General features: G+C 59.4%; 43 protein-coding genes and 1 tRNA gene (1 of these 44 running past the window's edge). 33 read left to right on the top strand and 11 right to left on the bottom strand.

The genetic code is table 11. From position 1 onward, the window contains the following. Window positions 1–145, bottom strand: partial view of a 16S rRNA (cytidine(1402)-2'-O)-methyltransferase gene (gene rsmI, locus G3N95_RS37230; protein WP_205975074.1) — the start only. The gene continues 731 nt to the left of window position 1, outside the view; 145 of the gene's 876 nt are visible here — the first part of the coding sequence; the start codon lies at window positions 143–145; its stop codon lies off the left edge, out of view. On the opposite strand from rsmI, the gene G3N95_RS37225 reads away from it, so the two are divergent. The 12 genes from G3N95_RS37225 to G3N95_RS37170 all read left to right on the top strand — a co-directional run bounded on the left by G3N95_RS37225 (window position 144) and on the right by G3N95_RS37170 (window position 10,537). Continuing rightward, complete coding sequence (locus tag G3N95_RS37225) at window positions 144–614, top strand: YraN family protein (RefSeq protein WP_205975073.1); 471 nt, start codon at window positions 144–146, stop codon at window positions 612–614. The genes rsmI and G3N95_RS37225 overlap by 2 nt on opposite strands. Window positions 615–838: 224 nt before the next feature. Continuing rightward, window positions 839–1,426 carry a phosphoheptose isomerase gene (locus G3N95_RS37220; RefSeq protein WP_205975072.1) on the top strand — a complete coding sequence of 196 codons (588 nt, stop codon included), beginning with the start codon at window positions 839–841 and terminating at the stop codon, window positions 1,424–1,426. A gap of 20 nt (window positions 1,427–1,446) precedes the next feature. Continuing rightward, window positions 1,447–2,250, top strand: coding sequence for a BON domain-containing protein (locus G3N95_RS37215; RefSeq protein WP_205975071.1), 804 nt, complete (start codon window positions 1,447–1,449; stop codon window positions 2,248–2,250). Further along, on the top strand, window positions 2,247–2,582 hold the full coding sequence (locus G3N95_RS37210; protein WP_205975070.1) for a c-type cytochrome: 336 nt from the start codon (window positions 2,247–2,249) through the stop codon (window positions 2,580–2,582). The genes G3N95_RS37215 and G3N95_RS37210 overlap by 4 nt, the downstream gene beginning before the upstream one ends. Window positions 2,583–2,637: 55 nt before the next feature. Continuing rightward, window positions 2,638–2,713, top strand: a tRNA-Ala gene (locus tag G3N95_RS37205). A gap of 371 nt (window positions 2,714–3,084) precedes the next feature. Continuing rightward, window positions 3,085–4,302 (top strand): integrase arm-type DNA-binding domain-containing protein, encoded by a 1,218-nt coding sequence (locus G3N95_RS37200; protein WP_205975069.1) that lies wholly within the window; start codon window positions 3,085–3,087, stop codon window positions 4,300–4,302. Window positions 4,303–4,542: 240 nt separating this feature from the next. After that, window positions 4,543–4,755, top strand: coding sequence for an AlpA family transcriptional regulator (locus G3N95_RS37195; RefSeq protein WP_205975068.1), 213 nt, complete (start codon window positions 4,543–4,545; stop codon window positions 4,753–4,755). Window positions 4,756–5,113: 358 nt separating this feature from the next. Next, window positions 5,114–6,010 carry a DUF6387 family protein gene (locus G3N95_RS37190; RefSeq protein ID WP_205975067.1) on the top strand — a complete coding sequence of 299 codons (897 nt, stop codon included), beginning with the start codon at window positions 5,114–5,116 and terminating at the stop codon, window positions 6,008–6,010. 778 nt (window positions 6,011–6,788) lie between these two features. Continuing rightward, window positions 6,789–6,959, top strand: a complete 171-nt coding sequence (locus G3N95_RS37185; RefSeq protein WP_205975066.1) for a hypothetical protein — start codon at window positions 6,789–6,791, stop codon at window positions 6,957–6,959. Next, on the top strand, window positions 6,952–7,467 hold the full coding sequence (locus G3N95_RS37180; RefSeq protein ID WP_205975065.1) for a hypothetical protein: 516 nt from the start codon (window positions 6,952–6,954) through the stop codon (window positions 7,465–7,467). Before G3N95_RS37185 ends, G3N95_RS37180 begins: the two co-directional genes overlap by 8 nt. Next, window positions 7,464–7,799 (top strand): hypothetical protein, encoded by a 336-nt coding sequence (locus G3N95_RS37175; RefSeq protein WP_205975064.1) that lies wholly within the window; start codon window positions 7,464–7,466, stop codon window positions 7,797–7,799. The genes G3N95_RS37180 and G3N95_RS37175 overlap by 4 nt, the downstream gene beginning before the upstream one ends. Beyond that, on the top strand, window positions 7,796–10,537 hold the full coding sequence (locus G3N95_RS37170) for a DUF927 domain-containing protein (protein ID WP_205975063.1): 2,742 nt from the start codon (window positions 7,796–7,798) through the stop codon (window positions 10,535–10,537). Before G3N95_RS37175 ends, G3N95_RS37170 begins: the two co-directional genes overlap by 4 nt. 170 nt (window positions 10,538–10,707) lie before the next feature. Here the strand turns inward: G3N95_RS37170 and G3N95_RS37165 are convergent, their stop codons facing one another. After that, complete coding sequence (locus G3N95_RS37165; protein WP_205975062.1) at window positions 10,708–11,427, bottom strand: fimbria/pilus periplasmic chaperone; 720 nt, start codon at window positions 11,425–11,427, stop codon at window positions 10,708–10,710. Between the two features lie 568 nt (window positions 11,428–11,995). Between G3N95_RS37165 and G3N95_RS37160 the strand changes: the two genes are divergently transcribed. The 6 genes from G3N95_RS37160 to G3N95_RS40780 all read left to right on the top strand — a co-directional run bounded on the left by G3N95_RS37160 (window position 11,996) and on the right by G3N95_RS40780 (window position 18,992). Then, a complete protein-coding gene (locus G3N95_RS37160) occupies window positions 11,996–12,655 on the top strand; it encodes a response regulator transcription factor (protein WP_205975061.1) in 660 nt (219 codons plus the stop codon). Window positions 12,656–12,758: 103 nt separating this feature from the next. Then, window positions 12,759–13,298 (top strand): hypothetical protein, encoded by a 540-nt coding sequence (locus G3N95_RS37155; RefSeq protein WP_205975060.1) that lies wholly within the window; start codon window positions 12,759–12,761, stop codon window positions 13,296–13,298. A gap of 1,355 nt (window positions 13,299–14,653) precedes the next feature. After that, window positions 14,654–15,679 carry a DUF535 family protein gene (locus G3N95_RS37150; protein ID WP_205975059.1) on the top strand — a complete coding sequence of 342 codons (1,026 nt, stop codon included), beginning with the start codon at window positions 14,654–14,656 and terminating at the stop codon, window positions 15,677–15,679. Window positions 15,680–15,933: 254 nt separating this feature from the next. Next, window positions 15,934–17,043 (top strand): porin, encoded by a 1,110-nt coding sequence (locus G3N95_RS37145; RefSeq protein WP_205975078.1) that lies wholly within the window; start codon window positions 15,934–15,936, stop codon window positions 17,041–17,043. Window positions 17,044–17,188: 145 nt separating this feature from the next. Then, on the top strand, window positions 17,189–17,821 hold the full coding sequence (locus G3N95_RS37140) for a hypothetical protein (protein ID WP_205975058.1): 633 nt from the start codon (window positions 17,189–17,191) through the stop codon (window positions 17,819–17,821). Window positions 17,822–18,098: 277 nt separating this feature from the next. Then, the gene (locus G3N95_RS40780; RefSeq protein ID WP_241019166.1) at window positions 18,099–18,992 is read left to right on the top strand and encodes a YadA-like family protein; all 894 of its coding nucleotides are present in this window, start codon (window positions 18,099–18,101) and stop codon (window positions 18,990–18,992) included. Between the two features lie 310 nt (window positions 18,993–19,302). On the opposite strand, the gene bamA is transcribed toward G3N95_RS40780, so the two are convergent. The 3 genes from bamA to G3N95_RS37120 form a co-directional block, all read right to left on the bottom strand. Next, the gene (gene bamA, locus G3N95_RS37130; protein WP_205975057.1) at window positions 19,303–21,603 is read right to left on the bottom strand and encodes an outer membrane protein assembly factor BamA; all 2,301 of its coding nucleotides are present in this window, start codon (window positions 21,601–21,603) and stop codon (window positions 19,303–19,305) included. A gap of 658 nt (window positions 21,604–22,261) precedes the next feature. After that, a complete protein-coding gene (locus G3N95_RS37125; protein WP_205975056.1) occupies window positions 22,262–23,041 on the bottom strand; it encodes an SDR family oxidoreductase in 780 nt (259 codons plus the stop codon). After that, window positions 23,041–23,367, bottom strand: a complete 327-nt coding sequence (locus G3N95_RS37120) for a nuclear transport factor 2 family protein (RefSeq protein ID WP_205975055.1) — start codon at window positions 23,365–23,367, stop codon at window positions 23,041–23,043. The genes G3N95_RS37125 and G3N95_RS37120 overlap by 1 nt, the downstream gene beginning before the upstream one ends. Window positions 23,368–23,461: 94 nt before the next feature. Between G3N95_RS37120 and G3N95_RS37115 the strand changes: the two genes are divergently transcribed. Then, window positions 23,462–23,803 carry a helix-turn-helix domain-containing protein gene (locus G3N95_RS37115; protein WP_205975054.1) on the top strand — a complete coding sequence of 114 codons (342 nt, stop codon included), beginning with the start codon at window positions 23,462–23,464 and terminating at the stop codon, window positions 23,801–23,803. Between the two features lie 728 nt (window positions 23,804–24,531). Continuing rightward, on the top strand, window positions 24,532–26,502 hold the full coding sequence (locus G3N95_RS37110) for an ATP-binding protein (protein ID WP_205975053.1): 1,971 nt from the start codon (window positions 24,532–24,534) through the stop codon (window positions 26,500–26,502). 113 nt (window positions 26,503–26,615) lie between these two features. Here G3N95_RS37110 and G3N95_RS37105 read toward each other — a convergent pair whose 3' ends face one another. Together G3N95_RS37105 and G3N95_RS37100 are read right to left on the bottom strand one after the other, a co-directional pair. Next, window positions 26,616–29,390: an EAL domain-containing protein gene (locus G3N95_RS37105; protein ID WP_205975052.1), complete on the bottom strand. Its 2,775-nt coding sequence runs from the start codon at window positions 29,388–29,390 to the stop codon at window positions 26,616–26,618. A 702-nt stretch (window positions 29,391–30,092) separates the two neighbouring features. Then, window positions 30,093–30,746, bottom strand: a complete 654-nt coding sequence (locus tag G3N95_RS37100; protein ID WP_205975051.1) for a DUF5710 domain-containing protein — start codon at window positions 30,744–30,746, stop codon at window positions 30,093–30,095. A gap of 742 nt (window positions 30,747–31,488) precedes the next feature. Here G3N95_RS37100 and G3N95_RS37095 point away from each other — a divergent pair. From G3N95_RS37095 to G3N95_RS37080, 4 genes are all read left to right on the top strand, one after another. After that, window positions 31,489–31,950, top strand: a complete 462-nt coding sequence (locus G3N95_RS37095; RefSeq protein WP_205975050.1) for a type II toxin-antitoxin system antitoxin SocA domain-containing protein — start codon at window positions 31,489–31,491, stop codon at window positions 31,948–31,950. A gap of 15 nt (window positions 31,951–31,965) precedes the next feature. Beyond that, window positions 31,966–32,901, top strand: a complete 936-nt coding sequence (locus G3N95_RS37090) for a hypothetical protein (RefSeq protein ID WP_241019165.1) — start codon at window positions 31,966–31,968, stop codon at window positions 32,899–32,901. A 389-nt stretch (window positions 32,902–33,290) separates the two neighbouring features. Further along, window positions 33,291–34,187: a hypothetical protein gene (locus tag G3N95_RS37085; RefSeq protein WP_205975049.1), complete on the top strand. Its 897-nt coding sequence runs from the start codon at window positions 33,291–33,293 to the stop codon at window positions 34,185–34,187. Between the two features lie 24 nt (window positions 34,188–34,211). Then, window positions 34,212–34,958 carry a hypothetical protein gene (locus G3N95_RS37080; protein ID WP_205975048.1) on the top strand — a complete coding sequence of 249 codons (747 nt, stop codon included), beginning with the start codon at window positions 34,212–34,214 and terminating at the stop codon, window positions 34,956–34,958. Between the two features lie 110 nt (window positions 34,959–35,068). On the opposite strand, the gene G3N95_RS37075 is transcribed toward G3N95_RS37080, so the two are convergent. Next, window positions 35,069–37,732, bottom strand: a complete 2,664-nt coding sequence (locus G3N95_RS37075) for a DEAD/DEAH box helicase family protein (protein WP_205975047.1) — start codon at window positions 37,730–37,732, stop codon at window positions 35,069–35,071. 41 nt (window positions 37,733–37,773) lie between these two features. After that, window positions 37,774–39,624 carry a site-specific DNA-methyltransferase gene (locus tag G3N95_RS37070; RefSeq protein WP_205975046.1) on the bottom strand — a complete coding sequence of 617 codons (1,851 nt, stop codon included), beginning with the start codon at window positions 39,622–39,624 and terminating at the stop codon, window positions 37,774–37,776. A 556-nt stretch (window positions 39,625–40,180) separates the two neighbouring features. On the opposite strand from G3N95_RS37070, the gene G3N95_RS37065 reads away from it, so the two are divergent. From G3N95_RS37065 to G3N95_RS37025, 9 genes are all read left to right on the top strand, one after another. Next, window positions 40,181–41,290, top strand: coding sequence for an OpgC domain-containing protein (locus G3N95_RS37065; RefSeq protein ID WP_205975045.1), 1,110 nt, complete (start codon window positions 40,181–40,183; stop codon window positions 41,288–41,290). Then, entirely contained in the window at window positions 41,287–43,002 is a 1,716-nt protein-coding gene (locus G3N95_RS37060; RefSeq protein ID WP_205975044.1) for a tannase/feruloyl esterase family alpha/beta hydrolase, read from the top strand. Before G3N95_RS37065 ends, G3N95_RS37060 begins: the two co-directional genes overlap by 4 nt. A gap of 272 nt (window positions 43,003–43,274) precedes the next feature. Beyond that, on the top strand, window positions 43,275–44,138 hold the full coding sequence (locus G3N95_RS37055; protein ID WP_205975043.1) for an STAS domain-containing protein: 864 nt from the start codon (window positions 43,275–43,277) through the stop codon (window positions 44,136–44,138). 9 nt (window positions 44,139–44,147) lie between these two features. Continuing rightward, the gene (locus tag G3N95_RS37050) at window positions 44,148–44,504 is read left to right on the top strand and encodes an STAS domain-containing protein (RefSeq protein ID WP_012399553.1); all 357 of its coding nucleotides are present in this window, start codon (window positions 44,148–44,150) and stop codon (window positions 44,502–44,504) included. A 19-nt stretch (window positions 44,505–44,523) separates the two neighbouring features. Continuing rightward, window positions 44,524–44,949 carry an anti-sigma regulatory factor gene (locus G3N95_RS37045; RefSeq protein WP_205975042.1) on the top strand — a complete coding sequence of 142 codons (426 nt, stop codon included), beginning with the start codon at window positions 44,524–44,526 and terminating at the stop codon, window positions 44,947–44,949. After that, window positions 44,934–46,082 (top strand): ATP-binding protein, encoded by a 1,149-nt coding sequence (locus G3N95_RS37040; RefSeq protein WP_205975041.1) that lies wholly within the window; start codon window positions 44,934–44,936, stop codon window positions 46,080–46,082. Before G3N95_RS37045 ends, G3N95_RS37040 begins: the two co-directional genes overlap by 16 nt. 144 nt (window positions 46,083–46,226) lie before the next feature. After that, window positions 46,227–47,672 carry an ATP-binding protein gene (locus tag G3N95_RS37035; RefSeq protein WP_205975040.1) on the top strand — a complete coding sequence of 482 codons (1,446 nt, stop codon included), beginning with the start codon at window positions 46,227–46,229 and terminating at the stop codon, window positions 47,670–47,672. Further along, a complete protein-coding gene (locus tag G3N95_RS37030; protein WP_205975039.1) occupies window positions 47,669–49,297 on the top strand; it encodes a response regulator in 1,629 nt (542 codons plus the stop codon). Before G3N95_RS37035 ends, G3N95_RS37030 begins: the two co-directional genes overlap by 4 nt. A gap of 125 nt (window positions 49,298–49,422) precedes the next feature. Next, window positions 49,423–54,330 (top strand): response regulator, encoded by a 4,908-nt coding sequence (locus G3N95_RS37025; protein ID WP_205975038.1) that lies wholly within the window; start codon window positions 49,423–49,425, stop codon window positions 54,328–54,330. 15 nt (window positions 54,331–54,345) lie between these two features. Here G3N95_RS37025 and G3N95_RS37020 read toward each other — a convergent pair whose 3' ends face one another. Beyond that, on the bottom strand, window positions 54,346–55,314 hold the full coding sequence (locus G3N95_RS37020) for a spore coat U domain-containing protein (RefSeq protein WP_241019164.1): 969 nt from the start codon (window positions 55,312–55,314) through the stop codon (window positions 54,346–54,348). A gap of 2 nt (window positions 55,315–55,316) precedes the next feature. Continuing rightward, window positions 55,317–57,671, bottom strand: a 2,355-nt coding sequence (locus G3N95_RS37015) for a fimbria/pilus outer membrane usher protein (protein WP_205975037.1), incomplete at its 5' end; no start/stop codon positions are given.

Here is a 57,671-nt window from a genome sequence, read left to right as displayed (position 1 = left end):
CTTCGGCGGCGATGCGATCCACGAGGCCGAGTACGTGCAGCGCGCGCACCGTGATGTCGGCGATGTTGCCGATTGGTGTAGCCACGACATAGAGCGCGGAAGCGGGGTACTGCTGCCCTTGCGCGAGTTCGGAAAGAGGAGTCATGACACGGAAGACGCAGACAGACGAAACAAGGCCGACATTGTGCCACGCGGCCGCGCCATTACCCGAGCGTGCGCGCGATGCCGCGCGACGCGCCGACAACTTTTCCGGAGGCGCTCGGTCCAAAACCGTCGGGGCAGCGTTCGAAGCGCATGCGCTGACGTTTCTTCAGCGGCAGCGATTGCGCTTCGTTGCGCGTAACGTCGCGTGTCGCGGTGGCGAGATCGATCTCGTGATGCGCGAGCGCGATGGTTCGCTCGTGTTCGTCGAAGTGCGTGCGCGGGCGCAAAGCGGATATGGAGGTGCGGCGGCGAGTGTCGTGCGGCGCAAGCAGCAGCGCATCGTGCGCGCCGCGCAGCACTTTTTGTCGACGCATGATGTCGCGATGCCGGCTTGCCGTTTCGACGTGATCGCGTTCGAGCGCGGACGTCTGGTGTGGCTGCGGGACGCTTTTCGCGCGGACGATTGTTGAGCGCGCAGTTTCGCCGCGTGAGTACGCTAAACTTGCGGACGCGAAAAGGGCGGCGCGCGTTCACGCGTTCGATGCGAGCAAGCGTCGCCGTCAAGCGCAATGAAGAACGGCCTCGTCAAGCGCGCCGGTCGGAGCGGCCGGGACAATCGCACGGGGAAGGGCACACGTCTAATTGAACCAGCGCTGCCAGGCGGGTGGCGCGAGCAGTACACGATAGAGAGTCGATGTCAGTCGAACGCATTCAACAACACTTCCGCGACAGCGCGGCAGTCACACTCGCAGCACTTGAAGCACTGTCGATGCCGATCGCGGCGGCTGTCGACACGATGTTTGCCGCGCTTGCAAACGGTAACAAGATTCTGACGTGCGGCAACGGCGGCTCCGCTGCTGACGCGCAATACTTTGCGGCCGAGCTGATCGGCGGCTTCGAGCGCGAGCGTCCCGCATTGCCGGCTGTCGCGCTGACGACGGATTCGTCGATCATCACCGGCATCGCCAACGATGCCTCGCTCGACCAGATCTTCGCGACGCAGGTTCGTGCACTCGGCCAGCCCGGCGACGTGCTGCTTGCGATTTCGACGTCGGGCAATCCGGCCAATATTCTCGCTGCCATCGAAGACGCGCACGACCGCGAGATGATCGTGGTCGCGCTGTCGGGCAAGGGCGGCGGCAAGATCAACGAAGTGCTGCACGATACCGACATCCACATTTGCGCGCCGTCCGATCGCACGGCGCGCGTGCAGGAAGTGCATCTGTTGACGATCCATAGTCTGTGCGACGGCATCGATGCCATGTTGCTCGGCGAAGAATGATTCCGAAGGAGAGCGAGTTGATGAGCGCATATCGCGTGAAGAGTACGTTTGTGAGAACCACGCTGGTGGTCGGTCTCGTCGCCGGGCTGGCTGCGACGTTGCAGGGCTGCGTGCTGGCTGTGGGTGCAGCGGCGGGCGGCAGCGCGCTGGTTGCGACCGACCGGCGCACGCTCGGCGCGCAGACGGAAGACCGCGAGATTCAGGTGAAGGCGATGTCGCTGATCAGCGAGAACCTGCCGGATTCCGCGCACGTGAATGTGACGGTGTTCAACCGGCGAGTGCTGTTGACGGGTGAGGTGGCGGGCGAAGTTTCGAAGGCACGTGCTGAATCGGTCGTGCGCAGCCTCAATAACGTGAACGCGATTATCAATGAATTGACCGTTGCTCCTGCGAGTTCTTTCTCTTCGCGCAGCAACGATACGTACCTGGAAGGTCGCGTGAAGACCGCGCTGATCGCCGAGAAGGATATCTCGGCGAACAACTATAAGGTCGTGTGCGAGCGCGGGTCGATCTATCTGATGGGTCTGGTGACAGTCGATGAAGGCAATCGCGGCGCGGACGTCGCGAGCCGCGTGCCTGGCGTCACGCAGGTTGTGAAGGTGTTCCAGTACATCCAGCCGCAAGAGGCTGCCGCGGCGACGGCGGCGGCTGCGTCGGCGGCTTCGGGGGCGCCGGCTGCTGCTGCCGCTCAGCCTGATGCTGAGGTGACTTCGGGGGCGGTGCCGGATTCTTCGATTACGTCGAAGCCTTTGGAGCAGCAGTCGCCGGCGCCGGTTAGCAACTCGTCGCAGGTGCATCCGGGGAATTCGAAGGCGGGGCAATGAGGGCTTTTGTTGCTGTTTTGCTGGTGGCGGCTGTCGTGGTCGGCTCCGTGGCTCGTGCTGCCGATGCGCCGCCGCGTGGTCTTGGTATCGCTCGTAGTAATGCTTGCATGGGCTGCCATGCTGTTGACCGGAAGCTCGTTGGCCCCTCGTTTCAGCAGGTTGCCGAGAAGTACAAGGGGAATGCCGGCGCTCCGGCTGTCCTGGCCAAGAAGGTCAAGGATGGTGGATCAGGTGTTTGGGGTGCTATTCCGATGCCCGCTCATCCTGCTATGAGTGATGCGGATATTCGCACTGTTGTCGATTGGGTGCTGGCTGGAGCGCCCTTGAAGTAGCGCAAATCGGCGGTTGGCACAATAAAATTGTGCCGTGCTAGAATTGTTTCACCGTGGGGCGGTAGCTCAGCTGGGAGAGCGTCGCGTTCGCAATGCGAAGGTCGGGAGTTCGATCCTCCTCCGCTCCACCATTCCGCATACCAGACACGTCCTAGAAATTCCTTGAACCCCGCAGCCAGCAAGGCTCGCGGGGTTTTTTGTTTCTTGGCTCGTTCATTCAGATCCGGTGAGATGCCGGTCAAGGCGGGGGCAGTCGGCGGGGCATTATTCGTTTGCCAGCCCCCGATGCCCCCAGTAAGTCGTCGCGGCTTGCCTCATTGGGGGCTGCGAGCCGGCAAGGCTCGCCCTGTGGCTGAACCGATGCTGTTTCGGCATTCCCTTCGACCATTAGCTGCGCGGTGATGAAGCGCGTTCGGACAAATCCTATTGACTGACGATTGCCAAAACAGGCACCGTCAGGGGTTCTGCACGATTTCCATCGTTGATGCCCCGAGGAGTCCAGATGCCCTTGACCGATCTGCAAATCCGCCATGCGCGCCCGCGCGACAAGCCCTACCGGCTCACTGACGGTGCCGGTATGTATCTGGAAGTGACCCCAAGTGGGGGGAAATACTGGCGGTTCAAGTATCGTTTCGCCGGCAAGGAAAAGCGTCTCGCGCTCGGCGTGTATCCGACCGTGAGCGCGAAGCAGGCGCGGTTGCGCCGGGATGACGCCCGTCGGCTTCTCGCGAACGGAATCGACCCAGGGCTCGAACGCAAGATCCAGAAGGCGTCGAGGATCGAGCGAGCAGCAAACAGTTTCGAGGCCGTCGCTCGCGAGTGGTACGCGCGACATGCCCCTTCGTGGGCGTCATCGCACTCAGAGAAAATTATCGCCCGGCTCGAGAACGATGTGTTCCCGTGGCTCGGCGCTCGGCCCATCGCGGAGATCCGTCCTGTCGAGCTGCTCGCGGTGCTGCGAAGAGTCGAGGCCCGCGGTGCGCTGGACACCGCACATCGTGTTCACCAGAACTGCGGGCAGGTATTTCGTTACGCAGTGGCGACGGGGCGCGCCGAACGTGATCCGAGCGCCGATCTGCGCGGTGCCCTGCCACCCGCCCGTCATACGCATTTCGCGTCGATGACCGAGCCGGAAGACGTCGCCGCTTTGCTGCGTGCGCTCGACGGGTTCAAGGGGACATTCGTCGTTCAATGCGCTCTCAAGCTCGCGCCGCTTATGTTCGTCCGGCCGGGAGAGCTTCGTACCGCACGATGGGTCGACATCGATCTCGACAAGGCGCAGTGGCGCTACTCAGTGACGAAAACACGAATCGACCACCTCGTTCCGCTGTCACGACAGGCCGTCGCGATCCTGCGCGAACTTCACTGGTTGACGGGACATCGCCAATACGTCTTCCCCGGACGCGATGTGAGAAAGCCGATGAGCGGTGCAGCGATCAATGCAGCGCTGAGGAGGATGGGGTTCGACACGAAGACGGAGATCACGGGACACGGCTTCCGCGCAATGGCGCGGACGATCCTTCATGAGCGGTTGAGGTTTCCCAGCGAAGTCATTGAACATCAACTCGCTCACAAGGTGCCCGATGCGCTCGGAACAGCATATAACCGGACGAAGTTCATCGACGACAGAACAATAATGATGCAGCGCTGGGCCGATTACCTCGACGAACTCAAGACCGGCGCTCATCTCTCGCCACCGCTTCCAACCGAGATGCCATAACCGGCTCTGGCTGCGCACTGATGCCCCGTTCGGGGGCATCTACCGACCAAAGTCACCCCGGCATAAAACCGTCAGCATTTGTCTGCCGCGACACATGGACGTGTCTGGTCTGTAATGGCCGTCGCCCCGGCGCAATCTGAATCAGGTGCGCAGATTCAAGCGGGCACAGGACCACTTCCTCAAACCAGGTGACCAACATGCCCAGCACTCTACCTGTCGGTGCCCCAGCCGGGAGCGCACATGAATAGGCTCAAGGATCCCGGTCTTGCTCTACTCCGTCGTCCCGAGGTCGAGGAATTGACGGGACTGTCCCGTTCAACCATCTACGCGAGGATTAGCAAAGGAACCTTCCCTGCGCCCGTTGCGATCGGCCCTCGATCGGTGGGCTGGCGTATTGCCGACATAGAAGCTTTTCTTGCATCACCGGCGGAATACCGAACTGCCGACCATTGATATCTGTTCTGCCGTCGGTCGTTCGCTGCGTCGCACCCTCACCTGCCACATACAAAAAAACGCGGTTACAGCGGTAACGGCTGTAACGCCTGCCGCAATCGCTTGCCAGGCAAGGCGTTACAGGTAACCGGGTTTTCGTAACCGCGTTTGCTGTAACCGCGCCCGAGGTCGCGGGTACGCCGGCTAGTCATGTCGACTGGCACCTGGCTGGCCGACTTCGATTCTATTGAGGAGGCTTTCGGAGACGCTTGTTCGACCCGGTCGCATCCCGAGCAAGCGCGCCCTTCTGACGCTTAAAGAGTGGAGCGGGGGTAGCTGTTACGGCCGACGATTCGATTTTTTCACCACGGAGTGTCCAATGAAAAATCGTCGTCCCCGCCTGCCCACATTCTTCGATATCACAAAATATGAGGGAGCCGAACGGTTGACCCTTGAAGACTGGGCGTTGAATCTCAATGAGCGGAATTCGGATCTCAGGGCTGCAAACCTGTTAGTAGACGGGACGGTGTTGCGCGCGGATAGCGAAACGCTCAAGGCGCTTCACATCGTTCTGTTTCGCAGATGCCTGAGGCGGATTCAGGCACCGCTGCTTTTGGCCGCAAGCGATGACACCTTTGATATCTACCCTGGGGTGGAGCAACCGGTCGCCGAGCTTACAGTGAGAGACGTTGCCGGCATTTCGCACCTGACGCGCGAGGCCGCTGAGGCGGAGGGTATCCCTCACGAGGTGGTCGCGCGGCTTTTCTCCTCGGATGAGCGCTTCGAGGGGCCGGAGGATGAACAACTTCATCGACTCGCGGATCAGCCGTGCAGGATCCTTATCGAGAGCATCCATGGATTTTCCAGCGATATGGGGGTCGCTCACATCATCGTCGACTTGACCGTGCCGCTGGACGATCTGTTGAAACACATCGCTTCTTTCGTGAAGGAATTCCAAAGCCGCGTCGGAATGAAAAAGCCCCGACGTGGGTTCGATCGAAACCACTTCATACGCTGGCACGAGATGAAGGTGCTGGCATACATCGATCTTCAGATCATTTCGGTATTGCGACGAACGAAATTCACCGACAACGAGATCGCGACCGCACTGTTCCCCAATGAGATTGAACTTTCGTCTCCGGCTGAGCGGGTACGCCGAACGGTCCGGCCCATGGCCAATTCGCTGATGACCGTCCAGACCAGCAGGGTGCTCGCGGGGCAGGTGCGCGCCAAAAAGCAAAAGAAGAAGACGAGACACGAATTCGGCGACGGGTAGTACGCTCGGCGCCTGGCGCAGAACACCCGCCGCGATGCTGTCCCGGCACGTAATTCCATCAAATTGGTGCCAAGACACACGTGTGCGGGTCGCGTCTAATGAAGCTTGCCCGGTTTCAGGCTGGTTCAGTGAGACGCAGTAGCGGGCGAACTGCGTCGCTTTATTTCGGGAGCAATCGTGACCTTACGATCCGATTCATTTATCTCCAGGGAGTTATCTTCGTTCGACCTGTTGCCAGACTCCGCTCACGTGCAGATTCGAACTGTCGCAGGGCTTTTTGGATGCTCGGTGCCGACCGTCTGGCGGCGCGTTAGGGAAGGACGGCTTCCTCCTCCCCGCAAGTTCGGGTCGACCACGCGTTTCAACGTCGGGCTGATCCGCGCGGCCCTAGTCCAAGCTGCAGCCACCGCGTGACCTCTGATCCTCCCGCCCGAATCCTCGGGCGGGGGCGAAATCCTGCTCTCTTCCCTATTGTGGATCCGTATGCGAGATCGCATATCCGCCTTGCCTCCATATATGGGGGAACGTATACTGAATTCGTCGCTGATACAAAAGCGAACCTGGATTGGCGTCCAGAAATTTCCCAAGGCGGACAACCGCCGCAGCGCGGTTTTTTTACGTCCGTACACCTCGTGCCGGCTTCTATGGTCGGGCCTTGGTGGGGGAGCGCTTGCGCTCGCCGGTTTCCTTGGGTTCCGGTACGCCAACTCTGCCATGTGCCCGGCCACCCCAATTGGCGTTGGGGATCGGGTGCTCATTAACCCAAGGAGGTCGCACCATGCGCCAAGTCCTCGCTCGTCCTGAGCAAACGCAATCCCCAATCGAAATTGTCAATCGTGCGTTACGCGACGCTGCACCCGCGCCGACGGATGCCGACGCGCTCGACATCGCCGGCGACGCACTTCGTCGTCTCGCTGAGCTTGTCTGTCCGGAGGTAATGAATGATTAGTCAACCGCAGATTCCCGCGAAGGCGTGGCAGATCCACGACGTCCTCCAAACGCTTTCGTCGGCTCTACCCGTCGACCGACTGGACGACGCCATTCCCATCCACGGAGTGGTCGGCCTGCTGATCGATCTTTCGAGGCAAGTCGCCGACGCTGCTTCGGATTCGACTGAATGGTGCGCAGTCGAATCCGGGCCAGGGAGGGCGGCCGAGAAATTGGCTCTTCGTCAGATCGCAGACGAGATCGTGCAACAGTTGACGCGAGCCGCCGACGCTGCGAAGGCGGCGCGCAAGCTACTTGACGATATCGTCGCGGCTATGAACTGCGGCCAATTGACGCACGGTTTCGCTGAACTTGCTTCGCAAGCGAGCCAAACGCATCTCGAAGAGATGGCTGATGCGACAAATGGCCTCAACAAGTTGAGCCGACGCCTTCTCGATGTGGTCGGTGAGCACAAAGGTTCGTCTTGTTGTGTCGATGCCGATAAGTACTCCTCAAGGAGCGGCACATGAAAAGAAACCAGGATCGCGGTGTGTACCTTGGTGACGGGCATTACGTCAGTCCCGCCCATCTGGTCGCTATAGCCGGCTTCATCTGGTATCAGGCCGAGGATGTCGAGCCCGAGATTCGGCAGCATTCACGCCACATTCTTGATGCGGTGCTAAGTGCCGCTCGGGCGGGTGGGTTCGCTAAGGGCGACATCCTGGAGACCAAGATGTACCGCGGCGACGATCTCGAAGGCATCTGCGCGCTTGCGGATGAAGCGACGCGCGTGATCGGCGACTCGGCAGCCTTTATTGCAGTGCTTTTGCGTGCCGGTCTCGGTGATGGAGGCGTGCAATGAACACGGTCGCGGGGAATTCTCAGCAAATCGGGGATGTGTTGTCGTTCATTCCGGCCGACATCGATCGAGACACATGGTTTCGTATCGCCGCGGCCATCAAGCACGCACTTGGAGAGGAGGGCTTCAAAGTGTTCGATACCTGGAGTAGACGCAGTGACCGTTACATCGAGGCGGACGCGCGTGATACGTGGCGTTCTTTGCGCGCAGATGGCGGAATCACCATTAAAACTCTCATCGCGATTGCCAGGAAGCATGGCTACTCGGGTCCGGGCATCCGGACGCACGATTCGAGCGCGGGTCTCGTGCAACGCCATGACGAGCGCGAGACACGCGCGCGCAATGAGGCTAATCGGCGACTGATGGAACGAAAGCGCGCCGCGATTCTCGCTGCCCGCATCATCGATACGTCGGCACCGGCCACCAGCGACCACCCGTATCTGATTCGGAAGGGAGTTGCGGCGATTGCGCAGCTCCGGGAACTGCCGCTCGAAACGCTGTCGGCCGTGATCGGATACACGCCCCGCGCAGGCGGGGAAGCGCTCACAGGTCGCATTCTGATTGCACCGGTGGAAATCGATGGGGCCGTTACGAGCGTCGAGATGATCGATGAGACAGGCCGTAAATGTGCGCTCGCACGAGGAGAGAAGTCAGGGGGCGGGTGGATTGCAGCAAAGCCTGCACGCAGCAACGACCGGATTCTCATCGGTGAGGGCGTTGCAACGATGCTCTCGGCGCACGCTTGCACTGGCGATCCGGCCGTCGCTGCCCTTTCGGCCGGCAACTTGCCCGCGCTCGCTCGGGCGATGGGGCGTGCGTACCCCGACGCGCATCTGGTGATCCTCGCCGATCTGGGTAACGGGCAGTCCAAGGCGGTCGAGGCTGCGGTTGCCGTTGGGGGCATGCTCGCACTGCCTGATTTCGGCAGCGAGCGCGCGCAGGGCGAATCGGACTTTAACGACATCCATGTGCGGTTCGGCGCCGATGAGGTATCCCGTCAGATCGCACGTGCCGCGCCCCCCATGTCGGTACCGGTTAATCAGCCTGGCGAGCACCCGGGCGTGGCCAGCAATGGCTGCGTGCCGCGAGGGTTCAGCGTGACTGGGGAAGGCGTCTTCTATCTGGACGACGAAGGCGAGCGGCGCTGGATCTGCTCACCGCTGCGGGTGAGCGCGCTCGTGCGCGACCGCGCTTCGGAAAACTGGGGGCGCCTGCTCGAGTGGGCAGACGCAGACGATCACCCACACGTATGGGGCATGCCCATGGAAATGCTTCGTTCAGACGGCGCTGATATGAGAGGCGAACTCGCCCGACTGGGCCTTGATATCGCTCCCGGAGCGCGAGCGCGTAACAAGTTGACCGAGTACGTCACGACAGCCAAGCCCAAGGCGCGTGCCCGATGTGTCACGCGCACAGGCTGGCATAACGGTGCATTCGTTTTCCCTGACCGGACGGTCGGCGATTCAGCCGAAAGGGTGATCTTCCAATCGGAGGCGGTGCTGCACACCTACTCGCAAGCAGGAACGATCGATGACTGGAAAAACGACGTGGCGCGCTATTGCACCGGCAACTCCCGGCTGGTGCTCGCCGTGTCCGCGGCATTCGCGGGAATGCTACTCGTCCATTCTGGTCAGGAATCCGGCGGTATCAATCTGGTAGGAGAATCGTCGACCGGAAAGACGACGGCGCTTCGCGCGGCATGTAGCGTTTTCGGCGGTCCCGACTATATGCAGCGCTGGCGCGCGACATCGAACGGGCTCGAAGCGCTCGCTGCACTCCATAACGACACGTTGCTGGTACTTGACGAGCTCGCGCAGGTTGATCCACGTGAAGCAGGCGAAATCGCTTACATGCTTGCCAACGGCAGCGGAAAAGCGCGGGCTGGCCGCAGCGGGACCGCGCGACCCCGACAGACCTGGCGGCTACTCTTCCTGTCAGCGGGAGAAATCGGCCTTGCGCAACACATGCAGGCGGGAGGAAAGCGTGCGAAGGCGGGTCAGGAGGTCCGGCTGGTCGAGTTGCCGGCCGATGCGGGCAAGGGAATGGGACTTTTCGAAAACCTGCACGGGACGTCGGGCGGCGCGCAATTTTCCTCGGTCGTCAATGAGGGCTGCGCACGCAGCTACGGTGTCGCGGCCGTCGAGTATCTCAAGATACTGACGGGTGAGTCGGCCAGCATGGCCAACCTGCTAAAGCGGGGAACGGAGCGATTTCTCGACGAACATCTTCCAGCAGATGCGAGCGGCCAGGCACATCGGGTGTGCCAGCGCTTCGCCCTCATTGCGCTTGCGGGCGAGCATGCGACCGAAAGAGGGATCACGGGGTGGAATCCGGGCGAGGCCAAATCTGCATCGGCTACGTGCTTTCGCGAGTGGATGAGCGGGCGGGGCGGTGCCGGCAACATCGAAAACGCCGCTCTGTTGTCTTCCGTCAAGGCGTTTTTCGAATCGCATGAAGAGGCCCGGTTCACCGACCTGCAGGATAACGGTGACCGCCCGACGCTGAACCGCGCAGGCTACAGGCGTTCGACCGAGTCAGGCGTTGAGTACCTGTTATTTCCTGAAGTGTTCAAGCGGGAAATCTGCCCGGGTCAAGACCCCAAGCTTGCCGCGAAAACGCTGATAGAGGCAGGGTGGCTCAAGCCCGCCAGTAACGGCTGGGCTCAGCGAACGGAGCGACTGCCCGGCAAGGGACCGACGAAAGTGTATGTCTTCACTTCCGCCATGTGGTCCAGTTCCTGAGTGCCGTGTTGCGTAACCGCGTTCGGCGCGGTTACGCAATCGCGCAGTTACGGTAGGCCGTAACTGCCAAAGCCTTACTCCATAAGGCTTTGCGGCCGGCGTAACTGCTGTAACTGTGGTAACCGCGAAAAGAAACGTATGTCTACGCAAATCATCGGATGGGATCGGAACTAGCTGCCTCGCTCAAGGGGCAATTCAATTTTAGGCAGCAGCTTGCCGGAAAGGTCTGTCGGCGTTATCGACACCGCGTTGGACTTCAAGTTTGGGAAAACGCCGGATACGAATACCGACTCGTGAGGGAGCAATAGTGCCTTGGGAAGGCCAAACGCACGCTTTTCGGGCGCGAACTCGAGCAGCGGCGAGACCGGTAGAACGTAAGGACCGGTATTGTCGACGTAAAGGCGGCCGTCCACTGTCATGCGGAAACGGATATACAACCACGGATTGACCTGACGCGGCAGTGACATTGGATGCACCAGCAGGGGAACGTTAAGTTGCCGAGGCGCCCTCGACGTACCCGAATCCGACGATAACTGCCATTCCAGCTGCAGTTGGAACAAAGACTCCTCTTCTCCCACCGGATCCGTCAAACGAACGTGAATAACCGCCGTGTCGCCAGGACTGATCGACGCACCTAAAGGCCGCACAACGACCGGTGCCGGCGATGCGCCTCCAGATCCTTGAACAGACGACCGGAGAAATAGCGGCGAATTAGACTTGTTTCGCACGACGACCGTGTCCTCCGGCAACGATTCATCAAGGTAGAGGTGCGTTCGGTCGACCTCCAATGCGAACTGCGCGGCAGCAACTGCCGCCGCTGACATCGCAGTCGTTACGAGAAGAATGATCGCAATTTTGAGGATCTCCTTGATACTTTCCTGGCGACTCATAAGTCAGGCACTCACGTTAGCTGTGACGAAATGCCGCCCCGGTACATTTGAGGTCAACAGCGGGGGGCGGCCGGGATGGGTAACGCTGCTCTTTTTCGGATCAGCGAGGCACGGGTCGTAGAGGGCGGGGCCGCCTCACTTACATCCTCATGAGGCGACAGGCGGCGCAGCTTGATGGTATGTACTGCATCCGTGTGACCTGAGAGAAGTCCAAGCTCTCGTGCCCACCGGGCTTGGGATAGGGGGGGACGCCGCGAACCCTGTTTACAGTGTGTGTCAATCCCAACCGCAGGGTCAACAAGACAGCATCTATGTCGGACATGATTCGTCCAATAAGGTCCGTTGTAGTCCTCAATAAAGAAAAGAAGGGAAGCATTCGAAGACGCTGATTGACTACGGTGTCCGACAAAAACATCCCATCGGAGCGTGAAAGAATCGGACTTGTCCAATTGAGGAAATACGCATATTTGCAATACCTTAACGCCGGTTGCCTCGCTATACCCGTCTGTGGCCGCTCGCTTTGCGCATTGGTCATCTCGCGCTAATGGCAGTCAAATTCGGAGCAAGCATGATGATCAAGGTTATTGCGGCAGACAGTCACCCTATCGTGACGGTCGGAATCGAACAGGTGCTGAGCGGCTGCGAAAATGTGGAACTCATTGGTACCGCACACGACAGCGAAGAGGTGCTAGCCCTTGCTGAAAAGAAGGGATGCGACGTTCTGGTGACGGATCCTTACGCCATTCAGATCAGGTCGGGCCCATGTCGCTCCGTGATTCCCGTTATCCAGAACCGGTACCCCAGACTGGGAATCGTGGCCCATGCTTGTATCGAAAATCCGGCGCAGCTCGCAACGATGACTCGACTCGGAATTGCCGCTGTGTTGCATCGGATCGATACCGTCGGGCATCTGGCAGACGCAATCAAGGCGGCCCACTTTAATGCGCACTATTTCTCCCCGTCTCTGTTGCGAAAAAGCGGTAACGCCGCATGCCTGAGCGACCCTGAACGGGCGCTGACGCCGCGAGAAAGCGAGATCCTGGCGCATTTCGTCTCAGGGAAGACCGTTTGCGAGATAGCACGGGCGTTGCACAGATCCAAGCAGACCATCAGCGCGCACAAGATGAGAGGCATGGTCAAGCTCGGAGTGTGCAACGACGCCGAACTCTTCCGGCTGGCATTTCAGGATGGGTTCCTCTCGTTTTGCCTGTCGTGCCAGGGAGGATAAGACAGTGCCGTACCGCGTTTTTCGGAAACACATCAGATCAACGGCAATCGTAATTCTTGCGGCCGGGTGCCATGGATGCGCAAATCCTTTCGAGGAAAACTATGTGCCGATACAACTGCACGTCGCACAGCCGGCGACGCAAAGTTGCGAAGTAATCGAGGCGCAAAACGCGAGCGAAGCACAGGAGAGGGAGCGTTCATTAATTTCGAAAGGGTATGCGCTCATCGGCACGTCATCTTTCGCGACGACCGGGGAGGGGAATTTTCTAGCGCAGGCAAAAATACAGGGAGAGAAGATCGGTGCGGCAGTGGTCGTAGTAACGAAAATAACGGACAAGGTGGAGCCCGCAACTGTCGTGATCGAGTACCCGCAGACGGCGCAAGAGCAGCAGCAGTGTGCAAGGCTTCCAGCGCTGAGAGCACATACGCTATTGGGAACGCCGATTGGTCCGCCTGGCAAACAGACGCCATCGGATGTGACGTCGGCGCTGCCGGATGGACCGGCTAGCGCGCGGTGCGATCGGATGACGACCTTTCAGAAGGTTCCCGTCACAACTCGACGATATACAGCCAGTTATTGGGCGCCGGTGCGGCATCCTGGCTTAGGCAAGTGCGCGGAGAAAGATAGTCAAGCGGTGCAATAGTGCGGGTCGCGTGTGTGCGGCTACAAACGAATTGCTGTTACCAACGTGCGACAAATACCAAGGCACAAACATCGGGTATCCATGATCATGAAAAACGTATTCGCTGTATGCACCGCCGCGGCGCTATGCGGTGCAGCCTTGCTAGTCGTTCCCGTGCAGCCGGCGACAGCGGGCGTGCAGCCGAGAATTCAAAGCGCTTCGGCAAGCGAGCGAAACCCCGCTATCGTTACCAGGGACCGCGCGACCGGGCATGGTTCGAAAAAGCAAGTCGATCCAAAGCGGCGCCCGCTGCGTGGAGACGGTTGTCAGGAAGAAAAGAAGCCGTCGCGTCGGGTAAAGGCTGTCTTTGCTATCGAGTCCAGGAGAGTTTGTCCGCCAACGCCGTGAGCCATCTGGCTTGCAAATAAAAGCAGCTTGCGCCGCGAGTGCAGCCGCCTATTTACTGATCTCACCGGAGGCCTGCATGGATGCCGATGATAGTTGTTGTATCTGTCGCAACACGATTTCTGCCTGAGGGCACGCGCACCGCTTTTTGCGCCGTGTCCTCCTTGCAGGACCGGCGCGTCGCCATTGACCGCTGCATGGCAATGGCCCCGCCTACACATGTAACGCCGGCTGAATGCATGGCTATCCTGAATCGTGCAAAGGCATGAGATATCAGGGGCGTTATCCCGCCAATACCGCTCGACCCGCACAGGCATCGCCCGTAGCGATCACACACGCAAGGCTAAACCGCACGCAGCTTCGCACTGCATTGCCGCTTGCGTGCCGGGCATCCGGTGGATCCTCACCGCGCGCGTGAGTGTGCTTGGGTAATTCGCCGCGTCAAGTTATCTGGACGGGTCGATTGCAGCTAAAGAAGGAAGAGCACAGTGCACCGCATGGCTGACGCGACGGACCGCGCCCGGTCGGGCAACGACCGGGCGATCAGTGAGCCACCAGGGACGCATCGGTGCCAATCTGCCATGACGCCAGAAATCATTTTCCATTTTATCTGTACGACCATCCGATACTTCGAATCACCGATTGATGACCTGGATTCTGCTCGCCACGCAGATGCACACGTCGCTCCCTTGATCGTTGTGCCTGAACGTTCGTCGCACTTCTGCCGTTGCGCGGCATTTCCGCGCGCATGCGTCCTCCATGTGCCAGGACATGTACGGGCTACTGCTCTCGTCACTAGACCGTGCTGGAACGAATTAGACAAACAATCAGACAGGTCTGATTGAGACACGGTCTCGCTGTGAAATAACCTTAAGCCGCTTCGTCACGCGATCGTCAGGCAAAGAGCCGCGACGACTCGTGCTGTCGTTTCCCTGCCGTCCGTGTCTTCGATCTGCATCGCCGGCACGGGCATGGATGAACTGAAACAGTTGACTAGGGCGGCCAAATTCGTCATGCGCTTCACACATAGAAAAATCATCACTACGCTCGCTCTTTGCATAAGAGGGGCATCCCTCGCGTATCCGGAGAGTTCCGCCGCATGGCGCAGGAGGCGCCTGCGATTCCTTGTTAGAAGCGTGATCTGGTGGGAGGCTACGATTCCGTGGATGCTCGTGTGTTTCGGATCGCGTCATGCCGAGATCGTGCGGCAGTTCCCCTGGCTTATCGAACGTATCCACCGGCCGTTTCTTCATCGATCTCTGACTGCATGGCAGCGACTGGCCGTCAGCGTCGAGCACGCTTACCTATCCCGGGCGATGGCGCCCCGCGTTGTCGAGGAACTGGCACGCGACGGATTGTGTCCGCTGGCCATGATTTCATCGTCGGGCCAGCGCTGGTACGTGCAGATTGAGATGCTATCGAGGTTTGGAAAAGAAGGCGATTGGACCTTGACCATTCGGGATTCGAAAGGCCATAGACTTGTATCGTGCACCTTCTCGATTGCAACGCTTGGAGGCCGTCGACAGCGGCCGCGGCTGCTGATCGGATGCGTGCAGGGGCCGGACCGATGCGTAGACGGCCGCGCCCTCTACCGGACTCTCACGAAACAGTGGCACGGCATGAGGCCGAAGAGCCTTGTGATTTACCTCACCCAGTCCATGGCGAATGCGCTTGGTTTGCAAAGCGTATTGATGGTAGACAACGAATCACATGTGTACGCCACTTGGCGCTATAGAAGCCCAAAGCATCGGATCGCCGCTGACTACAGGGCGTTGTGTGCAGCGCTCAGGATGCGAGTCTGGCAGGGTTGGCTCGTCCTGGGCATTCCTCAGGCTCGCAAGGAGCATCGCGACGAGGCATGCGAGGAACAGTGCGGGACGATCCGTGCGAAACGCAGGCTTCTGAAAAATTCTTTGGACGTTCAAATACGCTCTTCTGTTGAAGGGTGTCTGGCTAGTCGAGCCATGGCGGCGCGCAGTTCGAATACGCTGTTTTAAGCGGCATCGACCGAAGATCTGAAATACGCCGCGCCATCAACGATGGCTGCGGCTCAGCTCGTTACAGCCAGGCGGATTGGAAAGCCTAAGAGCAAACTAGCTTTTATTGGATGTTCCAGGTCATCGCTCCATCAGTTTCGTACCAATCCAATATTCATTAACAACGCCGGTTTGTACAGTCCAGTCTCCTGTTATTTTGAAACTGGAAGCGAAACATGGAACACCGTAGAGACAAGGCCTGCATAGCTATAGGTATGGCAGTTTGTTGTACAGCCTTTTCGTGTGCTGCGCATGCAAAAGGCGGTGTCGTCTTCTATGGACTGCTCGACGCGGGCAGTACATTCACGAACAACGAGTTCGGTAAGTCCAGCTGGAAGCAGTCCATGTCGAGCGACAGCTACTTTGGCTTGCGCGGTTATGAAGATATCGGAAAGGGCTTCAGAGCGGTCTTTACGCTCGAAAGCGCATTCGACGTCAATAACGGCGGGCTTAAGGAAAAATCGCATTTGTTCGGGAACAAGGCGTTCGCGGGTTTGAGCAGCGAAGAATTGGGCACCGTAACGATCGGGCGTCAGACGGACAGCATGGTCGACTACGTTGCCCCTTTGTCGCTGACGGGAAGTGCATACGGTGCCGATAAGTTCGCCCATCCGTACGATAACGATAATCTGAGTAATTCATTCCGGACGAATAACTCGGTCAAGTATGAAAGTCCGGAACTCTATGGCTTGAAACTCGGGGCGATGTACGGCTTCTCCAACAAGCCAGGGCATTTCGCCGACAACCGCGCATACAGCGTCGGCGCTTCGTATCAACTGGGTGGCTTGAGCCTTGCTGCAGCATATCTTCAGCAAAACGAAAGCAGGACCGTTGAAGGTCCCTCAAACCCTGACGGCGCAGTTGGCCACGACAGTCCTTTTCATGCCGGGCGACGGCAGACATGGGGCGCAGGCGCCGCATACACAGTGGGACCTGTGACCGCGGGCGTCGTCCTGAGTCAGACCCATCTGTCGAACGGAATCAGCATCAGTCCCGAAGCTTCGGGAAAGCCGGCCGGCATCGATCTTCACGGAAAAAGCGCCGACTTCAAGAATGCTGAGGTCAACCTGCGGTACGAAATCACCCCGCAACTTGGTGTCGGCGGCGCGTACACCTACACGCGCGCGGATGTGGCGGGATCCCGACAGAATTGGCAACAGTACAGCATGGAAACGGATTATTCGATGTCGAAGCGCACTAGCGTTTACCTGCAGGGCGCCTATCAACGTGTGAACAACGGAGCGAACGCGACCATTAGTGGCATGGACGCTTCGGGCAAGGGCACGCAGGTCGCTGTCAGCGTAGGCATGAAGCACATGTTCTAGGTAAGGTGCGCGGGGCTTTCAGCACCTCGCTTATTGTCCGACATGGCTGGCAATAGCATGGCCGTCGATCTATTCTGATACACAAAAGCAGACGTTGTCGCCGCCTGTAACAGGACACGTCTGCCCTCCGCAAGGTAAGCAAAAAATGACAGTGATCAGCCTGGCCCCACCGCAGTGTGCGCCGCACGCCTCTGAAGTCGATGTGTTGAAAGGAAACTGGATTGAGAACTACGACGGCACGCATGTCAGCATTGCGCGCTTTAGTGGTTGCGAGAACAGACGCTTGGGTCATGGGAAGACGCAACAAGCTTTATGGTGCCGGATAGGAAGCAACATCACAGCCGATGTGTGTCGTCATTTCGACCCCTTCGGAAGAGCGCAGTCAACATCCGTCGACGACGATGTGGACGACGTTTCTCAAAGCGGCTTCATCATGGTCGTAGCTTATGATCGTACGGGAAAGAACTTCTATCTCGTTGCCGACGCGCGTGAATGTGGGCGCATCAAATACCGGATCAACGAGGCCGGGCACTTGCAGATTCATTATCGGGATCCGGCTTCCGCATATGCCGATGCTCAGCCACGGCCGATGGGACGATTTCGGCGGAACTATCGACTCGATGTCGATCGGCTCAACTTCGAGCGGATGCCGAAGGATTGCATGCTCGTGTTCCGATACGGTGAGGTAGAGGTACAACGCATTTTGCAGGCCGGCTCGGCTGGTGCTGATGTTCGATTGGACACGGATATCGGTCGGATAATCGAGCAATATGTCTAGTTCCAGGCGTTCAAGCAGGCCGCCATTGGCGGCTGCGATGCAGTTATCGCTCATATGCCGTGCGCCAGCATCTATCTAACTGCTCGCCGATCGTCATATCGAGGGGCGAAAAATCGCACGATGAATTGCGTCTGGTTTCGCCTTCGTGCTTTATCTCGATCAAGCTGCTTGCGAGAAGAAACTGACTTTGTAAGCGAATTTGTAGACGCGTCTAATTTAAAGGGTAGGTGCCATTTCGTATCGTTTCGTTTCACTAAGTAAATTATTGGGAAGCGAAATGAAAAATCGATTTGCGGTAAATTCTGTTCAAATCGCGTCGGCTGGCTTGTGTGCGTGTCTGTTCGCAATGCCGATGTTGGCGACGGCTGCGCCAGGAAGCGCATCCTCCAGCACAAGTGGTTCGGTGAGTGCCGCAACTCAAGGACACGGCGATGATCGAATCGACATTGGAGAATTCCTGGACCATCAGGTATCTAAGCTCTTAAAAGCTTACGACATCATGAGATACGATCCGGGATCGGATTTTAAATCGGTGACACTAGGTGGCTTGGGCGCGGGTACGAACGTCAGGCTTACGAATGTTGCGGACGGACAGCTTAAAGCAGACAGTACCGACGCAGTGAACGGCCGTCAGCTATTTGCGCTGTCCAAACGCGTAACCGATGAGATCAGTGGAGTTTCGGAGCGTATTGCTAAGATCGAAAATCAACCGGGTCCAGTGTCTCCGGATGGCCGAAAGCGTGATAAAGACGCAAAACCGGCTCCGCTCGATGGCGGTGGCCAGCGCGCTACCAACATAGCGAAGGGGGTAGCCGATACGGATGGCGTCAACGTCAAACAATTGAACGATGTAGTGGCAAATGGCGTAAAGAACGGTGTGCAGCAGGCAAACGCTTATACCGATCTTCAAGTGAACAGTGTGCGAGCAGATATGGAGCATGATCGCAAGGATGCCCAAGGAGGATCGGCGTCCGCAATTGCGATCGCCAACTTGCCACAGGCATATGCCGGTGAAAGTATGGTTTCCCTGGCGGGTGGCGCGTTCGATGGTCAGTCGGCGGTTGCGCTTGGCGTCTCTACGTCCACGCAGAACTGGACGGTGAAGGCGTCGTTCACTACAAATACGCGTGGATCGTACGGTGGTGGTGCCGGTGTAGGTTACCGGTTCTGACCGCACGATCGCAGGGAGCCTTTGGCTTCTGTTCGGGCAGCCGAGTCTGCGAGTTCGATTTTTTGATCAATACGTTACTATTCGAGTACCGTAGTCGCAGTCTCATCACGTCGTCTCACAGGTTGGTGTTTGCGTCGTAAGGAACCTGTTTTTCTGTTCTGGCCCGGCCGTCCGGATCTCCATTACTTGGCTAGCCGCACGCTTGGCGTGCGGCTTTTTGCTTTGTACTGACACGTATTATCCGGTGCCAAGCAGAGGTTTTTTACGTGTCAAACAGTGAAAACATAGGAAGATGCTCGCGCGGAACGCTTCAAAATGAGGTGCCTATCTGAAATTGAAAATATTGAGGTTCATCGCCACGGTTCTGGACAAGAGGCATCGCCAGTGAGAGTTTTAATGGTCCGACGGGAGAAAGCCACTCTACGCCCGCACCGCAGCTATACCGTAGGTCCGTCACGTAAGACGTTTCGCCTTCGTCCCAGAGCTTCCCCGCATCGAGAAATGAAAATACCCGTAGTGTTCGGTCCCAGCCACTGCCAGGCAATGGAACGGTCATTTCGAGGCTGCCTGCGACCAGCCCCGTGCCACCAACGTGATCACCAGTCGTCTGGTCCTTCGGTCCGAGTGAGCCAGGCGCGTATCCTCTTACCGACCCGATACCGCCCGCGTAGTAGCGCTTGCCGATCGGATACGGGTCACCGGTCAGGCTCTGACCGTATCCCAGGTGAACGTTGGCGCTCAGGACGAACCCTTTGGCGAAAGAATAGAAGTATTGTCCCCGCAAGTCCGTCCGGTAATAGAACGGGCCTCCTAATGGGGTACCCAATTCGCTGTCCGCTTGAAGCATGTAGCCGGCACTCGGCACAAGTGCGTCGTCACGCATGTCCCGAAGCCATCCGAAGGTTAAAGGCGCGGAATTGACAGTGGTGCCATAGGCGTCCAGATAGTCCTGGTAGATCTTTGCAGCGCCCTTGCCTAAAGAATAGTGATCGTTCTCGAATGCGAGTCCGAGGTAAACCTTGTCGTCGTCCGATACCGGGAGGCCGAATCTGAGATCGGCACCTATTGATCTAATGTCGACGTCGCCTCCCTCTTGCTTGCCTTTCACTGCTGTCGTCTTATAGTACATATCCGAACTACGACTAACGCCGTCTGGTGTTACGTATGGGCTGTATTCCCGCACCGAAACCTGTCGGTTCGCGATAGACGTGTCGACTTGAAGACCAATGGCATGACCCGTACCGAACAGGTTCTCTTCGGATAAGCCTGCCATGATCGAGAATTTGTCGGAAGACGATGAGGCAGCACTTAGACGAGCCGATCCTGTCTTCTTCTCGGTGACCGTTACATCTATATCGATCTGATCGGGATAACCTTCGACCGCCCTGATCTGAGATTCAACCGATGAGAACAACTCCAGACGCTTGATGCGAGCGATAGATTTCGCGACACGAGTCCGATCGAACCAGGCGCTCTCAAGTTGCAGCATTTCCCGACGGATGACTTCATCACGCGTTCGAGTGTTGCCCATGATGTTCACGCGCCGTACGTGAAGCCGCTGCCCCGGATTCACGGTCAATATCAGGCCGAGCGCGCGGTTGTCCTGATTCCTTTGAGAGGCGACCTGAACATCCGCCAGTCCGTAGCCGTACCGTCCAAGCCGCTCGCAGATGGCTGCTCGTGCGGCGCTAAGCTTGCTCAAGGAGAATGGTTCTCGCGGACGAATTCCGACTAGAGGGGTGAGTTCAGACTCGCGGCCTAGCAAGTCGCCCGTGAGCTGGACCGATCCGACGAAGTACTGAGCGCCTTCATGCAACGCAACAGTGAGGTCGACGCCTGCGCCATCGTGATCGACAGATGCTTGAACAGAATCGATCGAAAAATCGATGAAGCCCCGATCCAGATAGAAACCTCTGAGTCGCTCGACATCGATTGCAAGCGCCTCACGCGTGAAAACATCGTTTTTCGTATACCAGGACGACCAATCGGATGGGCGTAGCGATATCTCGCGGCGTAGCGCGTTGTCCTGGAAGTGCTCGTTTCCGACGAATGTGATCTGCCTTATTTTTGCGACAGGTCCTTCGGACACTGTGATGAGAACGGAGACCCGGTCGCGGTCCAGCGGGGTTACCGTCGGTTCGACTTTCACCGCGTGGAAGCCCCGTCCGATATACAGGTTTCGCAGAGTCTGCATGCCCTTATTCAACAGCGCCTTGTCCAGGGGCAGTCCGAGCGCGATACCAGCGTCCTTGAAGACGAGCGACAGCTTGTTTTTTTCCAACGCGTGCAGGCCCGAAAACTCGAGTTGCGCTATCGTCGGCTTCTCGACGACGTGGAAGACGGCGACTTCGCCATCGAAATCCACTGTTGCATCGGCGATCAGCCCTGTGTTGTACATCGCGTTCAAACATTTTGAAGCTATATCGTCGGATAACGTGTCGCCGGGTTTCAACGGCAAGCTTGGAAGGAATCTATCGGGCTGGAGGTGTCTCAGTCCTTCGATTCTGATTTCCTTGACAACCGGGTTATTCGCGAGAGCTTGCGGCGATTCGACGACCGTGAGGCAAGCTGCGACCGCGCTAAACGCTAGACGCTGTAAATCCCTTTTCATCGTTGCTTGTTCAAGAGGTACCTTTCGGGGTTCAGTGGATCAGGTGACGGGAGCCGAGTGCCTCAGCGGCGATCCTTCAAAATCGTCGCATGGCACGTCGTCGGAGGGGTCTGGTTGTTGATAGGACGACGAATGGATATGGGTCAAAAAGCTAAGTCAGCGATCCGTGTCGGGCAGAAGCCGAGGCGGCGAGATCTACTTAGCGCGATGTCCCCAGACGAATCGGAACGTAGGATGCTTTCGACTCGTGGGGATCACGGAGCGGAGGCCAGACACTACGAGCTTGATGTAGAGAACGTCGCTCTCGCGGTTGCAGCGAAGTGAAATGCAGAACTGATTGCGGTGAAACAGGAAGGAGTGAGAAACCGGCATCGCTGTTCTAGCTGTGCACCCGGCTCTGCCGTTGTTGATCAACATATCGCACCGGCAAGGGATCACGCAGCCCATAGAGCTGCAATCGCAATGTCAGCGCGAAGCTCCGCGACTCGATGCGACAAGTATTTTCGAAGCGCGACGGCAATCGCGGGTCGCCCGCCTTAAGCGTCAATGCTGAGCGGCGGTAGACGTGAAGGACGGATGTTGGGACGCGGCTGGAAGACCCACAGGGTGCCCGGGCGATGAGCACCGCAGGATCGCGTCGGTGTCCGGTGCATCAACCTTACGCGGTGGGAATGGTTCCGCCGTCGATCACGTACTCTGTTCCACTGATCGCCGCCGCACGCGGCGAGATCAAAAAGGCGATCAGGTTGGCGACTTCGGCAGGCTTGCACGGCCGCCCGAGCGGAATGCCACCCAGCGCGTCCATGATGATCTGCTTGCCGCCTTCGTAATCCGTACCGGCTTGGCTGGCAAGCCGTTCTGCCAACGCAACTGCTGCTTCCGTCTCCACCCAGCCCGGCGACACTCGCACGACGCGCACGCCCTTAGGCGTGATTTCCTTCGACAGGCTCTTGCTGTACGTGGACAGTGCAGCCTTGGCGGCAGCATAAGCCGTGGTCGATTCCGGCAAGGGCAAACGATTCTGGATGGACGTGACGTGGATAATGACGCCCGCACCTTGTTCAATCATCTTCGGCACCAACGCCCGATCCAGTCGTACGGCCGGAAACAGATTGAGGTTCAGTTCTTTTTGCCATTCGGTTTCATCCAGCGCGGCAAAACCGCCTGCCGGCGCTGACGAACCACCCAGGACATGGATGATGGCGTCCACGCCACCCAGCCGGCTTTCGATGGCCTGTGCCACGGTCGCGCAACCCTCCGGCGTTGTGAGGTCGGCTTCGACGAACATGGCGTCGGTAATGAAGTCCGGCTTGGTACGAGCCGTCGTGAGGATGCGCGCGCCGAGTCCGCCGAGCAGTTCGACGACGGCGCGGCCAACGCCTTTGGTGCCAGCCGTGACAAGCACACGCTTCCCCGTGAGTTCGAGGTTCATGGTCATCAGTGGATCTCTAGAAATTCAATCTTGTGGTCGGTGAGCCGGAATACATGTTTCAGGTCGGCGAGACCTCCGGGGAAGTTGCCGGTGTATCGAGCCACGACAGTGACGCCAGCGTCGTCTTGCGTGATCGTCAACGGCTCTACCCGATAGGCATACTTGCGCTGCGCTTGCACCAGCCAGGTTTCGATTGCTTCGTGCCCCTGATACGTCTGGCCTTCATCGTGGACAACGGCCTTTTCGGAAAAAGCGCATCGCAGCGATGAAGGCGCAGCACCATTGCTCACCTGGAAAAAAGTGGAGATCGCATCCGGTAGTGAAATGCCCATGCCAAAAGCCTCTCATGGCAAACTGTCGATACAGGAATTTTCGCTATAAACTTACTATTGAACAAGAACGCACGGAAAAGTAAGTTACCTACCCATGGGAAAGGAATACACCCCCGATACGGCCGCAGTTGGTGTCGAAGCAGTGCTTAAATTGCTGGAAGGGCGCTGGAAGCTGGTCATCCTGTTCCGTCTGTTTGATGGCAAGGTGCAGCGCTTCTCTGATCTGGAGAAGCTCATCCCTGGTATTTCGCAAAAGATGCTGGCTCAGCAGCTACGGCAACTGGAGGCGGACGGGATCGTGGCAAGAAAGCTCTATCCCCAGGTGCCGCCCAAGGTGGAATACCGGTTGACTGATTGGGGACAAGCACTCTGTCCCGCACTGGACGCCCTCCTCAAATGGGCAGAGCAGCGGGACGAGTTGATAAAAACTGTCTGATCTTCAAGTAGATTGCCCTACGCACCTCTTTTGATTTGGCAGAGCCAGCAAGCCGGAGCAGATTCTCCGCGGTTGTGAGCAAGCTGCGACTGCGCTAAACACCAGACGCTGTAAATCCCTTTTCATCGTGGATTTTTCGAAAGGCACAGTTCGGAATTCGATGGATCAAGGTGGCGGAAGCAAAAGGGCGCCCGCAACGATCTTCCAGAATGGTCGCAAGGCAAGGCGTTGACAGCGTTTAGTTGTCGGTAGGACAGCGGGTACAAGAAGCGATGAAAACCAGCGCTCGGGAGCGATTCAACTCGATCGCCGGAATCTTGCCGTACTGGGCTGCATCCATTGGCAACAAGTCGGTCTGCGTCGGCCGCGCGTGGGCTTGCGTTTGCAACCAGGCTATCCTTCTTCCAGAAGATCCGCCGGCCGAGGCGGCGCGTACTTTTTCCAATGTCGGTATGCAAATCGATCACCCGGCAAGGCCTCATTGCAATCTCGCGCACCGGTGCTTCGGGCCGGAGGCGGCGGGCTAGCGGCGCGCCAGCATAACGAACCGCCGCGCACACGCCGCTGATCTAGGGGTGCGTCAAAATTGAGACAAAGCTGGTACGGGATTCGCTTTTCCGCCGTCGTGGCCAGCCAGCCTGCGCCGAACTCGCTATTCTTGGCTGTGGCAAGAGCCCCCTGTTTTCGAGCGGTGGGACGAATTGAAAATCGCGAATGGAACGAGAGTCATGGAGGACGCTCTTTTTACTTTGTCCCAGGTAGCTGACGACCTTCAGACACATCGGCGCCGGATAGCGCGGCGTTGGGTCCGTGCCGTGCGGCAGCAAACGCATATTCGCACTCCAGGCAAAGAGGGGATGCGGCAACTGCTCGTCCAGCTTCCGCGTCTGCTATCGGAGCTTTGTTCTACCTTACGAGGTGAGGACCTCGCGCGGGCGGCCGCTCGAGCAAGCCGTGGCGCGCGCGCCTATGCCACAGACCGGTGGCGCCAAGGCTACCTGATCGACGAACTCTATCTCGAACTGAACCTCCTGCGGCGATGCACGCAGTCGCGAGTGCGTGAGTTTTTCGCCTGTTCAGGTATGCGCGACCATCAGATTGCTGCGCACGATGTTGTCGACGACTTCTTTGGCAAACTAATACACAGTGCGATCTGGCAGTTGCAGTCACAGCAGTCGCGCCGGACGACGGATGCGCTTGTACAGCAAAAGCGGGTGAGGGACCGGCTACGGGTTGCGGCACAAGCCGCGGGGCTGGGCATATTCGAATGGGACATCGCGCGCGACACGGCGGTGTGGGAAAACGAGCGTATGTACGAGATAACCGGGCAGCCCATTCGCAAAGGCCCGCTCAGCGGAAATGCATTTTTTGACCGCCTGGTTCATTCCAACGACGCTCGAAGAATACGAGAGGCTTTCAGCCATGCAGCCTCAACGGGAGAGCCGCTGCGGGAGACGCTTGTTATAAAAAAGGTCGATAGCGGTGAACCGAGAACGGTGGAGATATCTGGTCAACTGACGTCTGCTGAAGCCGGGTCGTCTGTAATAATCGGAACGCTAGCTGACGTTACTGTGCGGGCGCACGCCGATGCGACGCTTCGCAAGGCAAATGAGCGCAAGGACGTGCTGCTCGCGACGCTTGCGCATGAGCTCAGAAATCCCTTGGCACCTGTGCGCACCGCTGCGCAACTGATCAAGGAAAGCGGCTCGACTGCGCAAGAGCTGCGCTGGATCCGAGAGGTGATCGAAAGGCAGACAAGCCATCTTTCGCATTTGATCGACGACCTTCTGGACGTGTCACGGATATCGACCGGTAAGATCCAGCTCCATCTGGAGGTCTTCGATATTCGCGATGCCATTCGCCGGGCGCTTGAAATAACGGCTCCCGCCGCCGCCCTAAAACACCATCGCGTCGACTTTATCGGGGACGACTGCGCTGGAGCCTACGTTCGCGGCGACTTAACGCGTATCACCCAGGTGATGTCGAATCTGCTCGACAATGCGATCAAATATACAACCGTCGACGGGCACGTCCGCGTGACGATGCTGTGCAACGCGGGGATCGCCAGCATCTGCGTCGAAGACAACGGAATCGGCATGGATTCGGAATTGATCCCTGCGTTATTTGAAGTTTTCGAGCAGGCTGCACCCAGCGGGCAAGGCGAGGCAGCTGGGTTGGGCATAGGCTTGGCTGTCGCTCGGTCGCTGGTGCAGATGCACGGCGGGACTGTCTTCGCGGAGAGCGACGGCCCGGGCTCCGGTAGCCGGTTCACAGTCCAACTGCCGCTGTCAGACCCGCCAACGTGTGCGACGAAGACGGACCATGTCGCGAGCGAGAAAGACGGACGAACTCTCCGGGTGCTGGTCGTAGACGACAACCAAGACGCTGCGACGTCCCTGGCGATCATCCTCAGTGACATGGAGGTGCGCACCGCCTTCACGGGGCGCGAGGCTGTCGAAGTCGCGCACGCATTTCGCCCTCAGGCCGTGATCCTCGACCTGGGCCTTCCAGATTTGAGTGGGTACGAGGTTGCACGTCAGATCAGGGCATTTGGCGGCTCTTACCGGACATGCCTTATCGCATTGACGGGATACGGTCAGCCGGAAGACCGGCAGCGAACGCGCGAAGCTGGATTCGATCACCACCTTGTCAAGCCGGCGAGCCCAGATTCGATCCTGTCTATTCTGGCAAAAATCTGAATGTCGCCGTGCGTTTACTGGGAAAGCGCGCCGAAGGGCGGCGCGATTATCTGGTGCCGAATTCCAAAAAATTCGAAATTCGAGTCGAAGACCTACCTAGAGCGAGAACTGGGTCAGGCGTCCGGGGCTGACTGGTATTTTTCGTTGGCTGTCCGTGCAAGATTACGCGGGGTGTCCAGATAAGCCGTGGCACGTGCTGCGTCCGTCGGACGCGCGTACCAGTACCCTTGGATCTCCTCGCAACCGTTGTCAATGAGGAATTCGAGCTGGCGGTGCGTCTCGACGCCTTCTGCGACGACGCGCATGCCCAAGGTGCGTCCCATCGCGATGACGGTCTTCACGATCACCTCGTCCGCGGTCGATACGCCGATACCCTTGACGAACGACATATCGAGCTTCAGCCGATCCGCCATGAAGCTGCGAACGTACCCTAGGCTCGAATATCCTGATCCGAAGTCGTCGATTGCGACTGATAGGCCCCTCTGGCGAAGAGCGCTAAGCGTGGCCACGGATTGCGGCGCCATGAGCACACCTTCGGTTATTTCAATTTCGATATTGCGTGGATCTACCCCCGTACGCTGAATGACTCCCGTAACAACCGACAGCAGGTCGGAGCGCAAGAACTGGATCGGTGACACGTTGACCGAGACAACTATCTCCGGATGCTCGAGCGCCCAAACCTTCGTTTGTCGGCAAGCCTGCTCCAACACCCACTCTCCGATTTCCGATATGAGGCCGTTTTCTTCGGCAATCGGCACGAATACGGCCGGACCAACCGCTCCGCGGGCAGGATGGTTCCAGCGAACCAGGGCTTCGAATCCATTCGCCAATCCCGTTTGCAGCGACAGTCGCGGCTGATAAGCGAGAGTAAGCGCTCCGGAATCGAGCGCATTTCGCAGATCCTGCGCGATGGCGGCGCGCTCGCTGTATTCCCGTGCGATTGCTTCGTCGAAAATTTGCAGGCCGCTTGGTCCAACCGATTTCGCTCGATACATTGCAGAATCTGCGCTGCGCAGCAACGTTTCGAGGTCTTGTGCGTGATCGGGAAACACGGCTACCCCGATACTGGCTTGCGGGCGCACGAGCCTGTTGTCGATCCGGACGTCTTCGCTCAGATCTGCCTGCATCTCTCGGGCGGCCGCTACAAATTCATCAATGTTGCCGCGCCCGTACAGCACAACCACGAACTCGTCGCCCGCGTACCGTGCTACAAGCTCGTGTGCTCTCATGCGATGGGAAAGGCGGCGCGCAACGTCGCGCAGCAGTGCATCTCCGGCTGTATGGCCTAGCGAATCGTTAACGACCTTGAAATTGTCGAGATCAAGAAATACCAGCGCGATCCGCTCGTGATCGCGTCGCGCACGAGTGAACAACGGGTCGAGTTGAGCAGTAAGGCCAAGTCTGTTGGGCAACTGTGTAAGTGGATCCTGCTGGGCCTGAGCGCGCAACGTTTCCTGGTCCCGGACGCGTTCCGAAACATCGTTGAAGACGGTCACGCAATGGGTCGGGCGTCCCGATTCGTCAAGCACGGGCGCGACCTGCAACTGGCTCCAGTAAGACGAGCCGTCGCGGCGGCGGCATCGTAAAAGCGCCGACTCTTCTCTATCTGATCGCATTGCCATCTGGACGGACTGCGCCTGCGGCGAGGTGATCTCGCAGCCCAGCACCGACCAGTGTTCTGCACCGATGACCTCCCGTACGGGAAAGCCGGTGACGGTCCCGAACGCTGCGTTCGCGTAGGTGATGATGTTTGAATCGCCAGACTTCTCCGATATGAGCACGGCGTTGCGCGATGCCTCCAACGCGCCGCTGCGCACGCGCAAGGCTTCTTTCGCGCGTTCGTGCTCCGTCACATCTCGAGCAGAAATAAAGCAGGCCTTCCGCTCCGCATAGTCCAGAAGATGAAAGGATATATCCACGAAGATCGTGCTACCGTCAGCGCGCCTGTGTCGACGTAACCCTCCCGATCCGCCTTGCGCGCCTGACTCAATATATTGCTTGAGGTCCCGTCGAAAGGACTCGGCCTCCTCATCGGGGCGCAGGAGATCCATTCGCGTCTGTCTTAGCTGCTGCAGCGACGCACCGTATTGCCGCTGTGCCGCTGCATTGGCGGTCAGGATCAGGAATGTGTCGATGTCATAAATGAGCATCGCGACCGGATGGTTTTCGAAATATTCCTTGAAGCGACGTTCGGCTTCGGTCGCGGTGACCTTGGCCGTCGCCCTTGCGAGCGCCGCCCGATGACTGGTGTAGAGCAGCAGTACCAGTAGCAGCACGCCGGATGCCCCAAGCGCAGACAGAAATATCTTTTGTCTCGCCAGTTCAGACTGCGAGTTAAGTTGCATCTGTGCAATCTCGTTGCGCTCGCGCGTTCTGAGCATCGTCAGAATGCTCATGATCGAGCTGAAAGTCTCGTTCGCACTTTGAAGCGAACTCGCATCAACAGGTGACGTATTGCTTGCCAAGGCAATACTACGGGCTGCGGCGTCCAGTTGTTCCGGCCAGATGGCGCTCAGTCGACGCAGTTCTTTCACGCTTCGGACGGCTTCCGGCGTGTCGGCCAAGTCTTCTTCCAGTCTCTCGTAGGCGCCGGCAACAGCCGCTGCGCGCCGCACGGGCCAAGCGCGTGAGTTGAAACCTGCCGCCCGGATGCCGCGCACAAAGTCGGTGTTGGCGGCAACATGCTGCGTGAGTAGCATCTCAAGCTCTGAAGATGCCAAAAGTGCGCTGCGCAGTCGTCGTTCCGCTGCGTCTTGGGAAGAGGCCGCGCGCATCGCAACAGCGACCACGACGAGGAGGCCGACCGCTATCATCGCGGCGATTACCGCGACGTGGCGGCGAGAACGGGGTTTCTGGTGATGCTGTTGCCCCAAAAGAGGTTCGGTCATTGTCGAGACTACGTGAAGTACGTCGGGAGGCACGACTAAGCGGGCACATCAGGCCGCGTCTCTGATCGGCAGGGATACCAGTGAGCACGCTCCCAACGTGCGTGGAATCGATTTGCCGGATTGAGCGCTGGTCAGCAATATAACGGGCATTTGCTCTGCGACTTTAGAGCAACGCGCATCGTGGCTACAAAAGATGCAGAACGCATCGTGGCTGAGATCGGAGGCGCTCCGAGCATCCGGAGCATGCGAGTTTGTCCAGGGGGCGGTGACCAGGCGCGGATGCGTGCTTCGCGCACGCCGTTTTCATGGGTGCTCCGCGTCCGCTGTCGTCTCACGCTCTTCATGCCAGCTGGATCCGCCGGGCGTCACTAACGCCTGCATCGCGCATCATCACTGAGAGGTTGTCCGCTATCAGGTCGACGAACCGGCGGTCCAATTCGGCTGCAGCCGTAAGCGGCGAACGTCTGCTGAAGTGCGCAGAACTCGGCTCACGAGGGCCGCCCGCCGTCCCAGCAACGGAGGGGGGCGGAAAAGTCGTGGCGGCGCGCGCTTTCTAGACCGGCTGCCCTCGCACGCGGAGAATTTTTCCCCTTTTTAAAAAACGGGAAATGAGAGTAAGACTTAGCTAGGCCCCATTTTCGCACGCCATGGAGTCCGAGGGGCTCTTCTTTCGGAGCAGATTCCGCTTCGTGCCAGAAGCTCTCATTCCTCGAGGCCTTCGGTTAGATCGTTTCGGCCACCCCATCCAGGTGGCGGAGTTTTTCGAACGTAGAAATATGGCAGCACAGGAGGAATGCTTCCCGGCTTTTGCGCCCACTTGTCGATGTCAGGCAACCATCGGTCAAACTTGTTTAGGTCGATTCCCTTCGGCACATACCATCTGCGACCGAATACGTACCAACGCGCTCCTAACGCCTTTACTTTATCCTTCTCGTGAAACGGAACTGCTATCGGAATATCTCGCCATGCTGGCCAAGGGAACATGCGGCGCCATCCGGTGCCATACTTGGTCCGCATTGCTGCGTCGATGTAATCGAATCGCGCGTGTGTTGAGTTGGGAGGAATCGCATTGATAAGATTGCCGTCAGGCAGTGTCCAATCTTCGCGTAGTTGACCCATACCACGAAGTAAGCGAGGCAATTGCCGCGGTGGGACTTGTATGCGATGCTGCTCTGCTTCGCGCAAGTCATCGGGCGCGAACCAAAGCTTTTCGTCACGCTTGCGACGACCTCTATACAACGAAACGCCCAGCCGTAATATCGAGCGCAAGGCATCTTCGATTTCTTCGCAGGTTGAACCAAGCGGCTCCAGCGCCGTTATGAAGAGACTGTCGCCTGGCCTTGCGAGTACTGACAACTCATTTACCGTCTCCACACGGTAAGCGTTTCGGATATTGCGCTCAGCGCCGATTACATTCTGCCAATGGAATTCGACTGGACTGGACCACAGCCCCGCAATTTAGCTAGATGCTCTGCCTTTCCTTCCTGAGATAAGTTCTTCCAAAAACCGCGATATGAGGTTCGAGGTTGCGGCAACCCTATTTCATTCTTCGGCCGGAAGCATATTCGATTGTGCAAAGGGTTTTCGTTGCGAACAGCCTCTCGCTCGGCCTGCTCTGCGGCTTCACGGGTTGGATACGTATCAATGGTCACCCGCGCGATCTCAGACTGCCATTCTTTGTCAGCCTCGTGTTGCGCGAGTCGCTTTATTGCGTCGTGTGAGACCCCAACGTATAGCAGCCGTCCCCCGTTGTTCCAGTGTCGATAGAGTTTTGTGGTTTTCTTCATTAGCTTTTCGGGCAAATTCTGCTTTAGGGTTTGCCGTCAAGCCCTGAGCATTTCGGCCACCGCCGAGAACATAGCACGGGCCCGGGCTCCGCGACGGCTCTTGGGAAAGTAGGCGTGGACGAGCCAGCACGGCATTGGCTATTGACTCTTTCGTGATGTCCTGCTACCCTCCGTCCACCACGACGGGGATCCTACGTAAACCAATGTGGGATCCCCGTCGTGGTAGGCATCCAAAACTTGAAAAAAGCACTGTATGTATGTACAGTATCATTTGGGTCGTGCGGTGCACGATCATTAATTGGGGAACTGAAATGACGGTTTCAGCACTGCAACTCGCCGGCGAAATCATTCGTCGATCGGGCGCGCGCGGCCGTTTGTTAACCAATCTGTCGGTACAAAAGCTCGCTTATTTCTGCCACGGATGGCATCTCGCACTTCGACACACCCCGCTGGTTGACGAAAATTTCGCCGCGTGGAAGTTCGGCCCGGTTTTGCCGAGCGTTTATCACAAATTAAAAGTTTTCTCCTCGAACCCGATTCCGCCGTCGCACCCACTGGTGAGTGCGACCAATGAAGTCCCAGTCCCCTTGGACGAGCAATCGGGGCAGATTGTGGACAAGGTGCTAGAGCTGTACGACGGTTACACCGGAGCTCAGCTGGTAAATATGTCGCACGTCGACACCGGGCCTTGGGCTGAAGCGTGGGCGGTTGGAATCGACGAACTCGACAACGCCAAAATCGAAGCCTATTTCAAGTCTCTGATTAAGCATTAAGCCCGCGGGGGAGCGTTGCCTGACTCAGCTGAGAAAAGCGGCCCTCTACCAGAGGGCCTTAATATTTCCGACATTACTGTCGTCGAGACTCAGGCAACGGTGCCACAGTCGGAGGAAACGGCATTCGTCGCCGACGCTCCTCGGCACGCAGCGTATGAAGAAAGGGTCGTCGCTTTTGTCGACGTGCTCGGATTCAAAGACATCATTTTTAAATCGGCCGGCAAACCGGATTTGGTTAGAAAAATATACCATGCACTGTCGGTGAGTAATGATGCGTGGGCTGATGTCTTTGCGAAAGAAGTCGGCCTTGATATGACAGCCGATGACTTTGAAGACCGGATGACTTCGTTTTCTGATTGCGTCGTCATTTCAGTTAAACCGGATATTCGAGAGATTGGACTTCTCGTATATATAGTTTTTCGGATCTGCCGGCAGCTGCTGATGGCCGGCTTTCTTAGCCGCGGCGGAGTAGCTAAAGGTCTTTTGTACCACGAAGACAGTTCGACTTTGGGAAAATCGGGAGCACCCATGGTCTTTGGGCCCGCTTTTGTCAACGCTTATCTTTTCGAGTCGACTCACGCAGATGGCCCGCGTGTCATCTTGGAAAATTCGGTGCGCGAACACATACGTCGTAAGTGCTCGGAGATGCCGAATACCAGGCTGACGGCTTTCCTAAACACGCACATTAAGCGTGCCGAGGACGGCCCCGCATACATCGACATTTTTGCGGATTTCGGGGCAAGCGACTATTACGAGACGGTGCCGGACGTTTCTTCAGAAATCGAGGCCATACACGGCCATTTGTGCGCCGCCCTCGATCAAACTGCCGACAGACCCTTGCACTTCAAAAAGAATGCTCAATTGGCCCGTCAGTTCAATATTGCAGTCGAGAGGGCGGGACGTGGTGGTTATCACATTGACGGCGACCGGCTGCCCAAGCGCGATTCGTAACGTGCTCTATACGAAAAGTGTTTCTCCGGTGCCCCCCAGAGCCGCATTGAAGAACTCGGCGGACGCGGCGTTGACCAGTGTGGCCGGCATCGAAATCCGCAAAGGCTTTTTTCCATGCGGAAGGTTGATTCCAAACGTCTGATTCGCCGATCCGATTGCTGGTTCGATGAACGCGTCATGGAGGCGAGCGTACGTTTTCCTAGATTAGTTACATACGAGTCGCTTACTCGGCTTGCGCGCAACACGCATATTTCACGAAATTCCTACAGTTATCTCACTGGCGGCCGTTAACGCAGGATGAACGGTCCGGCGCGGCTTTCTATCTGCGTTTCTGCGTCAATTAGGTAGCGGTCGGGCGATATAAGATTAAAGATAAGGTCGCGATCGCCATGAGTAAAAATAGTATATCGATACACTTCGATGGCCCGATTACAGAGGATCACTCTGTTCAGTTGCGCGCATTTAGTAAAACTCTCAGTCACATACAAACCGCAATCGACCGTGCATATCTCGACGTGAAGTACGGGAGCATCTGGAAGAATGCGCGGCTTCGCGACGAGGACTACGCTCAGACAGACTTCATGATGGCTCAAACTCGTGAAGGCGGGTTCATTGCGGACTTATTAGGTAGCAGTGAAGACGGCAGTGCCCATATCGTAAAGCGAATCGAAAACGCGGTTGCGCCGGCTTACGAACAAGCAAGCGCTCCCGTCGTTGAAGAGCAGGAACGACTGGTCGATCAGGCTGAGGCGAGACGCAGGAATTACAACGCCGGCGCGCAAACTTCGATGGAATACGGACAGTTTATGAACAGTCCTGATGCGCCGCAGACGCGGGCCTACGGCGATCGGTCCATCGTTAAGGAGTTTGATCAAATCGCTTCCGCTATTAGAGCCCGGGACGGTGACGGTAGTTTTGTAGAAGTAACTCTGCATGCAGGAAAGGCTCTGTCCACTTTTGTCTTTGATCAACGGATTTCAGCAGCCTTTCACAACGTGGTATCGGTTCGATCATTGGGTGATCTTGTTGAGATACCGATTACTTTGCGGGGTTTGGACTCGGGGAGCGGCGGAATCTCAAAGGCCAAAGCGCTCAACCTCATATCTAGGAAAGAGTTCAACTTGCACATCCATACTGACAAGGGCTTCTCCGGATTGAGGCGCTACCTCAAGAAGCGGAATCCACCAGAGTTTAGAATAGTTGCCTGCCCGGTGCTGGAGTATGGAGCTTTCGACCCACTGGCAGGTGACATGTATTTCATTTCGATAGTGAAGGAAGAGTCCTGAATGATCATCTAATGGTCAACGATTATGCAGCTACCTGACGCCGCAATAGGTTCCATTATTGCCGCGGCTATTGCCGGGCTCGTGGTATTCATTTCGACGGTTCTGACAAAGGAGCAGAAGACTTCCGAGTTTCGCCAGACCTGGATAGATGAAATACGGAAAGATATTTCACAATTTATCTCTGGAACCACTGAGGTTGTCGCACTTTATAGCGCGAAAAAAAACAACCAAGATTCGCAAGTGAAGTTTCTGGAGGATAATTTTAAGTTATTGCATGAATTGCAGTCGATTGAGCATCGAATTCTCCTGCGATTGAATCCACGAGAGCACTCGCACCTTATTCAGCAAGTAGCCTCATTTAGATCAAACGTTCTTAACGCATACAACGGCAGCGGCACAAAGGCTGAGGAGCAGCGTTTGACCGGTGAGTTGATGGAGTCGACAAAGGTAGTATTGAAAAGCGAGTGGGAGCGCGTAAAGAAGGGTGAACCAGCATTCAGGATTGTGAAGGTCGTCGCCCTGTCGGCAATCGCCGTCTTACTCGTATTTCTTGCGCGCTCCTTCGTAACTCCACCTTCGCCAGCGCAAGAGGCTGCGGCCGTGCCTTCGCCGACGTCTGGGGCTGCTCAGATTGTTATACAGAACTACGCAGAGATCTCGTATCCCGCGACTCAGCCCAGCGCATCAAAAAGCGGTAAAAGGCATGCACAGCGTCTTACCGAACGGGCTCCAGTCCCCGCATCCAGCTGCGAGGGCCTCAAGTCGCACTGAGTGTGGCACGCGATGCGCACCGGGTACCCTGCGCCCTCAAGGCACGCCACATTCGTCTGCCTATGTGCGACGTGCTGCTTGCAGCAGCTCGGCCGGCGGAGCGTCCCCGCTTAGGCCACGACTGGGCGGGTACTCCGTAACCACTCACGAACTTCATGCAGGTCTTCCAGATCAACATCGCTGCCTAAACTGCCGTCTTCGCGGACCCACCTTAGACGTTTGTGATCTTTGGTCAAGAAAAGAACCTTCCCGTAATAATCCGGAACGTGCTTTGCTTTTCTCGCTGCGTCTTTAACGTTTTCTTTTGTCTCGATCAACCGGAGGATGGGCTTGTCTCCGGGATAATGCTGGAGGCAAACGACAAAGTCAGGATGGAAGAAGTTTTTGTGCTCACCTCGTACCAATCTAACCGAATATGGTTTGCGATCTGGATTGCGATGCCACCACTCAACAAAATCTGCATCATCAAGTGCGCGAGCGAACGCCCTTTCTTCGCTGTTGAGACTTGAGACTCCATCGAACTTCCCTGTTCTAAACGGTTGATCCTCAAAAAAATAGGTCTTTTCGGAAAGTAATGCGCGATCCTCCAGCAATAGAACCTGTTCAACCAAGCTTAGTTCGTCGTTCGTGGGAGGTAGTACACCGTAGATGTTCTTGCTCGAGCTTGTAAGGGGTATATCCACGGGAAACAGCATCGCGTCGGGGAGCGGTTCGGCATTCTCTGTCAAAGCTTGAGCCGCAATCGCTTCATGAAGTCCCTCTTCAAGTCGGTCGAATTGCCGAATGACTATCCAGTGGGCGGCGTCGCGCGCCGAACGCTGAATAGTTGTCACATCCGGCGTATCCTCTGCATCGTCGAGTGCATCGCGAATGGATGCGGTAACACGTTGAGCGAGGACGTCGATAATTATCCTGCAATCTGCGTCTTCGACTTGGGGAAGCGCTCTGAGGCAGGTGATTGCATGTTTCGCGAGAGCATTCCGATCCGTAACAATCCTTACCTGTTCATTTCGTGTTTTCTTCGTCGTAAGTTCTGTGTGGAGTTCACTAACCTTTACGCGATTGAGCGCAACCCTTACCGCGTCGTCCAAAAGTTTTTGCGATACGTCTAATTTGGCGGCGACAGTCTGCGAAATAGCGGACATGTCCACCAAGTCTGGTCGGCGCTCGCGCTTCAATGCGAGCGGGACGTCTCTGAGTTCTCTGTTAATGAGATATGGGCGTATTCTCGCAGTAGAAAGCTGCGCTGAGAGATCATCTTCCGAAGAGATTGCAGCACGCAAAGCATTTTTCTGAGGTTTGATCTGCACTTGTTGCATTTCGTCGAGCAGATCTTGTGGCTCGTCGAACCGGAATGTTTCCTGAGATTGATCAGGGGCGGCCGGCTTGACTCCTGTCGATGGAGGAGCACTCTGTGGGCTAGCCGGAAGCGAGAAGTCATACGCTATCGGTGCTTGCGGGGTGGAGCGATTGCTATACACGACGGCCCCGGACATTGTCTGACGGGTCACTAGTTTTTCGGTTTGCCCTTCGAGCGCGCTCTTGATCTGGCTCGTCGCCGCCACCGCCGATTCGAATCCTCGTTGCGCCTCCGCGTTGGCGAGGTACACATAAGCGGTATTCAGATCCTCGGGAATCTGGTCGGAGGTCACATACTTGGTCCGGATCGCTCTTGCGACACGCATTACGCGACCGATGAACTGCATGGCGAAGTCGGTATCGTTCACGGCTTTCGTAGACGCGAGCACAAACGCTCGCGGCGCGTCGAACCCTGTCCCCGCAGACTGTTTGAAGATCAGCACTTCCTTAGTCGAATCGTTGGCGATAGCCGCCATAAGAACAGGATCGGGTTCGTCTGACGAGTGCTTTCCAATGGCGTGCGCAGGGACGTTGCAGATGCGAATCAGATCGCGCTCTGCTTCCTCCACGGTCGTGTCGCCGTTTGCAACCTGCACTAAGAGCAATGGTGTGATAGGTATCTCGGCGCTGGCCAAAATAGATTTAAGTCTTTGGTTCCGTTTCCACGCCTGCCTTAGGACAGTGCGCTTCAGGTCGGCGACCGTCTGGACACTCGAGCGAAGGTCATACACGATTGCTTCGATGAAGCGCTTGTTCAATCGAGCGTCGACTACCTCGTCGCGGCTGACCGTGAATGACTCGAACTCGGACTTTCCCGCACCGGCCAGGAAATCTAGGATGCGCTGATCTCTAGGCGTGGCCGTTGCCATAATCAAGTAATCGGCATTTAGCCACTGAGCGAACTTGCCGAATTCGGTAGCCTTGTCTAGCGCGATATGCGCTTCATCAACAACAAGGCCGATTTTAAGTCCTTTGACGATAGCCCGTGCTCTGAGTTCAGCCAATGTCCGAGTATCGTCGTCACCGTCGGCGTTGTAGCCGCTGTTTCTCCATTGGGCTTTAGCAACGGCTTGAGCGGTCGATATTAGGACCTCGCCCCCAGCGGGGTCTTGGTTTCTACCGTGCACGAGCAGTTGAGGAGTTAAGTCCGATGTATTGCTTACCAATGCATCAAGGGTTTGCGCAACAAGGTTGACAAAGGGGACAAACCAAAACCAGACCGCATTCTCTTGGGCGCTAACGTCCGCAAGGACACGTGCGAGCATGTAGGTCTTTCCGGAACCGGTCGGAGCCCTTAACAAGCAAGGCGCCTTGGTCTCTCTCAATAATGTCTTGGTCATACCCCGTATGATCGATTTCTGAAATTCCTCTGGTTCTACACCAGCGCTTTGAGGAGCGGTTACAAGGAAATTCATCGCTTCTTCTTGCGGAATTGTGGACATATGGGTTGATATTTTTAATTGGACGCAACGGTGGTCTGTCCGCGTAGAAGCGCGTCTAGGAGTGAATAGCTGTTGATTTGTAACCCGCGTTCGCTCAAGATTTGCTCGACCGTTTCTGGCCGAGGGGAATAGACGGAAAGTCGATTCGCCGGCCAAGTGGCAAGCGTTTCGAGCGTCCCGTTATCGACCTCCGGGCAGACTAAGATCGCGAGTTCTTCCGTACCACCGATGCTGAGAACGTTTGTCTTTTGCAGTACCGAGGTGGCTTGCCGCTCTCGAAGTCCAAGAAGGTGAAACGCGTGGTGCGAGGTCGCGTCAAAGGCAATATCAGCTGGTTGCAGCAGATCGAGTCTCAAATATGCAAACTGACCAAGAGACTGTTTCCCATCTTCCATTCTTTCGGCAACGCGCCTTATGCGTTCGGCGCAGACGTCACGGCATAAATTTTTCTTCGGTTCTTTAGCAGTCGCTTCGGTGCTAGAGCATAGAATAAACGAGCGGGCTCCACCATCTTCTGCGTTTAATTCCATCACAGCTTGACCGGTAGTGCCAGAACCTGCGAAAAAATCCAAAACAATGTCATCCGACTTGGTTGCCTGAGCCAAGAGCCCTTTAATGAGCGACAGAGGTTTAGCATAGTTAAACGCACGATCACCAAAAAGTTCAGCTATTGCACGTGCGCCTTCTTGGTTCGTACCTGAGATCAAACTATTTTCTGCTTCGTAGTCGCCTTCTTCAAAACTCGGCACTATCCAGCTCGACAACGGTTGAGTTTGGTTTCTCAGATCTGCCTTATATCGCTTGAACTGAGGGCGTCCGAAACCAACCGGGCGGCCGACCCAGTATTCGAGATTCGGAAGGTCGCGACGAAGCAAGGGAGTCTTTCCGCTTTTCGGAACGTCCCCCTTGTCAATCGCGTTGAGCAGGGCTTCGATGGTGTGCCACGTTTCGATTCGTTGCTCTGAGGGAAATATGATCTGTCCGAGAGCGATGAACTCTTCCATTGTCTTGGCTTGAACCCGCTGACCTGGCTTTAGCCGCTGTTCTGTTGCATAGACCCAGACACGATCGGGATTAGGCGGATACGAGACGCCAGAACGAGGATCGGTCAGCGGATAAAACAAATTCGGACGCTCTCGGTAGGAAAATCCTAGCGTCAAGTTGTCGGGGCGCCAGTCTCCTCTGGGGTCGCTGTCCGGATTGCTATACATCTCGTACGTCTTTTCAAATCCTTTGAAGCGGAACTCCGAATTGCCGTAGACGAGAATATGCTCGTGATCAACGCTAAGAAAGCATCGTTGATCGGCATTGGAACCCTGGCGCGTCCTCCATGTGATCGTGCCCAAGCGTCTACCTGGCATAACCTCTTCAAGTAGCAGTTCAAGGCGCGCGCGATTCTCGTCATTTATAGACACCAATATGACGCCGTCAGGGGTCAGCAGCTCGCGAGCAAGCGTTAGCCGTCGATAAAGAAACTCTAGCCACTGGGAGTGCCGCCAACGATCGTTTGCCCCGACGTAGTGGTCGTTGTAGACCCAATCTTTGTTTCCAGTGTTGTATGGCGGATCAATATAGATGACGCGCACCTTGCCTCTGTGTGTCGCCGTGAGCAATCGCAAAGCATCGAAATTGTCACCTTCAACAATTAGATTGCGGCATGGCTCGGCGGCAGCTGAGAGATTTGACAGCTTCTCATCTAACGTCGGCAGGACAACGTGAGAATTCAGAGCCTCATCGCGCTCGATCGCGTTCGATTCCCAGTAAAGCCCAAGCTTGCGACGCGTGAGGTGCTCAACCAGCAGTCGTCTGAGCTGTTGCTCGCCAAGCGAGTCGATCTGGGTGAGAAGATCCTTTTCGTTACTCATACGTAGATCCAAGTGGGGCGCTCTTCGGTATTGTTTGCGAATGAACGGTAAGATAGGTGCTGGCGGGCAGCCGTGCGGGCGGAGATCGTGTCGGTGCGTCGCTCGCACAAGCAGAACATCGCGAATCGGTTCTTCAGAGGCTCTCGGAGCTACGAGGGCCTGGTCTGCCTCGAGGGCGTTGTTGTATTCGCGCAACGCTTAGGGCGTTGCGGGCTAGCTCATCCAAAACCAAAGTCGCCCGATTTTACCAGTGCTCAATATGGGGGGGCACAGACGGGGGCATAACTGTTGGCACGCTGCTTGGCGCAAGCCGTCGTAGCGATGCGGCGGCTTGGTTTAATAGTCCTCCGCGCACCAAACTTAACCATCCTTAAGTCTGGAGTCCGAGCACATCCAACTCGCCTTATTCCCCAAGTCCCTCCTTACACCCCGCTAACCACAGGGAACATTCCCTCTCTCCACCGCTCCTACTCCACGTAAACCCGAAACCAAGCAGCACCCTCAGAAAGCGGCACGTCAAAGCGTAGGCATCCCCAAAGCCCAACCCGAGCCCCGCATGAACCCACCCCGTCTCCGCTCGATCGAAGTGGATTTCTTCCGAGGGATAGTGCTGATCGTGATCGTGCTGGATCACATCCCGGGGAGCGTCTTACAGCACCTGATGCTGCACGCTTACGCCTTATGCGACTCGGCGGAAGTTTTCGTGTGCCTGGGCGGCTACGCATCAGCCGCAGCGTACAACGCCGTACTGAGCAAGAAAGGCCCCAAAGCCGCCCAAACCCGCTTCCACAGACGCTGCTGGGAGATCTACAGGGCGTACCTGTTGACAGCGCTCCTTACACTACTTTCAGGCGCAATCCTGCAGCGCTTGCACCTGAACCGCCCCATGGTCGACCTAACCGGCTGGCCGACCTTCTCCGCAGCCCCATTCAAGGAAGCTTTCGAAATCGCAACGCTGAGACGCCAGCCATACCTATCAAGCGTCCTGCCGATGTACGTCCTCTTCGCCCTAACCGTCCCACTCATCGTCCCCTTAGCACGCAAATCCCCGCTAACAGCACTAGCACTAAGCGCAACAACATGGGCGCTAGCCACACCGCTGGCCAAACTTTTCGCCATAGACGACGTCAGCGACTGGGCCTTCAACCCTTTCGCGTGGCAACTGATGTTCGTAATCGGTATCCTTTGCCGCGAACACCCGGTCCCAACCGACATCCAGGAATCCCGCACCGGCCGCTGGTTAACAAGAATCGCCATCGCAGCCGTGCTAGCCTTCGCAGTCACCAAACTGTTCATCCTGACGCAACCGCTCCCAGGCCACCTGAAACAGAACCTGTCGATTGAACGCGTGATCAACTTCCTCGCCATTGCCTGGCTCGCAACCGGGCTCGTTCGCACGGGCGCGATCGCCAGACTTGCGCACCGCATGCCGGCCGTCGTGAAGGTCGGCCAGACGGGGCTCGTCTGTTTCGTCGGCGGCACGCTGATTTCGCTGGCCGTCGACACCGCCACCCCGCGCAGCCTCAGCGGCCTGAGCCACGGCCTGGCAGCGCTCGCCGGCGACCTGATCGCGATCATCGCAGTGCTATTGCTCGCGCGTTTCTGGAATGACTGGAAGGGCCCGACGCAGCCGCGCGCCGCCGTCAGCGGAGCCGACTGCCGATGAAGCGCGGTAAGGCATGGCCGCGCGCAGCACGAACGCTGTCACGCATCGCGCTCACGTGCGCGATGACCGTCTTCGGCGCCAACACAGCAACAGCAGCAGCAATGTCAGTCACCCCTGACACCCCACCTCAACCTCAAACCGAAGCAAAAAAACCAACCTTCACCACCCGCTGCACGGACCTGAACGGCATCTGGCTCGACCCCGACACCATCGCGATTCCGACCCACGGCGCCCACGTCGAAACCGCCACGCCAATCTCAGCACAAACGCCCGGCAACGGCGCGGGCGAGTTCTGCCGCGTCACAGGCGTGATCCGCGCGATAAAAGGCACGACGCCCGACATCCGCTTCGACCTGAACCTGCCGCGCCGCTGGAACGGCCGCGCGTTGCAGGTCGGTGGCGGCGGCTACAACGGCACGGTCGTCACGGGCATCGGCGTGATGCCGTTCTCGCCGATCCGTGCGCCGCTCGCGCAAGGCTACGTTACCTTCGGCGACGACTCGGGTCACGTCGGCAATTCGTCGCTGGCAGTGTTCGGTCTCGTCGACGAATCCGTCATCAATTTCGGCTACGCACATCTGAAGAAAACGCACGACGCGGCCCTCGCGCTGATCGTACGCATGTACGGTCACCCGCCCGACCGCATGTACTTCGCCGGCGGCTCGACGGGCGGCCGCGAAGGCTACACGGTGATGCAGCGTTTCCCCGACGACTACGACGGTGTGATCGCCGATTCGCCCGCGCTGAACTTCTCCGGCGTGCGGTTGATCGGCGTGCGCGTCGGCCAGGCCGAATATGCGGCGCCCGGCGGCTTCGTGCCGCCCGCGCTGCTCGAACGCGTCTATCAGAAGTCGCTCGAAGTCTGCGACAAACTCGACGGCGCGGCGGACGGCATCGTCAGCAATGTCGCGCAATGCCGTCAGCACGAAGCCGAAATCATCGACGCGCTGCGCTGCCATCGCGGCACCTCCTATGCGCACGAAGGCGGCTGCCTCACCGAAGCGCAACTGTCGACGCTCAACGTCCTGCGCGATGGCCTCAAGTTGCCGTACAAGCTCGCCTACGACGTGAACGGCTATCACGGCTACAACGTCTTTCAGGGCACGCGCTTCAACGGCGCGCTCGGACTCGGCCGCGACCCGGTGCGACAGACGTCGCCCACTTTCGCCGGCAACGGTTATCTGTTCGCGCAAGGCGACGGCTACGCCCGCTATTTCATGGCGCAGGACGCCACCTTCGATTCGATGAAGTTCGACGTGCTGCATCCCGGCAAATATCAGAAGCAGTTGGTCGCGCTCTCGCAGACCATCGGCGCGATGAATTCCGACCTGAGCCGCTTCATGGCGAAAGGCGGCAAGCTGATCACGATGCAAGGTCTCGCCGACGAAGTCATCAGCCCGAACCAGACCATCGGCTACTACGAGCACCTCGTCGATCTATACGGCGACGAGCGCGTGAACGCGTTCATGCGTCTCTACATGGTGCCGGGCTTCCAGCATGGCAGCGGCGTGTTCATTCCATCCGTCGATCTGCTCGGCGCACTCGACAATTGGGTGACGCGCGGCATCTCGCCGGAAACGCTGCTCGCCACCGACATCGCGCCTCCCACCAACGGCCGCTCGCGTCCGCTGTGCCGCTATCCGATGTATCCGCGCTATCTCGGCAAGGGCAATCTCAACGACGCAAACAACTTCGTCTGCAGCGAACCCTGAACGGAGCAATGAGCGGCGCAATGAGCGTTGCAAGGTCAGACAAAACCGCTCAAGAGATGCCAGTGCGAAGCCCGTCGCGCATCGCACATTTCGGCCCTCTTTTTATGCTCAATCACGCAGCGTCCCTGTAGTATTTGGTCGATCGTGCAGTAAGGCGCTGCTATCTGCTGTCATCAGGCGCCTTCCGGTAATGTTTGCGCGCATCGAATGTGCGCAAACGGTTTGCACGCAAACAATCGAGCAATATTTACCTGAACGTCCCCGGAGACCTTATGAACGCATCGAAAAGCGCGGCTCTCGTCGAGGTGCTGACGCGTCATCGCGACACGTTGCTCACCGACTGGTTGAATCAGCATCTATCGATTGCGCTGCGCCGTGGCCTGACCACGGAAGCGGAAATGAACGATCAGTTCCGCAACTTCCTGAACGTGTTCTCCGACACGATCGCGAAGGCCGATACGCTCGACGCGAGCCGCCCCGAATGGGAACCCGTACGCGCATTTCTCGCCGACATGTCCGCGCATCGCGCGCGCCAGGGCTTCACGCCAGTCGAAACAGCCACCTTCGTGTTCTCGCTGAAGCAGCCGCTCTATTCGCGCATGCGCGAAGAGTTCAGCGGCCAGCCGCTCGAACTCGCCGAAGTGAGCTGGACGGTGAACCTGCTGCTCGACGCGCTCGGCCTCTTCACGACGGAAGTGTTCCAGCGCGCCCGCGAAGCAATCATCTCGCGTCAGCGGGAAGAACTGCTCGAACTGTCGACGCCCGTCGTGCAGTTGTGGGAAGGCATTCTTGCGCTGCCTCTGATCGGCACGCTCGATTCGGCGCGCACGCAGGTCGTGATGGAAAGCTTGCTGGAAAAAATCGTCGAAACAGGCGCCGCGATTTCGATCATCGACATCACGGGTGTTCCGACCGTCGACACACTCGTCGCGCAACATCTGCTCAAGACGGTCGCGGCCGCGCGTCTGATGGGCGCGGACTGCATCATCAGCGGCATCCGTCCGCAAATTGCACAGACCATCGTGCATCTCGGCGTCGACCTTACCAACGTGATCACGAAGTCGACGCTCGCCGACGCGTTCATCGTCGCGCTGCAAAAAAGCGGGTCGAGCATTTCGGCTCGCGTCGCGAGCTGAGGTGAGCACATGGATCGCATTCCAATCCTGCGGATGGGCGACTGCCTGATCGTCGCGATTCAGGTGGACATGCACGACCGTCTCGCCATCGCGCTTCAGGACGATCTGACCGCGCGCATCGTGAAGGACAAGGCGAAAGGCGTGCTGATCGACATCTCGGCGCTCGATATCGTCGACTCCTTCATCGGCCGCATGATCAGCAACACGGCGGCGATGGCGACTGTGCTCGATGCGCAAACGGTCGTGGTCGGCATGCAGCCGTCGGTGGCGATCACGCTGGTCGAGCTGGGGCTCACGCTCACAGGCGTGCGCACGGCGCTCAATGTCGAACGAGGCATGGCGCTGCTCAAGCAGCGACAGCGTTGACCAAACGGGGCGCTCACACATGAACTCATTCGGCGTAGTAGTGACATCGACTGTCGAAGTCGGTCTGCGCTCGGATCAGGAGATCGTCAAGCTTCGCCAGATCGTGCGCGACGAAGCGATTGCACAAGGCTTCTCGCTCGTCGATCAGACGAAGTTCGTCACGGCCGCAAGCGAGCTGGCACGCAACACGCTTCTGTACGGCGGAGGCGGCGACGCGACGCTCAACGTGCTGCTGAACGGCACGCGCAAAGGCATCAGACTGACCTTCGTCGACCACGGGCAGGGCATTCCGGATATCGAACGCGCGTTGCAGGACGGCTTCACAAGCGGCTCGGGCCTCGGCCTGGGGCTCGGCGGCGCGCGGCGTCTGTGCGACGAATTCGAAATCCAGTCGGAACCAGGAAAAGGCACGACGGTGTCGATCACCAAATGGAAACTTCGCTGAGCGGTCTGCGCGCCATGCACGCGTCGTTCGAAATCACCGACGCGAGCAGCGTCGCCTTCGCGCGGCGCGGCGCGAACGATGCCGCGCAAAAAGGCGCGTTGAACGAAACGGACTTGGGCCGTGTCGCGCTGATCGTGACGGAAGCCGCGACCAACATTCTCAAGCATGCGCAGCACGGCGAACTGCTCGTGCGCGTGCTGCCTTCGGATGCGGTGGGCACACTCGCGGACGGCGTCGAGATCGTCGCGATCGATAAAGGACCTGGCATGCAGAACGTGGGTCTCGCGTTTCGCGACGGCAGCACGACGGCGGGCACGCCGGGCACGGGACTGGGCGCGATCCGGCGGCTGTCGGAAGAGGTGTCGGTGTATTCGCAACCGGGGCTCGGCACGGTGCTGCGCGCGGTCGTGCGCAGCCGTGTTCCAAGCGATCGCGCACCGGCGCGCGCGATGCGAGCGGCGGCGGGCACCGACATCGGCGGCGTATGCGTGCCTTATCCGGGTGAATCGGTGTGCGGCGACGCATGGGGCATCGAAGCGGATCAGCACGGTCTGACCGTCACCGTTGCCGATGGACTTGGCCACGGTCCCGACGCGCATGTCGCGGCAGCGGGCGCCGTCGATGTCGTGCGGCGGCGCGCGGGCCGTTCGCCTGCGGCGCTGATGGAACTCGCGCACGGCGCGCTGCGTCCGACGCGCGGCGCCGCCGTCGCCATCGCTCGGCTCGATCTGGCGCGTTCGCAGCTCGAATTCGCGGGAACGGGGAACATCTCGGCGTCGATCTTCAACGTCGGCAGGCCGGTGCTCGTCGGCGGTGGTGCTGCGCGAAGTGCGAGTGCGCCGTCTGACGGATCTCGGGACAGCTGGCAGCTCACGTCGCGCAACGGGATCGTCGGTCATACGATGCGCGATTCGCAGGAGTTCGCCGTGCCGTGGACGCGGGACGCGCTGCTCATCCTGCATTCGGACGGCATCGGCACGCGCTGGGATCTGGCCGCATATCCGGGCCTGCAACTGCAGCCGGCCGTGATGATCGCCGCGGTGCTGTACCGCGATTTCTCGCGCCGACGAGACGACGCGACCGTGGTCGTCGTCAAGGCGGATCAGCAGCAGTTGGTTGCGGGATCAGAGTAGGGCGCTAACGCGCCAACTCTGATCGAAGCTTTGCATGGGATCAGAGTAAGGCGCTAAAGCGCCAACTCTGATCGACAGCTCTGCATGGGGCGGGAGTAAGGCGCTAAAGCGCCAACTCCCACCGACAAGGAGTACATTTCACGCATGACGACCCCTATCTTGCGCATCCGGCTCGGAGCCGAAGAAGATGTCGTAGCGGCGCGCCGCAAGGCTCGCGCGATCGCCGCGGGCTTCGGCTTTTCTCCGCTCGATCAAACGCGCATCGCGAGCGCTGTGTCGGAAATCGCGCGCAACGCGTTCGAATACGCACATGGCGGCGAGGTCACGTTCGCGTTCGACGGCGCAGCGAAGCCGCAAGCGCTGCTCATCGACGTGCGCGACAAGGGGCCCGGCATCCGCGATCTCGAATCAGTGCTGGACGGCACCTACCACTCGCCGACGGGCATGGGCTGCGGCATTGCCGGCAGTCGCCGGCTGATGGACCGCTGCGAGATCGAGTCGTCGGCGGAACGGGGGACAGTCGTGTCGATGGCGCGCTTTCTGCCGAACGACCGGCCCGACATGGCGCTTACCGGCATCGACGCGATCATGCGCAGTCTCGTCCAGCAAAACACGACGAACGGGCACAAGCACGGCGAAACGAGCGACGAATCAGCGCGCCGTTCATTCGACGAACTGCACGAACAGAACCGCGAACTGCTTTCGACGCTGACGGAACTGCGCGACCGTCAGGACGAACTCACGCGTCTCACGCAGGAACTCGAAGCGACCAATCGCGGCGTCGTCGCGCTGTATGCGGAACTCGACGAGCGTGCGGACGAACTGCGCCGCGCCGATACGATGAAATCGCGCTTCCTGTCTAACATGAGCCACGAGCTGCGCACGCCGCTCAGTTCGATACGCGCACTGTCGAACCTGCTGCTCAATCGTCTCGACGGCGATCTTTCCGGCGAGCAGGAACGCCAGGTGCTACTCATCCGCACATCGGCCGAGGACCTGTCCGAGATCGTCAACGACCTGCTCGATCTGGCCAAGATCGAAGCGGGCCGTACCGAGGTGACGCCGGTCTGGTTCAAGGCTACGGGGCTCTTCGCGGCGCTGCGCGCGATGCTCACGCCGCTCCTGACCGACCCGGCGGTGAAGCTGATCTTCGAGGATACACACGGTTTGCCATCCATCTTCGCCGACGAAGCCAAGCTCACGCAGATACTGCGTAACTTTGTCTCCAACGCACTCAAATTTACCGAGCGCGGGGAGATACGCGTCGGCGCGCATCTGGAGCCGGATGGCGAGCACGTCACGTTCCTGGTGGCCGATACGGGAATTGGTATCGCGGAGGAGCACCACCAAGTGATCTTCGAGGAGTTCGGCCAGGTGCAGAATCATATGCAGCAGCGGGTCAAGGGCACGGGGCTCGGCTTGCCGCTGTGCCGCAAGCTCGCCGCGCTGCTCGGCGGCTATACGAGCGTCGACAGCAAGCCGGGCGTCGGCTCGACCTTCTATCTGACACTGCCGCTCGAGGCCGAAGCGGCAGACGGTCTGGACGACGTACCGCGCGGCCCGTCTATTGCACACGGAGGCGCCTCATGACGGTTGCCGCTCCGCTGATTCTGAACGTCGACGACAACGACGGCGCGCGTTACGCGAAAACGCGCGTGCTCGTGCATGCCGGTTTCGAGGTGATCGAGGCGGCGACGGGCCAGGGCGCGCTCGATCAGGTGCGCACGCACAACCCCGCGATCGTGCTGCTCGACGTCAAGCTGCCCGATATCAGCGGCATCGAGGTCTGTTCGATTCTCAAGCGCGATCCGCAGACGCGCTCGACGCTCATCCTGCAGACGTCGGCGGCCGCCGTGCAATCGTTCGACAAGGTTCGCGCGCTCGACGGCGGCGCGGACAGCTATTTGACCGAACCGATCGAACCCGCCGAACTCGTCGCCAACGTGCGCGCGCTGTTGCGGCTGCATCGCGCGGAAGAAGCGCTGCGCGACGCGGACCGCCGCAAGGACCAGTTTCTCGCGACGCTCGCGCACGAACTGCGCAATCCACTCGCGCCGATCCGCAATGCCGTCGAACTGATGGATCCGCGCTATCACGCGGCCGAAGATGCCGTACGTCATGCGCGCATGATCGCGCGCCGTCAGGTCGAACATCTGAGCCGGCTGGTCGACGATCTGCTCGACGTGTCGCGCATCACGCACGGCAAGATCGCGCTGCAGATCGAATGCGTCCATGTCGACGCCGCCGTCGCGACGGCCGTCGAAGCGAATCAGCCGTTCATCGCGAAGAAGCAGCACACGTTGCGCGTCAACATGCCGGACGACGCCTGCATGATTTACGGCGACCCGATCCGCGTCGCGCAGGTGATCAGCAATCTTCTGTCGAATGCGGCGAAGTACACGCCGGAGGGCGGCGTGATCGAACTCGACGTGAGCGCCGCCGACGGCGGCGTGACGATCCGCGTACGCGACAACGGCATCGGCATTCCAGCGAACGAACTGGCGGACGTGTTCAACCTGTTCATGCAGTCCGAAGATTCGCTGGCGCGCTCCGAAGGCGGACTCGGCATCGGGCTGTCGCTCGCGAAAACACTCACCGAGCTGCATGGCGGCACGATCGAAGCGTTTTCAGGGGGACTTGGGATGGGATCGGAATTCGTCGTGACCCTGCCGATGGCGGTCGAGCAAACTGCGGGCGAGCCCTGCGAGGCGTTGCCGGACACGTCGGCGGAGGGGGAAGGAACGCCTGCCGCTGAGCAGCAAGCGGGCGAAAGCGCGCCCGGCACACGACGGCGCGTGATGGTCGTCGACGACAGCGTGGACGGTGCCGAGTCGATGTCGATCCTGCTCGAAATGCTCGGCCACGAGGTGCGCGTGATGTACGACGGCGCGGCTGCGATTGCGGCCGCTAGCGAATTCAAACCGGAAGTCGTGCTGCTCGATATCGGTCTGCCGGGCGTCGACGGCTACCAGGTCGCACGCGCGTTGCGCGCCGAGCCGGCCACGGCGGGCGCGCTGCTGATCGCGCTGACAGGCTACGGACAGGACAGCGACCGCCAGCGCACCCGCGACGCGGGCTTCGATCACCATCTCGTGAAGCCGGCTTCGCTCGATGACATCGAGCGCGTGATCGCGGCGGACGCCGCCGGCGGCGCACCGCGCAATCAAGGTAAGACGCCGCAGCCGGACGCGACCCGGACCGACGTAACGGAGTGAGCGCATATCGAGCGGAACACGGCTAATAGCGGAAGCAAGCGAGCACAGCACACAGAAAACCATCGCGAGGCCGGCAACGGCCGCATGGGTGAGAGCGATACGGCGGGACATTTGAGGTTGCGTCGATGAAACCGGACAACACGATGGCGGGCGCTCCCTCTGAGGCGGACGCGGCGCTCGCAGGCGGTACGGCCCCGAGCTTTCTTGCGGGCGGCGGCGAGATGGGGAGCCTGATACGCGCCTACGACTGGCGCGCGACATCGCTCGGTGCGCCCGATCAATGGCCGCAAAGCCTGAAGACGGCGATCCGCATCATGCTCACGTCGCGCCAGCCGATCTGGATCGGCTGGGGACCGGAGCTCCTCTTTTTCTACAACGATCCCTACAAGTCGATCATCGGCGGCAAGCATCCCGTCGCACTCGGTCAGCCGACATCGGTCATCTGGCGTGAAATCTGGGACGACATCCAGCCGCTGCTGGAAACGGCGCTGAAGGGAATCGAAGGCACGTTTGTCGAGCAGAAGCTCCTGATCATGGAGCGCAACGGCTATCCGGAAGAAACGTACTACACGTTTTCCTATAGCCCGATTCCCGACGATCACGGCGGCACGGGCGGCATCATCTGCGCGAACAGCGACGAGACGGCACGCGTGCTCGGCGAACGCCAGTTGCGGCTGCTGCGCGAAATCGGCAGCGCGACGCGCGACGCGCGCTCGTGGCACGAGGTCTGTGAAGGCAGCGTGCGCGCGCTCGAAAGCGATCCCTACGACGTCACGTTCGCGCTGTTCTATCAGACTGAGCCGGGGCCGGCCGTCGCGTCGCTGGTGGCCACATGCGGCATCGAGCCGGGCCATCTCGCCGCGCCGCCAAAGATGGATGCGCTCGATTGCCCATGGCCGTTCATCGACGCACTCCGTAGCCAGCAGCTCGTGATCGTGCCGGATCTCGCCGAACGCTTCGGCGTATCGCTGCCTTCGGGCGCGTGGCCGCGGCCGAGCACGCAGGCGGCCGTGCTGCCCGTGCAGCCTTCGGGGGAAACGGGGCGCGGTGGCGTGCTCGTCGTGGGGCTGAATCCGTACCGGCTCGTCGACGATCACTACCGCTCGTTTCTTACGCTGGTCGCACGGCAGGTGGGCGCGACGCTAGGCTACGCGGACGCCTACGAAGAAGAGCGCCGGCGCGCGGAAGCGCTCGCGGAAATCGATCGCGCGAAGACGACCTTCTTCTCGAACATCAGTCACGAGTTCCGCACGCCGCTCACGCTGATGCTCGGTCCACTCGAAGAACTGCTCGCGCAGCCCGACGCGGCGAGCGCGAGCGACCGTCAACTGATCGAGGTCACGCATCGCAACGGCTTGCGGCTTCTGAAGCTCGTGAACGCGCTGCTCGACTTCTCCCGCATCGAAGCGGGACGCATCGAAATCCATCCGCAGCCGACCGATCTCGCCGCCTTCACCTCCGACCTGGCGTCGCTGTTCCGTTCGGCCATCGAATCGGCGGGGATGACGCTCGAAGTGGATTGCGAACGGTTGCCCCATCTCGTGTCGATCGATCGCGAGATGTGGGAGAAGGTCGTGCTGAACCTGCTGTCGAACGCGTTCAAGTTCACGCTCACTGGCGCGATTTCGGTGAGCCTGAAATTGACGGAAGACGGCAGCATCGAAATGAGCGTCGCCGATTCGGGCATCGGTATTCCCAAGCATGAGCTTCCACGGTTGTTCGAACGTTTTCATCGCGTAGAGGGCGCGATGGGCCGCTCGGTCGAAGGCAGCGGCATCGGGCTCGCGCTCGTGAGCGAACTGGTGCGGCTGCAGGACGGCGCGATTCATGTCGAAAGCGAACCGGGCGTTGGCGCGCGCTTCACGGTCGTGTTGCCGCCCACGGTCACGCTCGATCCCGCATCGAGTGAAGCGGCGCGCGCGACGATGAGCGCGAACGCGCAAAGCTACGCCGATGCGGCGCGGCGCTGGTTGCCCGATACAACGACCGCCGATGCCGACGACGCCGGCGCGCTGTCCGGCGTGAGCGACACGCTGCCGGCCACGCTGGACGGCGAAGCGACGGGCAAGCTGCTGGTCGTCGACGACAACGCCGATCTGCGCGACTACATGCGCCGCGTTCTCTCGGCGGCGGGCCATCAGGTGCATGTCGCCGCCGACGGCGTAGAAGCGCTCGCCGCCGCACGCACGTTGCAGCCCGAACTCATCGTCTCCGACGTGATGATGCCGAAGCTCGACGGCTTCGGCCTGTTGCAGGCGCTGCGCGCCGACGACGATCTGCGCGAAACGCCTGTGCTGCTGCTATCGGCGCGCGCGGGCGAAGAGGCGAAGGTGGGCGGCCTCGAATCGGGTGCGGACGACTATCTGATCAAGCCGTTCGCGGCGCGCGAACTGCTTGCGCGCGTCGCGGGCAATCTGCAACTCGCGCGCTTGCGTCGCGAAACGGGCAACCGTCTGCGCGAGGAGTCGCGCACACTCGAAATCCTGAATCGCGTGGGCACGGTGGTCGCGGCGGAACTCGACCTGAACCGCGCGGTGCAGGTCGTCGTCGATGCTGCGACGGAACTCACGGGCGCCGCGTTCGGCTCGTTCTTCTACAACGTGCAGGACGACAAGGGCGGCAGCTACATGCTGTACACGCTGTCGGGCGTGCCGAAAGACACGTTCGCGAAGTTTCCGATGCCGCGCAACACCGCGGTGTTCGCGCCGACGTTCGAGGGCGAGGGCATCGTGCGTTCCGACGACATCACGAAAGACTCGCGCTACGGACGCAATCCGCCGCATCGCGGCATGCCCGAGGGGCATCTGCAGGTGCGCAGCTATCTCGCCGCGCCCGTCATGTCGCGCACGGGTGAAGTGCTTGGCGGACTGTTCTTCGGGCATCCGACGCCGGGCGTGTTCAGCGCGCGCTCCGAGCGGTACGTGGAAGGCATCGCCGCGCAGGCCGCGACGGCCATCGACAACGCGCGCCTCTACCAGGCTGCGCAACGGGAAATCGCCGAGCGCACGAAAGCACAAGAGGCGCTGCGCGAACTGAACGAAACGCTCGAAGGGCGCGTGATCGAAGCCGTCGCGGATCGCGACCGTCTGTGGGATGTGAGCGAGGATCTGCTCGTGGTCGCGGGCTTCGACGGCGAATTGCAGCGCGTGAGCCCTTCGTGGACCCGCGTGCTCGGTCACGACGTGCACTGGCTCGCGCTGCAATCCTACTTCTCGTTGATTCACACCGACGATCTTCCTCGGGTCGAGGCGCATCTCGGCGAACTGCGCCGCACGGGTGCGCCGATGCGCTTCGAAAACCGTCTCAGGCATATCGACGGCTCATGGCGCTGGATCGCATGGACGCTGTCGTTCGATCCCGATACCAGGCGCATCCACGGTGTCGGCCGCGACGTGACGAGCGACCGCGAAACGCAGGAAGCGCTGCGCCATGCCGAAGAAGCGCTGCGCGTCGCGCAGAAGATGGAAGCGATCGGCAAGCTGACAGGCGGCGTCGCGCACGACTTCAACAATCTGCTGCAAGTGATCGGCGGGAATTTGCAGTTGCTCTCCGACGATGTCGCCGGCGACGAGCGTCCGACGCAGCGCGTGCGCAATGCGCTCGCGGGCGTCGCGCGCGGCGCGAAGCTCGCGTCGCAACTGCTCGCGTTCGGCCGCAGACAGCCGCTCGCGCCGAAGGTGGTGAACCTCGGACGTTTCGTGCGCGGTCTCGACGACATGATGCGGCGCGCGCTCGGCGACGGCATCGAGATCGAGACCATCGTGTCAGGCGGCTTGTGGAATACGCTCGTCGATCCGTTCCAGGTGGAGAATGCGCTGCTCAATCTCGCGATCAACGCACGCGATGCGATGGACGGCCACGGCAAGCTGACGATCGAAGCCGGCAACGCGTCGCTCGACGATGCCTACGCGAAGCGTCACGTCGACGTCACGCCGGGCCAGTACGTGATGGTCGCCGTCACCGACACGGGCTCGGGCATGTCGGCCGATGTGCAGGAGCATGTGTTCGAGCCGTTCTTCACGACCAAGCCGGAAGGCCAGGGCACGGGCCTCGGCCTGAGCATGGTGTATGGCTTCGTCAAGCAGTCGGGCGGTCACGTGAAGATCTATAGCGAGCCGGGACACGGCACGACGATCCGTCTCTATCTGCCGCGCGTGCGCGAAGAAGAGGATCTGGAAACGATCGTCGACGCCGGTCCGGCCAAGGGCGGCGCGGAGACGATTCTCGTCGTCGAGGACGATGAAGACGTGCGCACGACGGTCGTCGAAATGCTTTCGGCACTCGGCTATCGCGTGCTGAAAGCGAAGGATGCGCAAAGCGCGCTCGCGATCGTCGAGAGCGGTGTGCCGATCGATCTGCTGTTCACGGACGTCGTGATGCCAGGTTCGCTGCGCAGCACCGAACTGGCGCGCAAGGCGCGCGAGCGCCAGCCGGGCATCGCGGTGCTGTTCACGTCGGGCTACACGGACAACGCTATCGTGCATGCGGGACGGCTCGACGAAGGCGTCGAACTGCTGAGCAAGCCGTACTCGCGGGAAGCGCTCGCGCGCAAGATCGAGCATGCGCTGCGTGTGCAATATGCGCGGCCGGACGGCGGCGTGACGCTGCAGGCGGAAGACTCGCAGACGGTGCGGCTCGTCGATCGCAGCAACAACGAGACATTCGATGCGATCCGCAATCTGCGCATTCTGTTCGTCGAAGACGACGAGCTGGTGCGCGTGAGCACGGCGGAGTTGCTGCGCACTTTCGGCGTGGAGGTCGCCGAAGCGTCGAGCGCGGCGCAGGCGCTGGATTTGCTGCAGGAAGGAAGCTTCGACGTGCTGCTCACGGATATCGGGCTGGCGGGCGCATCGGGCGTCGATCTCGCGATCGATGCCACCGCGCGCGAATCCCGCCTTCACGTGATCTTCGTCACGGGCTCCGATGCGGCATTGTCGCCGGAACAGCAGCTTCATTTGCAGGGCGCCACGCAATTGCGCAAACCCTACGATCCGCTCGATCTCGTCAACGCGCTGCGTGCGTGCGTCGAATGACGCCCGGCATTGCATTCAGTAGGTGATCGTCGCGATGACGGTGTCGATGTAGGTGCCTGCCTGCGGTGTCGTTTGCGGCAACACGCGCGCATAGACCGTGATGCTTTGCGACGACCCAGTACCCGTGCCTGTGAGTGCCGTGGTGCCGTTCGTGCCGTCGCCCCACGGCAGCGAGTAGCTCGCGTTCTGATACAGCTGATAGTGAACCTTGTCGGTGCCGCCGCTGCGTGTCATCACGCGATCCGCGACGCTCGCGCCGCTGCCCGCGCCGGGCGAAAGCGAGATCGAATACGCGTCGTTCTTCGTACATGCGACGGTCAGCGTGCCCGTCGCGGTGAGCGTCGAATTGAGCACGCCCGCCGTGCCGAAGTTGATGTTCGTCGACGCGATCGTGCAGTCGTTGATGACATTCGCGCTGACGGTGAAGCTGAACGCGCTGTTCGGCGCCGTCAGCGACGCGCAGGCGGGCGCGACGAGCAGATACGCCTGATAGTCCAGTTCCGCCTGCAACGCGCCCGCGAATGACGATGCATACGTGCCCGCGACCAGCGAGGTCTGCGACGCGGGCACGCGTCCGTAGACGGTGAGCGTTGCGGAGCCTGTTCCCGACATGCCGTTTTCGGTGATATCGACGGCAATGGGCGCATAAGTCGTCGAGCCGCGCGAGCCCCACACCGTGCTGCCGCCCGACGCCGTATAGAGGTTGTATTGCAGCTGGTTCGTGCCGTTGAGTGCGATACGCGGCAGGTAGCTGCCGCCGCCGCTGCCTGTCCCTATGTTCACGCAGGCTCGCACGGGCAACACGGACATGCCCGTGCAGTTGATCGTGATCGTCGACGACGCGCTCGCTGTCGTGCCCGCAACGGGACTCACCTGGCCAAAGTTCAGATTCGACGCGACGGCCGTACAGGTTTGCGCTTGCGCGATGCCGGGCATGCAGGCGAAGCATGCTGAGAGAAAGGCGAAGCATAGCGCGCGTTTCATGATCAGCGCGCCTTGCAGGCGAATGGGCCGAGCGTCGGCAGCCCGCTGCCGTTGCGCCTGAACGGCACGTCGATTTCGCACGGTCCCTGCGCGGACGTCGAAGTGAACGTGTTGGCTGCGCGCATATCGTCGATGAATGCGAGGCCGTCGTAGCCGACGACGTAACGCTTGCCCGTTTCCTGTTGCGTCAGCACGGCACCTGGCGGCAACGGTTTGCCGGCCGTATCGACGACGATCAGTTGCGCGCCCGTGAAGTCCCGCAGCGGGAAGCGCGCGAGTACGCCCGCACGCGATTGCGGCGCGAGATTCAGGCGCGTCGTTGCGACGGAGGTGTCGGCGGGCAGGTCGAGCGGGTCGATCGCGAGATGGTTCGGCTCGTAGGCGACGAGGTCGGGCACGAGCAGATGGCCCGCGCCGTTGGTCTCGCCGATCACGCGGTTCTCGTGCAGCACCGGCACATGAGATACACCATCGGTGGAGACGAGCGCGAAGGCGTCGTCGATGCGGCGCCCCGCGAGCACGTCGCCCGCCATCAACACGACGGAACCCGACGCGTCCACTTCGCCGTAGGTCCGCGATCCGACGTTCGCGACGCTGCCGATCAGATCGCCGTAACGCCCGCGCCACGTCGCCTGTGCGAGCGACTGCTGCTGACCGTTCTGACGCGAGGTCTGCACCTGCCAGCCGAGGCCGCCGCCATAGTCCGGCGTGCGCGTGACGGCTGCGCCGAACAGCGGCTTGCCGTGATCGCTGCCGGCATTGACGCTCGCGTTCACCGTGCCGCCCAGCAGGAAGCTCAGCGCGACGAAGACGCCCGTATTTTTGGTGTCGCCGAAGTCGTGATAGACGCTCGCGGAAAGCGATGTACTCGCGGGCAGCGTCGTCGTCCAGGCCAGCGAGCCGATGCGCGAATTGCCGTAGTACGGATCGTCGAGACCGACGAGACTCGCGCTCGCCGTGCTCGATGAGCCGAACAGGCGAAACGGCAGCGCGACCGTCGCGCGATAGGTCGTGCGCGGTACGGGCGTGCCTTCCGCCGATGCCAGATCGCTGTAGTGCGGCGTCGCGTGTTGCGCCTGCAGATCGATCGACAGCGACGGAATGTGCCATTGCCAGCCCGCGGCGAACTGCGCGCCGCTGCCGCCGGGCGTCGGCAGCACGCCGCCTGACGACGTATTCGTCGTGCCTTCAACAAAGCCGATACCGATTGGCACGCCCGCCGTATTCGAAAGGCCCGCGGCGGGCGCATTGCGTGCAAGCGACCCGGCGCCGCCATTGCCCGCGCTGCCCGCCACCGAAAAGTTCAGCACGCCCGCGCCGCCCGCTTCGAGCAGTGCGCCGACGCCCGCGTTGTACACGCCGCGTGTGGCTTCGCCGTGCGTTTCCAGCGTCACGCGCGACGACGCGCCATGTCGAAACGATACGGATAACGAAGGATCGCCCGCATAGTCGAACGAACTCAGGGCATACGAGCGGCGCATGAAGCCCGCTTCGATCGAGAAATCAGTGAGGCCGGGCGCGAGCAGGCGCGCGTCGATGTAGAGCGGCACCGTCGTCATCACGCTGCGGCCGAGCACATCGCGGGTGACGATCACCGCTTCGCCAGCGCCGTTGATGGCAGGCACGGCGTTGATCACGAACGGCCCCGACGGCGCCGAACCGCTGAACTGGCGCACGTTGTTCACGTAGAGATCGACGGCGCTCGGCACGGCGGATGTGCCCGCGAGCATCGGCACAGGGTAGGTGATCAGGTCGGGCCGCAGCGTGAAATCGCGCGACACCTGCGCGCCGCCGAGACGCACGGGACGCGTCCATGTCAGCGACGACGAGATCGTGTCGCCGACACGCGTCGTCACCATCGTGTCCTGATTCGAATGGCTCCACGTGGTATCGAGCCGCACGTAGCGATGCAGGTTGCGATACCAGTACGCGGTGCCCGTGTTGTCGAGCAGACCGCCCGGATAGAAGAAGCGTTCTTCGCTGTAGAGACCGTACTGCGTCGGCGAATTGGTCTGCGCGCTGAACGCGTAGTTGATCACTAGGCCCGTGCCGCTCGCCGACACGGGCGGCCGCGCGGGACTGTTCTCGAGCGTGACGGGCTGGCGGCGCGCGTCGGTGACCTGCAGGTCGATCTGCTGATGCTCGGGACGGTACGTGTAGCGCAGGCCGGGAATCGTGCCGAGCGCAATCAGGCCGTCTTTGCCGGGCGGCGGCAGATCGTCGGTGCGAATGCCGACGTCGCGCAGTTCACCGGCGGTCGTGTAAATCATCGCGTCCGTGACGACGAAGTGCGCGATCTCCTTCGTCGATTCGCCGTTGATCGTCACTTCGAGATAGACGTCGCCGTTCGATGGCGG

This window comes from Paraburkholderia sp. Tr-20389 (assembly GCF_017104565.1).
Classification (GTDB): Bacteria; Pseudomonadota; Gammaproteobacteria; order Burkholderiales; family Burkholderiaceae; genus Paraburkholderia.
This window is presented reverse-complemented; position numbering and strand designations above follow the sequence as displayed.

Coding starts and splice junctions, on each gene's coding strand:
- G3N95_RS37225 (WP_205975073.1), top strand. CDS start 144: ATGACACGGAAGACGCAGACAGACGAAACAAGGCCGACATTGTGCCAC.
- G3N95_RS37220 (WP_205975072.1), top strand. CDS start 839: ATGTCAGTCGAACGCATTCAACAACACTTCCGCGACAGCGCGGCAGTC.
- G3N95_RS37215 (WP_205975071.1), top strand. CDS start 1,447: ATGAGCGCATATCGCGTGAAGAGTACGTTTGTGAGAACCACGCTGGTG.
- G3N95_RS37210 (WP_205975070.1), top strand. CDS start 2,247: ATGAGGGCTTTTGTTGCTGTTTTGCTGGTGGCGGCTGTCGTGGTCGGC.
- G3N95_RS37200 (WP_205975069.1), top strand. CDS start 3,085: ATGCCCTTGACCGATCTGCAAATCCGCCATGCGCGCCCGCGCGACAAG.
- G3N95_RS37195 (WP_205975068.1), top strand. CDS start 4,543: ATGAATAGGCTCAAGGATCCCGGTCTTGCTCTACTCCGTCGTCCCGAG.
- G3N95_RS37190 (WP_205975067.1), top strand. CDS start 5,114: ATGAAAAATCGTCGTCCCCGCCTGCCCACATTCTTCGATATCACAAAA.
- G3N95_RS37185 (WP_205975066.1), top strand. CDS start 6,789: ATGCGCCAAGTCCTCGCTCGTCCTGAGCAAACGCAATCCCCAATCGAA.
- G3N95_RS37180 (WP_205975065.1), top strand. CDS start 6,952: ATGATTAGTCAACCGCAGATTCCCGCGAAGGCGTGGCAGATCCACGAC.
- G3N95_RS37175 (WP_205975064.1), top strand. CDS start 7,464: ATGAAAAGAAACCAGGATCGCGGTGTGTACCTTGGTGACGGGCATTAC.
- G3N95_RS37170 (WP_205975063.1), top strand. CDS start 7,796: ATGAACACGGTCGCGGGGAATTCTCAGCAAATCGGGGATGTGTTGTCG.
- G3N95_RS37165 (WP_205975062.1), bottom strand. CDS start 11,427: ATGAGTCGCCAGGAAAGTATCAAGGAGATCCTCAAAATTGCGATCATT.
- G3N95_RS37160 (WP_205975061.1), top strand. CDS start 11,996: ATGATGATCAAGGTTATTGCGGCAGACAGTCACCCTATCGTGACGGTC.
- G3N95_RS37150 (WP_205975059.1), top strand. CDS start 14,654: ATGGATGAACTGAAACAGTTGACTAGGGCGGCCAAATTCGTCATGCGC.
- G3N95_RS37145 (WP_205975078.1), top strand. CDS start 15,934: ATGGCAGTTTGTTGTACAGCCTTTTCGTGTGCTGCGCATGCAAAAGGC.
- G3N95_RS37140 (WP_205975058.1), top strand. CDS start 17,189: ATGACAGTGATCAGCCTGGCCCCACCGCAGTGTGCGCCGCACGCCTCT.
- G3N95_RS40780 (WP_241019166.1), top strand. CDS start 18,099: ATGAAAAATCGATTTGCGGTAAATTCTGTTCAAATCGCGTCGGCTGGC.
- bamA (WP_205975057.1), bottom strand. CDS start 21,603: ATGAAAAGGGATTTACAGCGTCTAGCGTTTAGCGCGGTCGCAGCTTGC.
- G3N95_RS37125 (WP_205975056.1), bottom strand. CDS start 23,041: ATGACCATGAACCTCGAACTCACGGGGAAGCGTGTGCTTGTCACGGCT.
- G3N95_RS37120 (WP_205975055.1), bottom strand. CDS start 23,367: ATGGGCATTTCACTACCGGATGCGATCTCCACTTTTTTCCAGGTGAGC.
- G3N95_RS37115 (WP_205975054.1), top strand. CDS start 23,462: ATGGGAAAGGAATACACCCCCGATACGGCCGCAGTTGGTGTCGAAGCA.
- G3N95_RS37110 (WP_205975053.1), top strand. CDS start 24,532: ATGGAGGACGCTCTTTTTACTTTGTCCCAGGTAGCTGACGACCTTCAG.
- G3N95_RS37105 (WP_205975052.1), bottom strand. CDS start 29,390: ATGACCGAACCTCTTTTGGGGCAACAGCATCACCAGAAACCCCGTTCT.
- G3N95_RS37095 (WP_205975050.1), top strand. CDS start 31,489: ATGACGGTTTCAGCACTGCAACTCGCCGGCGAAATCATTCGTCGATCG.
- G3N95_RS37085 (WP_205975049.1), top strand. CDS start 33,291: ATGAGTAAAAATAGTATATCGATACACTTCGATGGCCCGATTACAGAG.
- G3N95_RS37080 (WP_205975048.1), top strand. CDS start 34,212: ATGCAGCTACCTGACGCCGCAATAGGTTCCATTATTGCCGCGGCTATT.
- G3N95_RS37075 (WP_205975047.1), bottom strand. CDS start 37,732: ATGAATTTCCTTGTAACCGCTCCTCAAAGCGCTGGTGTAGAACCAGAG.
- G3N95_RS37070 (WP_205975046.1), bottom strand. CDS start 39,624: ATGAGTAACGAAAAGGATCTTCTCACCCAGATCGACTCGCTTGGCGAG.
- G3N95_RS37065 (WP_205975045.1), top strand. CDS start 40,181: ATGAACCCACCCCGTCTCCGCTCGATCGAAGTGGATTTCTTCCGAGGG.
- G3N95_RS37060 (WP_205975044.1), top strand. CDS start 41,287: ATGAAGCGCGGTAAGGCATGGCCGCGCGCAGCACGAACGCTGTCACGC.
- G3N95_RS37055 (WP_205975043.1), top strand. CDS start 43,275: ATGAACGCATCGAAAAGCGCGGCTCTCGTCGAGGTGCTGACGCGTCAT.
- G3N95_RS37050 (WP_012399553.1), top strand. CDS start 44,148: ATGGATCGCATTCCAATCCTGCGGATGGGCGACTGCCTGATCGTCGCG.
- G3N95_RS37045 (WP_205975042.1), top strand. CDS start 44,524: ATGAACTCATTCGGCGTAGTAGTGACATCGACTGTCGAAGTCGGTCTG.
- G3N95_RS37040 (WP_205975041.1), top strand. CDS start 44,934: ATGGAAACTTCGCTGAGCGGTCTGCGCGCCATGCACGCGTCGTTCGAA.
- G3N95_RS37035 (WP_205975040.1), top strand. CDS start 46,227: ATGACGACCCCTATCTTGCGCATCCGGCTCGGAGCCGAAGAAGATGTC.
- G3N95_RS37030 (WP_205975039.1), top strand. CDS start 47,669: ATGACGGTTGCCGCTCCGCTGATTCTGAACGTCGACGACAACGACGGC.
- G3N95_RS37025 (WP_205975038.1), top strand. CDS start 49,423: ATGAAACCGGACAACACGATGGCGGGCGCTCCCTCTGAGGCGGACGCG.
- G3N95_RS37020 (WP_241019164.1), bottom strand. CDS start 55,314: ATGAAACGCGCGCTATGCTTCGCCTTTCTCTCAGCATGCTTCGCCTGC.